Source organism: Parvimonas sp. C2 (assembly GCF_035282405.1).
GTDB lineage: Bacteria > Bacillota > Clostridia > Tissierellales > Peptoniphilaceae > Parvimonas.
Map to the genome: position 1 here is coordinate 1 of NZ_JAYKBP010000007.1, position 45,866 is coordinate 45,866.

Annotated in this window: 36 protein-coding genes, 12 tRNA genes and 1 pseudogene; 43 read left to right on the forward strand and 6 right to left on the reverse strand. The window is 29.3% G+C overall.

The features are described 5' to 3' along the window. Position 1: 1 nt before the first annotated feature. The 13 genes from VJI95_RS07500 to VJI95_RS07560 all read left to right on the forward strand — a co-directional run bounded on the left by VJI95_RS07500 (position 2) and on the right by VJI95_RS07560 (position 1,817). Positions 2-77, forward strand: a tRNA-Thr gene (locus VJI95_RS07500). A gap of 22 nt (positions 78-99) precedes the next feature. Next, positions 100-184: transfer RNA gene (locus VJI95_RS07505), tRNA-Tyr, on the forward strand. Positions 185-223: 39 nt separating this feature from the next. Continuing rightward, positions 224-297 (forward strand) — tRNA-Gly (locus tag VJI95_RS07510). Between the two features lie 4 nt (positions 298-301). Then, positions 302-378 (forward strand) — tRNA-Arg (locus VJI95_RS07515). A 5-nt stretch (positions 379-383) separates the two neighbouring features. Next, a tRNA-Gln gene (locus VJI95_RS07520) sits at positions 384-460 on the forward strand. A 7-nt stretch (positions 461-467) separates the two neighbouring features. Then, positions 468-543 (forward strand) — tRNA-Lys (locus tag VJI95_RS07525). Between the two features lie 5 nt (positions 544-548). Then, positions 549-637: transfer RNA gene (locus VJI95_RS07530), tRNA-Ser, on the forward strand. 4 nt (positions 638-641) lie between these two features. After that, positions 642-732: transfer RNA gene (locus VJI95_RS07535), tRNA-Ser, on the forward strand. A gap of 7 nt (positions 733-739) precedes the next feature. Further along, positions 740-816: transfer RNA gene (locus tag VJI95_RS07540), tRNA-Ile, on the forward strand. A 68-nt stretch (positions 817-884) separates the two neighbouring features. Beyond that, positions 885-958: transfer RNA gene (locus tag VJI95_RS07545), tRNA-Trp, on the forward strand. A gap of 165 nt (positions 959-1,123) precedes the next feature. Continuing rightward, positions 1,124-1,199: transfer RNA gene (locus VJI95_RS07550), tRNA-Phe, on the forward strand. A gap of 237 nt (positions 1,200-1,436) precedes the next feature. Further along, a tRNA-Phe gene (locus VJI95_RS07555) sits at positions 1,437-1,512 on the forward strand. 128 nt (positions 1,513-1,640) lie between these two features. Beyond that, positions 1,641-1,817: an HTH domain-containing protein gene (locus VJI95_RS07560; protein ID WP_324000270.1), complete on the forward strand. Its 177-nt coding sequence runs from the start codon at positions 1,641-1,643 to the stop codon at positions 1,815-1,817. A 24-nt stretch (positions 1,818-1,841) separates the two neighbouring features. Here VJI95_RS07560 and VJI95_RS07565 read toward each other — a convergent pair whose 3' ends face one another. Further along, entirely contained in the window at positions 1,842-3,098 is a 1,257-nt protein-coding gene (locus VJI95_RS07565; RefSeq protein WP_324000269.1) for a helix-turn-helix domain-containing protein, read from the reverse strand. Positions 3,099-3,465: 367 nt separating this feature from the next. Here VJI95_RS07565 and VJI95_RS07570 point away from each other — a divergent pair, with 367 nt between their 5' ends. From VJI95_RS07570 to brnQ, 11 genes are all read left to right on the forward strand, one after another. Beyond that, complete coding sequence (locus VJI95_RS07570) at positions 3,466-3,861, forward strand: hypothetical protein (protein ID WP_324000268.1); 396 nt, start codon at positions 3,466-3,468, stop codon at positions 3,859-3,861. Positions 3,862-3,976: 115 nt separating this feature from the next. Then, entirely contained in the window at positions 3,977-4,969 is a 993-nt protein-coding gene (gene argF, locus VJI95_RS07575; RefSeq protein ID WP_324010989.1) for an ornithine carbamoyltransferase, read from the forward strand. Positions 4,970-4,978: 9 nt separating this feature from the next. Then, positions 4,979-5,914, forward strand: a complete 936-nt coding sequence (arcC, locus tag VJI95_RS07580; RefSeq protein WP_324010991.1) for a carbamate kinase — start codon at positions 4,979-4,981, stop codon at positions 5,912-5,914. A gap of 9 nt (positions 5,915-5,923) precedes the next feature. Beyond that, positions 5,924-6,859 carry a DMT family transporter gene (locus VJI95_RS07585; RefSeq protein ID WP_324010993.1) on the forward strand — a complete coding sequence of 312 codons (936 nt, stop codon included), beginning with the start codon at positions 5,924-5,926 and terminating at the stop codon, positions 6,857-6,859. Positions 6,860-7,003: 144 nt separating this feature from the next. Further along, on the forward strand, positions 7,004-7,675 hold the full coding sequence (locus tag VJI95_RS07590) for a nitroreductase family protein (protein ID WP_324010994.1): 672 nt from the start codon (positions 7,004-7,006) through the stop codon (positions 7,673-7,675). A gap of 8 nt (positions 7,676-7,683) precedes the next feature. Then, entirely contained in the window at positions 7,684-8,814 is a 1,131-nt protein-coding gene (locus tag VJI95_RS07595; RefSeq protein WP_324010997.1) for an Mbeg1-like protein, read from the forward strand. Between the two features lie 212 nt (positions 8,815-9,026). Further along, positions 9,027-9,437: a 30S ribosomal protein S12 gene (gene rpsL / locus VJI95_RS07600; protein ID WP_324000262.1), complete on the forward strand. Its 411-nt coding sequence runs from the start codon at positions 9,027-9,029 to the stop codon at positions 9,435-9,437. A 129-nt stretch (positions 9,438-9,566) separates the two neighbouring features. Then, complete coding sequence (gene rpsG, locus VJI95_RS07605) at positions 9,567-10,037, forward strand: 30S ribosomal protein S7 (RefSeq protein ID WP_324000261.1); 471 nt, start codon at positions 9,567-9,569, stop codon at positions 10,035-10,037. A 39-nt stretch (positions 10,038-10,076) separates the two neighbouring features. Continuing rightward, positions 10,077-12,152, forward strand: a complete 2,076-nt coding sequence (fusA, locus tag VJI95_RS07610) for an elongation factor G (protein WP_324000260.1) — start codon at positions 10,077-10,079, stop codon at positions 12,150-12,152. A gap of 20 nt (positions 12,153-12,172) precedes the next feature. Further along, entirely contained in the window at positions 12,173-13,366 is a 1,194-nt protein-coding gene (tuf, locus tag VJI95_RS07615; RefSeq protein WP_324010998.1) for an elongation factor Tu, read from the forward strand. 263 nt (positions 13,367-13,629) lie between these two features. Then, positions 13,630-15,048 carry a branched-chain amino acid transport system II carrier protein gene (brnQ, locus tag VJI95_RS07620; RefSeq protein WP_324010999.1) on the forward strand — a complete coding sequence of 473 codons (1,419 nt, stop codon included), beginning with the start codon at positions 13,630-13,632 and terminating at the stop codon, positions 15,046-15,048. Between the two features lie 59 nt (positions 15,049-15,107). Here brnQ and gpmA read toward each other — a convergent pair whose 3' ends face one another. After that, the gene (gene gpmA, locus VJI95_RS07625; protein ID WP_324011000.1) at positions 15,108-15,851 is read right to left on the reverse strand and encodes a 2,3-diphosphoglycerate-dependent phosphoglycerate mutase; all 744 of its coding nucleotides are present in this window, start codon (positions 15,849-15,851) and stop codon (positions 15,108-15,110) included. 131 nt (positions 15,852-15,982) lie between these two features. Here gpmA and VJI95_RS07630 point away from each other — a divergent pair, with 131 nt between their 5' ends. The 6 genes from VJI95_RS07630 to VJI95_RS07655 all read left to right on the forward strand — a co-directional run bounded on the left by VJI95_RS07630 (position 15,983) and on the right by VJI95_RS07655 (position 22,160). Then, complete coding sequence (locus tag VJI95_RS07630; RefSeq protein ID WP_324011002.1) at positions 15,983-16,840, forward strand: ABC transporter permease; 858 nt, start codon at positions 15,983-15,985, stop codon at positions 16,838-16,840. Beyond that, entirely contained in the window at positions 16,834-17,622 is a 789-nt protein-coding gene (locus tag VJI95_RS07635) for an ABC transporter permease (RefSeq protein WP_324011004.1), read from the forward strand. The genes VJI95_RS07630 and VJI95_RS07635 overlap by 7 nt, the downstream gene beginning before the upstream one ends. Continuing rightward, positions 17,609-18,697 (forward strand): ABC transporter substrate-binding protein, encoded by a 1,089-nt coding sequence (locus VJI95_RS07640; RefSeq protein ID WP_324011005.1) that lies wholly within the window; start codon positions 17,609-17,611, stop codon positions 18,695-18,697. Before VJI95_RS07635 ends, VJI95_RS07640 begins: the two co-directional genes overlap by 14 nt. Positions 18,698-18,907: 210 nt before the next feature. Further along, positions 18,908-20,329, forward strand: a complete 1,422-nt coding sequence (locus tag VJI95_RS07645; RefSeq protein WP_324011007.1) for an amino acid permease — start codon at positions 18,908-18,910, stop codon at positions 20,327-20,329. Between the two features lie 125 nt (positions 20,330-20,454). After that, positions 20,455-21,774: a M18 family aminopeptidase gene (locus tag VJI95_RS07650; protein WP_324011008.1), complete on the forward strand. Its 1,320-nt coding sequence runs from the start codon at positions 20,455-20,457 to the stop codon at positions 21,772-21,774. Further along, on the forward strand, positions 21,774-22,160 hold the full coding sequence (locus VJI95_RS07655; protein ID WP_324011009.1) for a hypothetical protein: 387 nt from the start codon (positions 21,774-21,776) through the stop codon (positions 22,158-22,160). Before VJI95_RS07650 ends, VJI95_RS07655 begins: the two co-directional genes overlap by 1 nt. Before the next feature lie 33 nt (positions 22,161-22,193). Here the strand turns inward: VJI95_RS07655 and VJI95_RS07660 are convergent, their stop codons facing one another. The 3 genes and pseudogenes from VJI95_RS07660 to VJI95_RS07670 form a co-directional block, all read right to left on the reverse strand. After that, positions 22,194-22,712 (reverse strand): hypothetical protein, encoded by a 519-nt coding sequence (locus tag VJI95_RS07660; protein WP_324011011.1) that lies wholly within the window; start codon positions 22,710-22,712, stop codon positions 22,194-22,196. Positions 22,713-22,888: 176 nt separating this feature from the next. Further along, positions 22,889-23,826: pseudogene (locus VJI95_RS07665) on the reverse strand (IS30 family transposase). A gap of 274 nt (positions 23,827-24,100) precedes the next feature. Continuing rightward, on the reverse strand, positions 24,101-27,094 hold the full coding sequence (locus VJI95_RS07670; protein WP_324011013.1) for an N-acetylmuramoyl-L-alanine amidase family protein: 2,994 nt from the start codon (positions 27,092-27,094) through the stop codon (positions 24,101-24,103). Positions 27,095-27,703: 609 nt separating this feature from the next. Between VJI95_RS07670 and VJI95_RS07675 the strand changes: the two genes are divergently transcribed. The 13 genes from VJI95_RS07675 (at position 27,704) to murI (ending at position 44,562) form a co-directional block, all read left to right on the forward strand. Next, positions 27,704-28,777 carry a D-alanine--D-alanine ligase family protein gene (locus VJI95_RS07675; RefSeq protein ID WP_324011015.1) on the forward strand — a complete coding sequence of 358 codons (1,074 nt, stop codon included), beginning with the start codon at positions 27,704-27,706 and terminating at the stop codon, positions 28,775-28,777. Between the two features lie 2 nt (positions 28,778-28,779). Beyond that, the gene (locus VJI95_RS07680; protein WP_324011016.1) at positions 28,780-30,150 is read left to right on the forward strand and encodes a UDP-N-acetylmuramoyl-tripeptide--D-alanyl-D-alanine ligase; all 1,371 of its coding nucleotides are present in this window, start codon (positions 28,780-28,782) and stop codon (positions 30,148-30,150) included. Between the two features lies 1 nt (position 30,151). Continuing rightward, a complete protein-coding gene (locus tag VJI95_RS07685) occupies positions 30,152-31,279 on the forward strand; it encodes a M20/M25/M40 family metallo-hydrolase (RefSeq protein ID WP_323999360.1) in 1,128 nt (375 codons plus the stop codon). Positions 31,280-31,287: 8 nt separating this feature from the next. Then, positions 31,288-34,194 carry an insulinase family protein gene (locus VJI95_RS07690; protein ID WP_324011019.1) on the forward strand — a complete coding sequence of 969 codons (2,907 nt, stop codon included), beginning with the start codon at positions 31,288-31,290 and terminating at the stop codon, positions 34,192-34,194. Between the two features lie 210 nt (positions 34,195-34,404). Next, a complete protein-coding gene (locus VJI95_RS07695) occupies positions 34,405-35,475 on the forward strand; it encodes an ABC transporter substrate-binding protein (protein ID WP_324011022.1) in 1,071 nt (356 codons plus the stop codon). Between the two features lie 276 nt (positions 35,476-35,751). Next, a complete protein-coding gene (locus tag VJI95_RS07700) occupies positions 35,752-36,834 on the forward strand; it encodes an ABC transporter substrate-binding protein (RefSeq protein WP_324011023.1) in 1,083 nt (360 codons plus the stop codon). Positions 36,835-36,846: 12 nt separating this feature from the next. Next, on the forward strand, positions 36,847-37,866 hold the full coding sequence (locus tag VJI95_RS07705) for an ABC transporter permease (protein WP_323999366.1): 1,020 nt from the start codon (positions 36,847-36,849) through the stop codon (positions 37,864-37,866). Further along, positions 37,866-38,627 carry an ABC transporter ATP-binding protein gene (locus tag VJI95_RS07710; protein WP_324011025.1) on the forward strand — a complete coding sequence of 254 codons (762 nt, stop codon included), beginning with the start codon at positions 37,866-37,868 and terminating at the stop codon, positions 38,625-38,627. Before VJI95_RS07705 ends, VJI95_RS07710 begins: the two co-directional genes overlap by 1 nt. 212 nt (positions 38,628-38,839) lie before the next feature. After that, on the forward strand, positions 38,840-40,006 hold the full coding sequence (locus VJI95_RS07715; RefSeq protein WP_323999368.1) for a double-cubane-cluster-containing anaerobic reductase: 1,167 nt from the start codon (positions 38,840-38,842) through the stop codon (positions 40,004-40,006). Then, on the forward strand, positions 40,006-40,761 hold the full coding sequence (locus VJI95_RS07720; RefSeq protein ID WP_324011026.1) for an acyl-CoA dehydratase activase: 756 nt from the start codon (positions 40,006-40,008) through the stop codon (positions 40,759-40,761). Before VJI95_RS07715 ends, VJI95_RS07720 begins: the two co-directional genes overlap by 1 nt. A gap of 326 nt (positions 40,762-41,087) precedes the next feature. Continuing rightward, a complete protein-coding gene (locus tag VJI95_RS07725) occupies positions 41,088-42,515 on the forward strand; it encodes an IS1182 family transposase (protein ID WP_324011027.1) in 1,428 nt (475 codons plus the stop codon). 402 nt (positions 42,516-42,917) lie between these two features. After that, positions 42,918-43,757: a 4-(cytidine 5'-diphospho)-2-C-methyl-D-erythritol kinase gene (gene ispE, locus VJI95_RS07730; RefSeq protein ID WP_324011028.1), complete on the forward strand. Its 840-nt coding sequence runs from the start codon at positions 42,918-42,920 to the stop codon at positions 43,755-43,757. A 1-nt stretch (position 43,758) separates the two neighbouring features. Beyond that, the gene (murI, locus tag VJI95_RS07735) at positions 43,759-44,562 is read left to right on the forward strand and encodes a glutamate racemase (RefSeq protein WP_324011030.1); all 804 of its coding nucleotides are present in this window, start codon (positions 43,759-43,761) and stop codon (positions 44,560-44,562) included. A gap of 86 nt (positions 44,563-44,648) precedes the next feature. Here murI and VJI95_RS07740 read toward each other — a convergent pair whose 3' ends face one another. Further along, on the reverse strand, positions 44,649-45,497 hold the full coding sequence (locus VJI95_RS07740; RefSeq protein WP_323999374.1) for a hypothetical protein: 849 nt from the start codon (positions 45,495-45,497) through the stop codon (positions 44,649-44,651). Positions 45,498-45,866 lie beyond the last annotated feature (369 nt).

Genomic DNA, 45,866 nt, shown 5'->3' on the forward strand with positions numbered 1-45,866 from the left:
TGCTGGTGTAGCTCAATTGGTAGAGCAACTGACTTGTAATCAGTAGGTTAGGGGTTCAAGTCCTCCCACCAGCTCCAATCTACATTTTGTAGATTATATGGAGGAGTTCCCGAGTGGCCAAAGGGGACGGACTGTAAATCCGTTAGCTACGCTTTCAGTGGTTCGAATCCACTCTCCTCCACCAATTGAATTTTTGTTAAGACCATAAAGTTTGAGTTTATATGCGGGTGTAGCTCAGTGGTAGAGCCCCAGCCTTCCAAGCTGGTTGCGAGGGTTCGATTCCCTTCACCCGCTCCATTTTGCACCTATAGCTCAGCTGGATAGAGCAACGGACTTCTAATCCGTGTGCCAGAGGTTCGAATCCTCTTAGGTGCGCCAACCTTTGGGGTATAGCCAAGTCGGTAAGGCACTAGACTTTGACTCTAGCATTTCGCAGGTTCGAGTCCTGCTACCCCAGCCAATTTTATGATTCATTAGCTCAGTTGGTAGAGCACCTGACTTTTAATCAGGGTGTCCGGGGTTCGAATCCCCGATGGATCACCATTTATGGAGAGGTATCGAAGTGGTCATAACGAGGCGGTCTTGAAAACCGTTTGGGTTCACGCCCACGTGGGTTCGAATCCCACCCTCTCCGCCACAATGGAGAAATACTCAAGTGGCTGAAGAGGCTCCCCTGCTAAGGGAGTAGATCCTTCACGGGATGCGAGGGTTCAAATCCCTCTTTCTCCGCCAATAATTTGGGCCTTTAGCTCAGTTGGTTAGAGCGCCCGGCTCATAACCGGTAGGTCCCGGGTTCAAGTCCCTGAAGGCCCACCAAATTATCTGAAGATATTTCTATTTTAGAAATATCTCTTATTTTATAGAGTTGAAAAGATTGGTATTGTAGGGGTATAGTTCAACGGTAGAATGTCGGTCTCCAAAACCGCTGATGAGGGTTCGATTCCTTCTACCCCTGCCATTTACATAACATTAAAAAACATTATATTAAATACGCCCAGATAGTGAAAAGTCGGTATAAGGAAGTGGCAAAAACAACGAAGTTGTTTTTAGGGAATACCTTAGTCTAGTGCGAAGCACGAGAGAATGAGCTATCGCATAGCAAAAAAATCATAATATTAAATATGCCCAGATAGCTCAGTCGGTAGAGCAGAGGACTGAAAATCCTCGTGTCGGTGGTTCGATTCCGCCTCTGGGCACCAGATCTGTAATTCGAGAAGTCTGTTACGGATTGCTATTATTTCCTGCTAATGCAGGATTTTTTTTGCTCATTTTTAGATTTTTTTAAATTTTTAAGTTCCAGATAGCGATAGTCGGTATAAGAGAGTAACCAAAATATCGAGATGAAATCGAAGATGTTTTGAGTTAATATCTTAGTCTAGTGCGAAGCACGAGAGAATGAGCTATCGCATAGTAAAAAAAATCATAATATTAAATGTGCCCAGATAGCTCAGTCGGTAGAGCAGAGGACTGAAAATCCTCGTGTCGGTGGTTCGATTCCGCCTCTGGGCACCAGATCTGTAATTCGAGAAATCTGTTACGGGTTGCTATTATTTTCCTGCTGAGGCAGGATTTTTTTTGTAAATTTTTAGGTAAGTTATAGATTGAGGGTATAATAACTTTATAAAAAAGGAGGTATAAAAATGGGATTAAGCGAAAAGATTATTGAATTATTAAAAAATTCAGAAGCTCTTAAAGGTGGAGAAATCGCTGAAAAATTAGGAGTTGAAAAAGCTGAGGTAGATAAAGTTTTAAAGAAATTAAAGGCAGAAGAAAAAGTTATTTCACCAAAGAGATGTTATTATTCTGTTGAAAAGTAAGCTGTTGAACAATTCAACAGCTTTTTATATTTCTCTATCTTGTAGTTTTAGATTTTTTCTAAATTCAGTAGGTAACATTTTTTGATATTTTAAGAAATTACGATTAAATGTTTTAACAGTGTTATATCCAACTTCAAATGCAATATCAGTTATTTGCATATCTGTTTTTAATAATAATTTTGTGGATTTGTTAATTCGTACAAAATTTAAAAAATTTTTAAAATTTTTCTCTACATAATATATGAATAGTCTATTAAGTTCTATTAAAGATATTGAAAAGTCTTTACAAATTCGTCCTATATCTATGTCATCACTTGAATTTTTTACTACATAGTTTAATATTCTGTAAAATTTTCTTATATTTTCTATTTGGCAAATTTGTGAAACTTTTTGAAAGGTTTGTCTGTATTTATTAGGGTTTTGTCCCGTTCTTGCTGTAAATACTTTTGATAGATGAGAACGATCCGAAAAACCTGTTATTTCTGCAATTTCTTCTATATCTAAATCTGTATATAGGAGCATATCCATTGTCTTTCCAACTCTCATTTCATTTATTAAGGTATTAAAAGAAAGGCCGGTTGTTTCTTTCACATATCTATTTATTGTCGATTCACTTAAGAAAAATAATTTTGAAATTGAGGAAATTGTAAGTTTTTTGCTTAAATGTGCATGTATATATCTAAAAATATTGATTTTATCAAATTTATCATCAACCTTTTTTATTTTTTTGGTATCTTCATCTTGCATTCTCCTATATGTTATAATCAGATCAATTATTTTATTTAGAACATAAGCTGAAGAAATGGGATTTTCATTTTTGTTATACAAGGTTGAATCTTCGCCCAACTCATCTCTTAGCAGGTCAAAAACATTAGAAAAATATTTGAATTGTTCGTCGGTACATTGGATTACGGGATTATCATAAAATGAATTTATTAAACTTAAGTTTTCAGCATCTACATTGTAAAATGATTTTATTATTTTATTTGCACTGTCAAAATTGTATTTTAGAATAAAATATTGTATAGTCTTTGAAACTTCAACAACTTCAGTATATTCCCAAGGTAATATACAGACTAAAGTTCTGTCTTTTATTTCATATATACTATTTTGTATTCTTATTTTTGCATTACCTTTTTTTATCAGTAAAAATCTCGCAGACTGATGAAAAAGACCTTTTGTCGGAGATGTTATTATTTCTCTATCAATACTATACATACTTTCTTCATTTATAAATGAATTAGCTTTGTTTTGAATTTCAATTTCTTTTTGTTTACTCATAAATACCTCTAATATAAATTATTTTCTATATGTGCTATTAGTATAAATCATAATCAAATTTATGTAAAGATTAAAAAGCAAAAAATGTCTTTTTGGATGAAATTTTATAAAATAATTTCAACAATATATTTTTTGTATTTTATAATGTTGTTTTTATAATTGAAATAAATTTATAACGGACTATTTATATTTATATTAGAGTAAAAATAAATCATAAATTGTCATCTTGTTAGATTGTTTTTCTGTGTTTAAACGTAATAATATTACTTAAGAGTATTTTTTATAAAACTTGACTTTTTTTAAAAAAATATATTACAATAAAGATGTATTAATAATAAAGTAGAATAATATATTTTGGAGGTAAGTTATGAAAAAATTTTTTGTTGTGTTTTTAGCTTTGGTAGTTGTTTTATTAACAGCATGTAAATCAAGCAATAAAAATGTTGATAGATTTGTTGATAAGGTTTTTTCCGGAGATAAAGGAGGAAGTATTGTTATCTCAATTGATAAAGACAGCAAAGAAGCAAAAATGATTTTTAGTGGAGCAACTGTAATTAAACCAAATACAGATCCAAGCAAGGTAGATAAGGACAAAGTAAAGAAAGAAAATGCTCGAGAGTTCAAAAATCCTAGAATTGTAAAAAAACTTGGAGGAGAATATTTAGAAGCTGACGATTTTGAATATAAGTTAAAAATAATAGATGATAATACTATTGAGGATGTTGAAGATAAAAATGTATATAAAGGTGCACCGACAAAATAAATAGAAAGTAATACAAATTTTTTTATAGTAAATGTCCTTAGCTTTTTATAGAATATAGTATAATAATAGTATGTGATATATCACATACTATTATTTTTTAAAAAGGAGAAATGTTATGAGCAAGAATTTAAGAGGAAGAAATTTCCTAACATTATTAGATTTTACAAGTGATGAAATTCGTTATCTTTTAGATCTTTCAAGAAATTTTAAAGATTTAAAGAGAAGCGGAACTCCACATCGTTATTTAGAAGGAAAAAATATAGTATTATTATTTGAAAAAACTTCAACAAGAACTCGTTGTTCTTTCGAAGTTGCTGGAATGGACTTAGGTATGGGAGTTACTTACTTAGATCCAGGTTCTTCACAAATGGGTAAAAAGGAATCTATTGAAGATACTGCAAGAGTTTTAGGAAGAATGTATGATGGTATTGAATACAGAGGATTTAGCCAAGAATTAGTTGAAACTTTAGGAAAATATGCAGGTGTTCCAGTATGGAATGGTTTAACTGATAAATTCCATCCAACTCAAATGTTAGCTGACCTTTTAACTATTGAAGAAAAATTCGGATATTTAAAGGGATTAAACTTTGTATACATGGGAGATGCAAGAAATAATATGGGTAATTCACTTATGATAGCTTGTGCTAAAATGGGTGTAAACTTTACAGCTTGTGCTCCAAAAGAATTATGGCCTGAAGAAGAACTGAGAGAAAAAGCTTTAGAAATTGCTAAGGCTACTCATTGTACAGTAAGATTCGAAGAAGATGTTAAAAAAGGAACTACAAATGCTGATATAATCTACACAGACATTTGGGTATCAATGGGTGAACCAGACGAAGTTTGGGCTGAAAGAATTAAATTATTAAAACCATACCAAGTAAACAGAGAAGTTATGGCAAACGCTAAAGAAACTGCTATCTTTATGCACTGCTTACCTTCATTCCACGATCAAAAAACTGTTATCGGTAGACAAATTTTTGAAAAATTTGGTATTCCTGAAATGGAAGTTACTGATGAAGTTATTGAAGGACCACAATCAGTTGTATTTGATGAAGCTGAAAATAGAATGCATACTATAAAAGCAGTTATGTATTCTACTTTATGGTAAGAGGTACAAATGGGAAAGAGAATAGTTGTAGCTTTGGGGGGTAATGCTTTAGGCAATACCCCTTTAGAGCAATTAGAGAAAGTAAAAATAGCTGCCGATATAATTTCTGATTTAGTTAAAGATGGAAATGATGTTATAATCGGACATGGAAATGGTCCTCAAGTAGGAATGATTAATTTGGCCATGGATTATTCCGCAAATGGAAAGGAAAAAACACCTTTAATGCCACTTGTTGAATGTGGAGCTATGAGTCAAGGATATATAGGTTATCATTTACAACAGGCTTTAGGTCAAGCTTTTAAAGAAAAAGGAATTAATAAAACAGCTGTTTCAGTTGTAACTCAAGTTGAAGTTGCAGAAGATGATAAAGCTTTTGAACATCCAACTAAACCTGTTGGAATGTTCTATACTAAAGAAAAGGCAGATGAACTTGCAAAAGAAAAAGGATTCACTTTTGTTGAAGATTCAGGAAGAGGATACAGAAAAGTTGTTCCTTCACCAAAGCCATTAAATATTGTTGAAATTGATGCTGTTAAGAAAATGGTTGATGCTGGACTTGTAGTTATAACTGTAGGTGGTGGTGGAATACCTGTTGTTAAGAAAAATGGTAAATTAGTAGGAATTGATGCTGTAATAGATAAGGATAAGTCAAGTGCAAAACTTGCATCAGATTTAGACGCGGATTTCCTTTTAATTTTAACTGCTGTTGATAAAGTTTGTATTAATTTCAATAAACCTGATCAAAAAGAATTAGATGAAATTAATGTTGAACAAGCTAATAAATATATTGCTGATGGGCAATTTGGAAAAGGAAGTATGCTTCCTAAAGTTGAAGCTTGTTTGGAATTTGTAAATGGAGCAGATAATAGATGTGCTATCATTACTTTGCTTGAAAAAGCTTCAGATGCTGTAAAAGGTCTTACAGGAACTAAAATAGTTAAGTAGGAGGGCATTTTGGATAATATTTCAAATAAAACAAGTTTTTTAGCAAAAATTGCACTTTTTATTGTAGCTATTTTATGGGGAACTTCACTTACAGTAGTTAAAAGTGCTGCTGATGTATTTAAACCTAATTTTCTTTTAGGAATCAGATTTACTGTTGCTGGAATTATTCTTGCAATTATTTTTAATAAAAAATTATTTAAAGCAAGAAAAGATGAACTAATATCTGGGGCAATTATAGGAGTATTTTTATTTGTTGCTTATTCTAGTCAAACACTTGGTGTTACTTTTACAACTCCTGGTCGTAGTGGATTTTTATCAGCTTCTTATTGTGTAATTGTACCATTCTTATATTGGATTACTAACAAGGTTAGACCTGATAAATTTAATGTATCTGCTGCTATATTTTGTATCATAGGAATATTTTTTATTGCTATGGCTGGAGAGAGTGGTTCTATTTTTAATTCTAGTTTGACTGCAATTTATGGAGACGCTTTAGCTCTTTTGAGTGGATTTTTATTTGCTTCTCATATCGTTATGGTAACTAAGCTAGGAATCGGAAAAGATCCTTTTGTTCTTACAATAATGCAATTTTTAGTTGCGGGTGTACTATCTTGGATAACTACTTTTGCTTTTGAAAATAATGCAGGAATGCAAATTACATTAAGACCTGTTCTTGAAGTTTTATATCTTTCTGTAATGTGTACTGCAGTTGCGTTATTATTACAAAATTTAGGACAAAAATATACTGATCCAAGTAGTGCTGCTATAATTTTGGGATGTGAATCTATTTTTGGAGTGGCATTACCTGTTGCTCTTGGAATTGAAAGTTTAACAGTTAAATCTGTAATAGGCTTTATTTTAATTTTTATAGCTATAATAATTTCAGAAACAAAATTATCTTTCATTTTTAAAAAGAAGGATAAGAAAATTGAAAGTAAAATTTAGAAGTCTTAGGACTTCTTTTTTATTGAAATTTTAATATTTTGTGTTAGTATTTTTTGTTTAATATTGACTTTTATGCTTTTATATGCTAGTATAAATTTATATTTTGGAGGGGCGTTATGCCCTTTTGTTATATAGGAGGTCAATATGGATATTGATAAAATTATTAAAGAACGCCATTCTGTAAGAGCTTATATTGAAAAAAACATAGAGCAAAATATTATTGATGAAATTAACAAAGATATAGAAGAATATAATGCCATTGGAGATTTGAATATCCAATTTATCACAAATGAACCTAATGCCTTTGGAAAAAGTTTTTTGGCAGATTTTGGAAAGTTTAAAAATGCAAGTAACTATATTGCATTGATTGGAAGAAAATGTGATAAATTAGATGAAAAGATAGGATACTTCGGAGAAAAATTAGTTATAAAAGCACAAAGTTTAGGACTTAATACCTGTTGGGTAGGAGGAACATATAGCAAGAAAAATACCAAATATGATATAAAAAAAGATGAAAAACTTGTCTGTGTTATAGCTATAGGATATGGTGAAAATAACGGGAAGGAAAGAAAACTTAAAGATATTTCCTCTGTCGCAAGTAGTGATGTTGAAATGCCAGATTGGTTTCTAAAAGGTGTTGAATTTGCTTTATATGCTCCAACTGCATTAAATCAACAAAGATATAAAATTACTTTGAAAGATAATAAGGTTGAGATAGTTTCTAAGCTTGGATTTTATACAAAGGTTGACTTAGGAATAATTAAGTGTCATTTTGAGTTGGGTGCAGGTAAGGAACATTATAGCTTTAAGTATTAGGAGAAAATATGATAAATATTAATGTATTATTGATTCTAAATTGTATAATTTATGTTCATAATTTTGAAAAAGATGATGTGCAAGAAAAAATAGTAGGTAAAAACATCTATGAAATATTTGATTTTATTAGGAATAAAAAAGATTCTTCAGGATTTTATCCTGCAGAAATAAATGAGGAAGAATTTTCAGTTATTCTAAATACAATTGAACATAATAAACAAATTTACGAAAAAATAAAAATAGTTGATGTAGATAATTCAATCTATGGAAATGCTTCCGGAACAGATAGAGTTGTAAATGCAACTTTTCTGTTTGAAGACGACTTGATTATAATCTATAAAGGAACTGCAGGGGATTTTGAATGGAAGGACAATGTAGAAGGAACTTATAATATAACAGATACTAAACAACAAAGAATAGCTTTGAAATATTTTGATGAAATGGTTAAAAAATTTAAAAATGTAAAAAATATATATGTTTCAGGGCATTCTAAAGGTGGAAATAAAGCTCAATATATTGGAGTTTTAAGGGGAAATATGTCTAAGTTAAAAAAGGTGTATTCTTTTGATGGACAAGGCTTCAACGATAATTTCTTAAAAAAATATAATAAAGAAATTGAGTTAAATAAATACAAAATTTTTAATATTTGTAATGAATATGATTATGTGAATATTTTAATGCATTCTGTATCTAACAAGATTTTTATAAAGTCTATTACCAATGTGGGAAATGAGAATAATAGATATTCTAAAATAATTCATAGATTAGGTGGGGTACATTCTCCTTATTCAATGTTTAAAAACGAAAATGGAATTTTAACTTTAAATGATGTTGTTGAACAAAGTGAACTTATGAAAAATTTTGAAAATCTATTTGAATACTATAATGCTAATATGGAAGAAGAAGATAATAAATTTATGTATTATAGAATGTCCTTGTTGATGATGGACTCTGGGAAAGAGGTTTTTGGGGAGGAATGTCCTACTCCTCCTAAGGGATATTTTAAAAGATTTGCAAAACTTACAAGAGATTTTACAAAAAACGAAAGTGGTCTAAGCTATTCTCAGATAATAAGGCTTTTTAAACCAGTATTTTCAGATATAGGCTCAATAATTTTAAGAGGAAGAATTTCAAAGTAATAATTTAAAAATATATTATTTTAATTTGATTAAAAACTTCTCTTTTAGAGTAGTTTTTATTTTTTACTAATACTTTATTTTTGTAAAATTTTTTTGTGAAATTAATTATAAAAATGTTGACTTTTGTATATATAAATGTTAGAATATTTAGGTACATTTAATAATGTATAGTTATGTGCATTTTTAAAAAAGATATTTAAGGAGGTGAAGAAATGCCAACTATTAACCAGTTAATTAAACAAGGAAGACAAAAAGCTGTAACTAAATCTAAAGCACCAGCATTAAGTTTCAATTTTAATACTCTTAAAAAGAGAAGTACTGCTAGTGAATCACCACAAAAAAGAGGTGTATGTACAGCTGTAAGAACTGTAACTCCTAAGAAACCTAACTCAGCGTTACGTAAGGTTGCCAGAGTTAGATTAACAAATGGAATGGAAGTCGCAGCTTATATTCCAGGTATAGGTCATAACCTTCAAGAACACAGCGTTGTGCTTATTAGAGGGGGAAGAGTAAAGGACCTTCCAGGGGTTAGATATCATATAGTTAGAGGTACATTAGATACTGCAGGGGTAGCTAACAGAAAACAAGGAAGATCTAAATACGGAGCTAAAAGACCTAAATAATTAAACTGATGTGGCAGAAATGTTTTATTAATTAGAGTTTAACTTTATAATACATACATTTGTGTGCTTATCAGCAAGAAAATCGCTGAGTACCAGTGATACTACTAATATAGTAAGGAGGGAAGAAAGGTGCCAAGAAAAGGACATGTTCCAAAGAGAGAGGTAATGCCAGATCCAATTTACGGAGATGTGGTTGTTACTAAACTTATAAACAACATTATGCTTGACGGTAAAAAAGGAATTGCTCAAGCTATCGTTTACGGTGCATTTGAAATCGTAAGAGAAAAAACTGGCGAAGAACCAACTGAAGTTTTCAGAAAAGCTTTAGAAAACATAATGCCTGTTTTAGAAATAAAAGCAAGACGTATAGGTGGGGCAACATACCAAGTGCCTATTCAAGTTAGACCTGAAAGAAGACAAACTTTAGGTTTAAGATGGTTAGTAACTTACTCTAGAAATAGAGGAGAAAAAACTATGAAAGAAAGACTTGCAAAAGAAATTTTAGATGCCGTTAATAACACTGGAGCAAGTGTTAAGAAGAGAGAAGACACTCATAAGATGGCTGAAGCTAACAAGGCTTTTGCTCATTACGGATTCTAATATAGGAATTTTATTTAAAAGGAAAGGGGAAATGCTATTGTGGCAAGACAATATTCACTTGAAAATACAAGAAATATTGGTATAATGGCGCATATCGATGCTGGTAAAACAACAGTAACAGAAAGAATGCTTTATTATACAGGAAAGATCCACAAAATAGGTGATACTCATGAAGGTGCTGCACAAATGGACTGGATGGAGCAAGAAAAAGAAAGAGGTATCACTATTTGTTCGGCTGCTACAACTTGTGTATGGAATGATACAAGAATTAACATCATTGACACTCCAGGACACGTTGACTTTACTGTAGAAGTTGAAAGATCTTTAAGAGTTCTTGACGGCTCAGTTGCACTTTTTGATGCAAAGAGCGGTGTAGAACCACAATCAGAAACTGTTTGGAGACAAGCAGATAAATATGGCGTACCACGTATTTGCTTTATAAATAAAATGGATGCTACTGGAGCTAATTACTATGACTCTATCGAAACAATTAAGGATAAGTTAAAAGCTAATCCAGTTCCTGTTCAAATTCCTATCGGAGCTGAATCAGAATTCGTTGGAGTAATTGACTTAGTTTCAATGCATGCCATTATTTATAAAAACGACTTAGGTACAGATATAGAAGAAACTGATATTCCAGATGCTTATAAAGATAAAGCAGAAGAATATCGTCAAAACTTATTGGAAGCATTAGCTGAAACAGATGAGTTTATTATGGAAAAATATTTAGAAGGAGAAGCTATTTCACCATCTGAATTAAGAGAAGCAATAAGAAGAGCTACTATTAATCTATCAATAAACCCAGTACTTTGTGGTTCAGCTTATAAGAACAAAGGGGTTCAACCTTTATTAAATGCTATCGTGGCTTATATGCCATCTCCATTAGACATACCTGCTATTGAAGGTGTGGGTGATGATGAACAACCAGTAGAAAGACATGCTTCAGATGAAGAACCTTTCTCAGCATTAGCATTTAAAATCGTAGCTGACCCATTTGTTGGAAAGCTTGCATATTTCAGAGTATATTCAGGAACTTTAGAAGCAGGTTCTTATGTATATAACTCAACAAAGGGCAAAAAAGAAAGAATTGGTAGAATTCTTATGATGCATGCTAACAAAAGAGAAGAAGTTGAAAGTGTATCAGCAGGAGACATTGCAGCAGCAGTTGGTCTAAAAGATACTACAACTGGAGATACTCTTTGTGATATGAATAGTCATGTAATCCTTGAAAAGATGGAATTCCCAGAACCAGTTATTTCTGTTGCTATCGAACCAAAAACAAAAGCATCTCAAGAAAAAATGAGTATAGCTTTACACAAATTAGCAGAAGAAGATCCTACTTTTAGAACTTATACTGACGAAGAAACTGGCCAAACAATTATTTCAGGTATGGGTGAATTACACTTAGAAATCATTGTTGACAGACTTTTAAGAGAGTTCAAAGTAGAAGCTAATATAGGTAATCCACAAGTTTCTTACAGAGAATCAATTTCTCAAGGTGCAGAAGCTGAAGGAAAATACATCAGACAATCTGGTGGTAGTGGACAATATGGACACTGTAAAATTAAAATTGAACCTCAAGAAGCTGGTAAAGGCTTTGAGTTTGTAAATAATATCGTGGGGGGAGCTATTCCAAAAGAATATATCGGACCTGTTCAAAAAGGTATTGAAGAAGCAACTCAAGCGGGTGTACTTGCAGGATATCCTGTTTTAGATGTTAAAGTTACTTTGTATGATGGTTCATACCATGAAGTTGACTCATCTGAAATGGCATTCAAAATTGCTGGTTCAATGGCATTTAGACAAGCAGTTTCAAAAGCTGCACCAGTTCTATTAGAACCAATGATGAAAGTTGAGATAACAACTCCGGATGAATATTTAGGAGATGTTATGGGAGATGTTTCATCAAGAAGAGGTAGAATTCAAGGAATGAATCCTAAAAATGGAGTTCATGTACTTGATGCATATATACCTTTAGCTGAAATGTTTGGGTATGCAACAGACTTAAGAAGTAATACTCAAGGTCGTGCAACATATTCAATGCAATTCGATCATTATGAAAAAGTGCCTCAAGCAATTTCTGAAAAAGTAATTGGCGAGAGAGCAAAAAAATAGATTAGGAGGACATTAGTAAAATGGCTAAGCAAAAATTTGAAAGAACTAAACCACACGTTAATATCGGAACTATTGGTCACGTTGACCATGGTAAAACTACTTTAACTGCAGCTATCACTTTAGTATTAAATAAGAGATTTGGTACTGGTGAATTCGTTGATTATGCAAATATCGACAAGGCTCCAGAAGAAAGAGAAAGAGGAATCACAATTTCAACTTCTCACGTTGAATATGAAACAGCTAACAGACACTATGCACACGTTGACTGTCCAGGACACGCTGACTATGTAAAGAACATGATTACAGGTGCTGCACAAATGGATGGAGCTATCTTAGTAGTAAGTGCTGCTGATGGTCCAATGCCTCAAACAAGAGAACATATATTACTTGCAAGACAAGTAGGAGTTCCTAAAATAGCTGTATTCTTAAATAAAGAAGATCAAGTTGATGATCCAGAATTAATCGAACTTGTTGAAATGGAAGTTAGAGAATTATTAAATGAATATGAATATGATGGAGATAATACTCCAATCGTAGTTGGTTCAGCATTAAAAGCTCTTGAAGAACCAGATGGAGAATGGGGAGACAAAATCGTTAAATTAATGGAAGAAGTTGACGCATTCATCCCAGAACCAGTTAGAGACATTGATAACCCATTCTTAATGCCAGTTGAAGACGTATTCTCAATTACTGGTAGAGGAACTGTTGCTACAGGTAGAGTAGAAAAAGGTAAAGTAAAAGTTCAAGATAACGTTGAATTAGTAGGTTTAACAACTGAAAGAAGAACAGTTGTTGTAACTGGTGTTGAAATGTTCAAGAAAATGTTAGATGAAGCTGCTGCTGGAGATAACATTGGTCTTCTATTAAGAGGTGTTCAAAGAAACGAAATCCAAAGAGGACAAGTTCTTTCAAAACCAGGAACAATTAATCCACATACTAAATTCGAATCAGAAGTTTACGTATTAACTAAAGAAGAAGGTGGAAGACACACTCCATTCTTCTCAGGATATAGACCACAATTCTACTTCAGAACAACTGACGTAACTGGTAATATCCAATTAGAAGAAGGCGTTGAAATGGTTATGCCTGGAGATAATGCTAAATTTATAATCGAATTAATCACTCCAATCGCTATTGATGAAGGTTTAAGATTTGCCATCAGAGAAGGTGGAAGAACAGTAGGATCAGGCGTTGTTACTAAGATTTTAGCATAATTATACTGATAATTTTAAAAGGGGACTTTGTAGTTCCCTTTTTTTATGTTCAAAAGAATTCAAAATATTAAATAATTGAGGGATGTTTATTTTTAAAAAGAATAATTATACAATAAACTTTATTTATTTTCAGTTTTATATACTTCAAATTATAAAAAAAATTAGAAAATATAAAGATGATTTTTTCAGTCCATATGCCTTGCAAGTTTTTATGTTTTATGTTAATATATTTTAAGAAATCGTTTTTTATATTAGGAGGAATTATGAAAAAAGAAATAAGGATAATATTTGTAATAGGCTTTAGTTTGTTTGCAATGTTCTTCGGTGCTGGAAACCTAATATTCCCAACATTTTTGGGCTATAATTCAGGTTCTTATTGGCCTATTGCTTTTATTTTGTATATGGTTGCAGATGGGCTTTTAGCAATGATATCACTTTATTGTGTATTTTCTTCCGGTGGTATTACAGAATTTGTAAAACCTTTAGGAAAATATTTGGGGACAATAATTTTAGTTTGTATATCTTTATGTATAGGACCCTTAGTTGCAATACCAAGAACTGGTGCAATTACTTATAATTTGGGGGTTGCAAATTTTGGATTTAAAAATTTAGTGGTAACAACTGCAATATTTTTTATAGTTACATATTTAATTTGCATAAAATCTGAAAAAATAGTTGATTTTATCGGAAGATATTTAACTCCAACATTACTTGCATTTTTGATTATTATGATTATAACAGGAATTATATCTCCAGTTGGAGAAATTTTACCAGGTGAAAATTTACAAAAAGTTATGTATGATTCTTTTATAAATGGTTTTCAAACTTTGGATGGACTTGGTGCAGGACTTTTTAATGCAGTTATAGTGAATGCTTTAATTTTCTATAAAATTAAAAAGGAAAGAGAAAAAAAGGTAATCCTATCTTCTTCAATTATAGCTTTTATATGTTTAAGTATTGTTTATGGGGGACTTTGTTTCTTAGGAGCAAGTTCAAAACTTAATGTTGAAGGGGCAAAGAATGGAACAGCTATTTTACTTAACTTCACAAATTTATTATTTGGTCGTTCAGGAGTTTTAATGCTTTCTGTTATAGTAATACTAGCTTGCCTCACAACTTCAGTTGCTCTTACGGGTGGAGTTGCTGAATATTTTTCAGAATTAATTCCTAAGATTCCATATAAAATTTGGGTTATAATTGTTTGTTTTGCAAGTTTTATTTTCTCTTGTCTTGGAGTAGATGCAATAATAAAATTGGCAGTTCCACTTTTATTTACATTGTATCCACCAATAATTATATTAATTTTGACGAGTATAATTAGAAATAAAATTTCTTGTAATAGATCTATAAAATATTCTGCAATAGTTGCAATAATTATTGGATTTATGACTGTATTAAATGACACATATGGAATTTTAGAATTTATAAAATTATTACCACTTAGTTCTTTGAGTTTTGGTTATTTAATTCCATCTGCGATTGTCTTTGTAATTGTTGCATTATTTGAAAAGAATTCGGGAGATCATATTGATGTTCCTAAAGTATTAAATACTAGAATAACTTTACATGATGAAGATGTGGGAATGCTTTATTATATATCCGAAAAGATGGATGAACCAAAATCTGAAGTAATAAGAAAAGCAATTAAGAATTTATATGATGAAATAAAAGATAAAGAATAAGAAAAAGAAAAAGAAAAGGTTGAGGATTTTACTCCTCAACCTATTTTTGTTAAAATAATTTATTTTTTCTTTGCTTGGTTTGCAACTGAATTTATTTTTACATTTATTTCATCTTGATTTCCTAAGTAATATTTATTTGTAACTTTAAAATTGTCAGCAAATTCATAAACTAAAGGAATTCCAGTTGGAATATTTACAGAAATAATTTCTTCATCTGTTAAATTATCCAAATATTTAACTAACGCTCGTAATGAGTTCCCATGTGCAGTTATTAGAACTCTTTTTCCGTCTAACATATCTTTTTTTATAACTTCTTCATAATAAGGAATAACTCTTTCAATAGTATTTTTCAAACTTTCATTATAAGGTAATTCACTTTTATCAACATTTCTGTAAGGCTCTTGATTGTGAGGACATCTTTCATCATCCTTATCAAGTGCTGGAGGTGGAACATCAAAGGATCTTCTCCAAAGTTTTACTTGTTCTTCTCCATATTTTTCAGCAGTTTCAGCCTTATTTAAACCTTGTAATGCTCCATAATGTCTTTCATTTAATTTCCAAGTTTTTATAACAGGTAACCACTGTCTATCCATTCTCTCTAAAACAATATTTAAAGTGTTAATTGCTCTTTTTAAATATGAGCAGTAGCATACATCGAAGTCGTATTCGTTTTCCTTTAGAGAAAAACCTGCTTCATTTGCTTCGATAATTCCTTTTTCTGAAAGGCCTACATCAGTCCAACCAGTAAATAAATTCAACTTATTCCATTCGCTTTCTCCATGTCTTATTAAAACTAATTTCATTTTCAAAAACTCCTTTAATTTTTCTTATACTAATTATATTATAAATAACAAAACTTTACAAGAAAAAATTTGTCTAATATCTATTTTAATGATAAAATAATAGTTGCAATTATTTATTTTTTGGAGGAAATATGTTACGAAAATATTTATATAGAATTAGGGCTATGCCATATTTATTATGGACGATTATATTTACGATAGTGCCTTTGTTTTTTATAATTTATTATTCTTTTAAAGTAAAAGATGAAAGCTTTGTTTTTACTTTGGATAATTACAAAAAGTTTTTCACACCAACTTATGTGAAAATTATTTTAGTATCTTTAAAATTATCCTTGATTTCAACTTTTTTATGTCTAATTTTGGGATATCCTGCGGGACTTTTTCTAAGTAGGATAAAAAATGAAAAGCGAAGAAATGTTTTTGTCTTGCTATTCATTATGCCTTTATGGACTAACTTTTTACTTAGAACTTACTCTTGGATGAGTATTTTTAGAGAACAGGGAATTATAAATCAAATGCTTATAAATATCGGAATTATAGAGAGTCCTATAAAATTTTTAAACAATAACTTTGCAATTATTATAGGAATGATTTACAATTTTTTGCCTTTTATGGTACTTCCAATTTATACCGCACTTATAAATATTGACAAAGAATATATAGAATGTGCTAAAGATTTGGGGGCTAAAGGAAAAGATTTATTTTTAAGAATTATTTTTCCACTAAGTTTTAAGGGGGTAATTTCAGGTTGCATTATGGTTTTTATGCCTTCTGTAACAACCTTTATAATATCAGACTTACTTGGGGGAAGTCAGAATATGTTAGTTGGAAATTTAATTCAAAGGGAGTTTTTACAGGCTAGAAACTGGGAAACAGGTTCAAGCATTTCCCTAATTATGATTTTTATAATTTTTGCTAGTCTTATGATTTTTAGAATGTTTATAAAGAAATCAGATAATGAATTTGCAGAAGGACTTAAAATATGGTAAAAAAACATACTGGAAAAATATATCTTGCTTTGTGTTATATATTTTTATATATGCCAATTATATTTATGATGGTTTTTTCATTTAATGAATCAAGATATAATAAGGATTTTACAGGTTTTAGCTTAAAATGGTATGTTGAGCTTTTTAAGGATGAATCCGTTATGAATGTGTTTTTTCAAACACTTGTTATAACAGTAATTGCAACTATATTTGCACTTGTAATTGGAACAATAGGAGCTTGGTCTATATATAGAGCCTTTAATCCAAAGCTAAGAAGTTATTTTACAAATGTAACATATCTTCCACTTATACTTCCTGATATTGTAATTGCAATTGGAATGATAATATTATATGTATTTTTTAAACTTAAATTCGGATATTTTACGATAATTTTATCACATATAATATTTAATATTCCTTTTGTGGTCTTTGCGATTTTGCCTAAATTATTGACTTTTGATAAAAGTCTTTACGATGCGGGAATGGATTTGGGAGCAAGACAGTTTCAAGTGTTTAAAAGAATTGTTTTACCACAGTTAATACCTAATTTAATCATAGGAGCATTGATTTGTATAACAATGTCTTTAGATGATTTTACTGTAAGTTACTTTACTTCCGGAAATGGCGTTGCAACACTTTCAGTTAAAATTTATTCAATGACTAAAAGGGGAATTAGTCCTAAAATAAATGCATTATCAACATTGCTTTTTGCAATAATAATTATAATTTCAACAATAACTTATGGATTTAAGAATAGAGGAATAAAAAATGAAAAAAATTAAAAGTTTATTAGCATTATTATTAGTTTTTGCTACAGCCGTATCCTTTACAGCTTGTGGGAAAAGTAATAAAAAAGATGAGAAAAAAGAAGAAAAGACAGAACAAAGTACAGAAAAGAAAGTTTTAAATGTAACTAATACAGATCTTTTTATAGATCCAGAAACTATAAAAGAATTTGAAAAAGAGTATAATTGTAAAGTAAATTACACATTTTTTGAAGAAAATGAAGAATATTACACTAAATTAAAAAGTGGTGCAGAGAAATATGATGTAATTGTAGCAAGTGACTATATGGTTGATACTATGATTAAAGAAAATATGTTGGAAAAACTTGATAAAAATAAAATTCCAAATATGGATAAAGTTAAAAAAGAATATAGAAACTTAGTATTTGACCCTACGAGTGAATATTCAGTTCCATATACAATAGGAAATATCGGAATTGCTTATGATAAGTCAAAACAAGAAAAAGTTGACAGTTGGGCTGACCTTTGGAGCGAAAAAAACAAAGGTGAAGTTGTAATGTTAGACGGAAGTAGATTTACAATGGCAATTGCTATGATAAAAGAAGGACTTGACCCTAACTCAACAAATGAAGAAGATATTATAAAAGCAAAAAAATCTCTAATAGCTCAAAAGAAGCTAGTAAAAACATATCTTGGTGATGATCAAGCAAAAGATAACTTAATAAATGGAGATTCAAAACTTACTTGCATTTGGGGTGGGGAAGCCTTACTTGCAAAAGATGAAAACGAAAATGTAGAATTTGTTTTTCCAAAAGAAGGGGCAATCTTTATCTTTGATAACTGGGTAATTCCTAAAGTTTCAGAAAATAAAGATTTAGCTGCAAAATTTATTGACTTTATGTCAAGACCAGAAATCTCTGCAAGAAACTGTAATTTTGTAAAATATGGCTCACCAATTGAAGGAGCAAGAGAGCTTATGGACGAAAACTTAAAAAACAGTGATATAGTATTTCCTAAAAAAGAAGTATTTGAAAAAGGTTATGTATTAAAAGACTTAGGTGAATTAAACGAAAAATTACAAGACGCTTGGACTGAAATAAAAGCAAAATAAATTAAAATAAGCAAAAGACATCATCTGGTGTCTTTTGTTGAATTGTGATTTACAGAAACGATATAGTGAAGCGATAATATTGTTACAACAAAAACAAAACGTTATCCTATTGCAAATACCTTTGACAAGAAATAATAATTTTGATATACTGTCTGTGGCTAAAAATTTCAACTTAAGTTTTAGCAAAAAATTACATTTTAGGAGGACGAAATGGAAGTTTCTGAAAAGAAAATTAAATGGCAGTCCCTAGTATTTATGTGTTTCTCAACACTTTGGGGATTTGGAAATGTTTTAAACGGATATATTTATTTTCAAGGTACACAAGTAATATTTTCTTGGGTACTAATGTTTGCATTATATTTTATTCCGTACGCGCTTATGGTTGGAGAACTTGGTTCTACATTTAAAGATTTAGGTGGTGGAGTAACTTCTTGGATTCAAGAAACTACTAACTCTAAATTAGCTTACTATGCAGGTTGGACTTATTGGGCAGTACATATTACTTATATTGCCGGAAAAGGTTCAGGTGGTCTTAAGGCTTTAAGTTTTATGATTTTTGGAAATGCTAAAGCATATGACGATATTCCTACAATATATGTTCAATTAGCTACATTTGGAGTATTGCTATTATTCTGTTACTTAGCAACAAGAGGGTTAAGTCCTATCAAGAGATTGTCAGCACTTGCCGGTTCAAGTATGTTTGTTTTAGGTATTTTATTTATTCTTATGATGTATGCTGCGCCGGTTATTAATCCAAATGGTGGATATTTAAAATTAAATTTTGCTTGGAATAATATTTTTCCTAATATTAATTTGAAGTACTTAAGTAATTTATCTATTTTAGTATTTGCTGTGGGTGGTATTGAAAAGATTTCACCTTATGTAAATAAAGTTGAGGGAGACTCTGCAAAAGAATTCCCTAAAGCTATGATGCTTGCAACTCTAATGGTTGTAATTAGTGCTATATTTGGAACAATTGCCATGGGGCTTATGTTTGATGTAAACGAAATAAAAGCAAATTTTGACTCATATGCAGCAAACGGTGCTTACTGGGCATTCCAAAAATTAGGGCAATACTATGGTGTTGGTGATTTATTACTGATTATTTACTCAGCAGCTAATACTGTTGGACAATTTGCAACTTTATTAATAAGTATTGATGCTCCTTTAAGAATGTTATTGGAAGACCCTAATGCAAGTCAATATATCCCAAGAAAATTATTAAAGAAGAACGAAAAAGGTGCTTATGTTAATGGGATTATACTAGTTGCAATACTCGGTGGAGCAATTATATTAGCTCAATCATTTGTTCCTGGAGCAACTACCGTTCTTAGACAACTTACTCGTCTTAACGGGGTAGTAATGCCGATGAGATATATGTGGGTATTCGTTGCTTACTTTGCTCTTAGATATGGTAAAGAAGAACTTACTAGACATTACAGATTTGTTAAAAACAGAAGCGTTGGACTATTCTTTGGAGCTTGGTGTTTCTTAATAACATTAGCTTGTTGCTTATTTGGAATGTATTCAGATGATCCATATGAAATGTTATTAAAGATTATAACTCCATTAGTTTTAGTTGTTTTAGGTTTAGTCTTACCAGTCATTAGAAAAATAGAAGATAGTAAATAAATTTAGATTATAAAACGATTATAAAGAGATAAAGGAACTTTGGTTCCTTTATTTTCTTTAAAATATATTTAATGATTTTTAATTAATTAAATAGGGTAAATTAAATTTTAATAGGAGGAATTGATATGAATAATATTAAAATTTCAAAAGAATTATTAACTTTTATTGATTCAAGTAAAAGTATGTTCCATACTGTTGATACAATGAAAAAATATTTTGACAAAGCCGGATATACATTCTTACCGGAAAATGCTAAATGGAAAATCAAAAAAGGTGGAAATTATTATACTACAAGAAATAATTCAAGTATATTGGCTTTTCAAGTAGGAAAAGAACTTAGCGACTACCATTTCCAAATAACAGCTGCACACAGTGATTCTCCAACATATAAAGTTAAAGCTGTTCCTGAAATGGATGCACCAGGAGAACATTTAAAGCTAAATGTTGAAGGTTATGGTGGAATGATTGACTCAACTTGGTTTGATAGACCTTTAAGTCTTGCAGGTAGAGTTTTAGTTAGAGAAAAAGGGAAAATTGTAAATAAATTATTCTATATTGATAAAGATATTTTAATGATACCAAATGTTGCAATTCATTTAAACAGAGAAATAAACAGTGGTTATGCTTATAATAAACAAGTTGACTTATTACCTTTATTCTCTGCTGGAGAATTAAAAAAAGGTGATTTTGATAAAATGGTTGCAGATGAATTGGGTGTTAAAGTTCAAGATGTTGTTGCAAAAGATTTATTCTTAGTAAATCGTCAAAGACAATGTATTTGGGGATATAAAGATGAATTTGTTTCAACACCTAAACTTGATGACTTACAATGTGCATTTACATCAATGAAAGCATTTCTAGAAGCAAAAAATCCAAAGACTATAAATGTTTGTGCAGTTTTTGATAATGAAGAAGTAGGCTCAAACACAAAACAAGGTGCTATGTCAACATTTATGAAAGATGCTCTTAAGAGAATTAATGCTTCACTTGGATTTGGAACTGATGAATATCATCAAGCAGTGGCAAAATCTTTCTTAGTAAGTTGTGATAATGCTCATGCTGTTCATCCAAATCATCCTGAACTTTATGATCCAACAAATGTAACTTTTATGAACAAAGGTATTGTTATAAAAGAAGCTGCAAATCAAAAATATACAACTGATGCTTTTAGTAGAGCGGTATTTTTGGAAATTTGTAAAAAAGTAAAGGTTCCTACACAATTCTTTGCAAACAGATCTGATAAGGTTGGTGGTTCAACTCTTGGAAACTTATCAAATATTCAAGTTAGCCTACATGCTCTTGATATTGGAGTTGCACAACTAGGAATGCACTCAAGTTTTGAAACTTGTGGAATTAAAGACACAGGATATATGGTTACAGCATTAAAAGAATTCTTCTCAACAAATATTAAAATTGATGGTTCTGACGGAGTGATTTTCGAATAATGGCAAGAATAATTACACCAAAAGAAATGTCAGAAGATAAATCAAAAATTTCTCTGACAGGATTAACTATCATTATGATGGGAACTCTGTTTATATATTTTTTATGGGCTGTAATAAATAGTAAATTTTTAGTTAATTTCAGTATAGATGCTCTTGTTGGAGTAGTTGCTCTTGTAATTTTAATTAGAAATTTAAAAATAAAATACAGTATAATAAAAAAATATACAAGTGAAAAACAATTTATGATTTTAGATTTAGTCGCTTTTGCCCTATGCTTTTTAATAAAAGTTGTAGTACAAATTCCATTTGATTTTTCTTTAATCATTTTGTTAATTTCACATTATGCGACAAAGCGAATATTTAATAAAATTATAGAAAAAAAATGATGTTCAAATGAGCATCATTTTTTGTTTTGAAATTTAATTTTGTATTTTCTTTATGGAATTTTTGATATTATATATAACTTTATCCTTAGGAACATCATCGTGTTTTTTAAATATAGGTGTTGGACGACCGCCATTTTCGTTTTCTTCAAAACTCAATTCATAAATTCCGTCTTTTGAGATTATATTATTCAATTCTTCTTCCATATATCCTTGAGAAATTTGATGTTTTAATTTTCCATTATTTTCAGTAATTTTTAATGTTCCAACGCTTTTACTATTTTGCAAAATAAAAAATGAAAATATATTTTCCTTTATCGAATATGGTTCGGATAGTTCCAAATTGTTAATGTCTTTAATTGCTGTACCAGTTAGGTTTTCTTTTACAAAAATCTCTTTTGCATAGTCAACAACTTTTTTAGGAACTGGACTGCTAATCAAATAAAATCCATTTTCGCTTTTATTGGTAGTATAAAATTCTTTATTTTTATTAGAATTACAAGAACATAAAGCTAAAACAGAAAATAAGAAAAAAATTTTTAATAATTTTTTCATAATTAAAACCTCCATAAATAATAAGTATGATATTTTAAAATTAAAATTATACAATATCAATTTACCTTATTATATAATACAATTTTATTTTATGTCAATATATAGGAGAAAAAATGATAGTTATTATATCTAAAGTTGTTATATATGTTTGACAACTTACAGATTGCAAGAATAAGTTAGCCAATTGAAAAAACTTCAAAAGGTGTTTTATAATTAAATAGTTTTTTAGGATAATTATTTATCCAATTTTCAATAAATGCTACTCTTTACTGAGTAGTATTTTTTGTTCCTTTTGGTAAAAATCTTCTTATCAGTCTATTGTGGTTTTCATTACTTCCTCTTTCATAACTGCTATATGGATGTGCATAATATATTTTTTCATAGTCAAATACTTCATATAATCTTGCAAACTCTGAACCATTATCTGCTGTTATACTTTTTATTTCATAATCTTTTATTACTTCTTTTAAAGCCTTATTTACTGATTTAACTGTCTTATCTTCAATTAACCTTATTATTTCATATCTACTTTTCATATCTGTTAATGTTAATAGGCATTGTCCTTTTTCCTTTCTTAATATTACTGTATTTATTTCATAATGTCCTACTTCTTCTCTATTATTTATTTCTTTTGGTCTTTCTTCTATTGATTTCCCTAATGCTCTTACTCTTTTTTCTCCTGCTTTTTCTTTTTTCTTTTCCTTGCATAATTTAAAACACTTCTTTTTAATCCAAAAAACCACTTGTTTATCCAATAATATATTGTTGATGTTGATATTTTTCCGTCTAAATTTGTTTTTGAAATCATTTCAGGGCTGTGTTTATATTTTAAATAGTGTATTACTTTATCTCTGATTACATAATCAACTTTTATTTTTCTTCCACAATTTCTTTTGTTCTTATCATAAATTATTTGAGCAAACTCTGCTTTATACACTTTTTTAAATTTTCCATAAAATGTTCTTTGAATTACTAATCTTCTTTTTATTTCATTATTTATTGTTTGATGATTTTTACCTAGTAATCTTGCTATTTTTCTATTACTTTTTCTTTCCTTTTTCTATTAATTTTCTCAAATCTATTGTTAAATGTTTGTGTTACAATTATTGTGCATCTCATTGAGGTTCCTTTCTTTAGTTTTTGGTTTAACTATTATTTTACCTCTTTGAGATGTTTTTTTCTATATATGGCTAACTTAATTTTACAATATACGGTGGAATATTAAATAAAAGAGTCTATTATAAATTACAATAAAAAGTAGAGCATCCATTACTTGTTTTCGAGTTTTTGTAGCAGTACTTTTCATTTTATGTTAATTGTTTATTTGGTATCATATAAGGAAATTTTCCAAGCGAAAAGACTGAGCAAAACTCAGTCTTTATCATTAATTATTTAATTAATACACCATTTGAGTCAAATGTATAATTTACATTGTTGATGTTAAGTGTTTTTCCTTGAGCAATACGTCCATCGTCTTCTGCGTAATACCAATTTCCATCAACTAATACCCATTCATTAGTAGCGATGCGTCCACTTGCATTTGCAAAATACCAATTTCCGTCAACTAATACCCATTCATTTTGAGAAATTCTTCCATTAGTATTTGCAAAATACCAATTTCCATTTACTAATACCCATTCGTTGTTTGACATTGAGCCATTTGATTCGAGATAGTACCATTTTCCATTTTCTTCAAACCAGCTATCTTTAATCATATTTCCGTCTTTATCAAATCTAAACCATTCATTGTTTATCATTTTCCAGCTATTTTTTACTTTTTCTTTATCTTTATCTGGATAATCTAAACCAGCCTTTTCGAACTCTATAACTAAAGGATAAATTCCCAAACTATGAACATCTGTAATCTTTACAATATCTCCAACTTGTTCAAATTTTAATTCTTCTTTGTTATTTCCATTTAGATAATAAACAGAAGAAACTTTTTTACCTACAGGAATCTTTCTTAGAATTTCAAAATCTCCATATGCTAATTTAGATCTTTCACAATTTTGTCTTACATGATTAAGTAAAACTAAATCAAGAACCATTGCATCTTTTCCTTTTAGTCCTGGATAACTACCCTTATCCAAGTGATCTGTAACTAAGAATAAATCTTTAAAATCCATTCCTTTTATAGTTGTATTTCCTGGTTTACAAGTGATAGAACCGTCAGTTCTACCTAAAAGCTTATTTTTAACTTTAACAACTTCGGCACTTCCACAAGAAGAATGGTCAAAAATATATTTAACACCTGGAGTTCCCCATTCAGTTTTATCTTTTACAACCATAGGGAAGGTATCAATTACAAGATTTTCATTAGTTGGTTTAGCAACATAAGTTACATCTTCCATTAATCTAACTTTTAAATGACCTGTATCGTCAGTTGTAGCTTTTGTAGTATGAATTGAGCCTATAAATTGAATTTCTTCATTTACAAGAGGCTTATTATCCTTTACAAACTTAATGTCGATTTCATAAGTTCCATCATTTTTAACATTAGCGGTATTATTTTTAACGATAAGTTCTTTTAACTCTGATTTATCTTTAAAAGCATAAGGGAAATTACCTTCTTTTACAGCTTCAAAATGTTTATTATGCATAAAATATTTATTTGAAACTAATTGTAAAAAATATGAATTTTTTTCAAATAATTCAAGTGCTGGTAATTTTCCGTTTTCGTCAAGAGTAAATTCACCTTCATATTGTTGTTTACTTGAATTAAATAGTTTAAATTTTATATCTTTTTTATCTGCACCTTCAGGTAATTTAACTGAAATAGGTAATGTTTTTACTTTGCTTTTACTAATTTCACAAACAGCATTTGAATTATCAGGACAGTTTGGGCAAGGTGGTTTTATATCATTTCCATCAAGGCCTGGAATATGATTATCTACTCCATCATAACGTTTTAAAAAGATAGCCTTTACTTTTCTGTTTTCGCCTTGAGAAGTATCTCCTTTTGCAACCTTAGGCCAATACATACCATCTTCTTTATCTTTTTCCATTGTGAACTCTAAAGGCTTTTCTAAATAGTATTCAGAGTCCTTACCGTTCATAGTTATTTTGTATGATTTACCTATTTTTGCATCAAAATTTAGAAAATTATTTTCATTTTTTCTAATTTGAACTACATTAGATCCAATTTCTTCAATTTTAAAATCAATGGATTTTTTTAGATGTTTTCCACCGTGAATAACATAAAGTCTAATCAAATATGAACCTTGATATACATTAAGTTTTTCTACTTTTTCTTTTGATTCATTTTCAATACTGTTATCATCATTGATTTTAAATTTAAAACCACTCATCTTATAAGGATGTTCAACGGCTCTAACTATATTGATAGTATATTCAGTATTTTTGTAGAGTTCTAATTCAATTTTACCATTTTTGCTTACAAACTCTTTAACTTCTCCGCCACCTATAACTACAAATTTTATATTGTCTTCAGTAACGGCTTTATTTGAAGTGGTATCAAAAACTTCTAAAACTTTTTTAATTATCTTTTTATTTTCAGGCTTTTCACCAATTAAATCTGATTTTTTTACCACTACTAATTTTTCTAGACTTTTTTCTGATGTTTTTCCAGTTACTTCATCATATAATTTTGCTACACCATTTTTATCTACTTTGAACCAAATGTAGTTTTCATATCCATTATTTGTTTTTAAAGTATACTTATCTTTATCTGTTGAAATACCTAATTTAAGTCTTGCGCCTGCTGGAACCTTAATTCCTGATAATTTTCCATTTGAAGTTACATAATCAGACATATCCTTGTTTTCTTTATTAAATGTATGAAAATTAATTCCGTCAGGAACCTTTGTTCCATCTGAGAATACAACATCAATATCTTTAATAGTAACAAGTTTATTTTCTTTATCTGATTGGTCATTATCATTTGATTTCTTATCAAAAATCAAATTAGTTATTTCAGCTTCTTCACCTTTTAAATTGGAAGTTCTAAGTTTCTTTTTAGCCTTATCAAATTTTAGAATATTAAGATTGTTTTCATCTTTTTTAATGTTTGAAATCTGTAAGTCGCTTTCTCCTTCGATTTCAACAGTGTAGAGATTATCCTTATCTTCTACTACTGAGAAATCAAAAACACCATTAACACTCTTGATAGAATATTCTTCTTTTCCCCAATAAGCAAAATCAGGATGAGTTTTTACTTTTAGAGTTATTTCTTTAGTTATTCTTTTTTCTGTAACCTTATCAATACCCTCTAAATTAAAATCTGCTAGTTTTACATCATCAGCTTTCTCTGTATTTTCAGCATATACAGTATTACTAATAGCTACAGCCACTGGACTTATTGCTAAATTTAAAAGCAAAGACAGGACTATAAATTTTTTAAAAATGCCTTTTTTTCTTTTCATTTTTTCCTCCATAAAATAAATTTTGCAATATAATTGTATACTAGTAATTTTTTATCGTCAATATACATTTAAACTTTTGGTTTTTATGAACTTTAGTTTTTTACGACTAATTTCTTTTTTTGAAATATACAAAAATAAATGATAAAGTAATTGTCATTTTTTTGCTATATGTGGTTTTTTTGTTAAATAAAAAACTATACATACCTGTTTAGATAAATTTTTGTTTTATATAGATTTAAAGGTTTTTAATTATGTGGATTTACAACTTTTACGAAATAACTTTATCAGAATAAATTCAATAGAAAAACTTATAATTGAAAAGTTTTTTACGAGGAATAAAAAGTAGTTTAATAAGCACAAGAAATATATCATTTAACGGGGTTAAATACTGATTAAAATTTTTTATAGATGTGAAAAACTTTAAAAATTTTTAAAAAATAGATAATATTATGATATATAGTCATTGTATTTACACAATATAAAAATAATATAGATTTAGTGATGCTATTTACTGAATTTAGCAAAAAATATTTTTATCGAATTATGAAAAAATCTCATTTTATGGTATACTATAAGGTAAGATTTATATTATAAAGAAGGGGTTTTATTATGAAAAATTTATATTTGTTATATGGAGGGAAGAGTACTGAACATGAAATTTCAGTTTTAACTGCTAAGTCTGTTGTAAATAATTTAGATAGAAAAAAATATAAGATATTTCCTATTTATGTAGATAAATGTGGAAGATGGAATTACTTAGGGGAAAATACTAAGAATATTGAAGATGAAAAAGAACTTATGGTTGAAGGATATGGAAATGTTGCGGATTCTATTTCAAAATTCTTTGCAAATGACTTTGTAAATGAAAATGCGATTTTCTTTCCTGCAATGCATGGAACATTTTCTGAAGATGGAACTATTCAAGGTTTTTTTGATATAATGGATCTTACATATGTGGGAAATAATGTTTTATCCTCTGCTGTTTGTATGGATAAGGGAACTGCTAATGATGTTTTTGCTGGTAATGGAATTTTACAACCTGAATATTATTTAGTTACAAAGTATGAGTTTGACAAAAATAAAGATTTACAAATTAAAAATATTCTTGAAAAAATAGGAGAAGTTTCTTTTGTAAAGCCTTGTAATGCTGGATCAAGTGTTGGGGTTACAAAGGTAACTAAGAATGAAGATATTGAACCTGCTCTAATTGAAGCTTTTAAGTATGATAGTAGAGTTTTAGTTGAAGAGGCAGTTGTTGGAGATGAACTTCAAGTTTTAGTTATGGGGAATAATATTTTAAAAGCTAGTTTACCTGGTGGCGTAAAAGTTACTAGAGAGTTTTTTGACTATGAAGCAAAATATTTTGACGAAACTACAGATCATATTATCCCTTGGGATTTAACTGATGAAGAAATTAAAGAAATTCAATCTGTAGCAAAGAGAGCTTATGCTGTTACAAATTGTAAGGGCTTTGCAAGAGTTGATATTTTTGTAAGAGATAGTGATAGAAAAATGCTAGTTAATGAAATTAATACAATCCCTGGAATGACTGCCGTTTCTATGGCACCAGCAATGTATATGAAAACTTTCGGAAAGACTTATAGTGATTTTTTAGATGAGTTGATTGAACTTGCCATTGAAAATAAAAGAGAAAAAGATTCTTTGACAACAAATAGGGGGTAATTATGTTAAAAGCAACTTTGGGAACTATTGCTAAAATAGTTGAAGGACATTTAGTTACTGTAAGTATGAAAGATGCAGTGATTGAAGGGATTTCTACAGATACGCGAAATATACAAGTAAATAATTTATTTATTCCTCTTGTAGGAGAAAAATTTGATGGACATAATTTTGCTTTTGATGCTATTCAAAAAGGTGCAGTTGCTACTTTGTGGGATAGAAAACATCCTACACCTTATCTTGATGCTGGAATTATTGTTGTAGATGATACTTTACAAGCATATCAAAAACTTGCAAGTAGTTATTTAAAGGCGACAAAAGCTAAAGTTATTGGAATAACCGGTTCAAATGGTAAGACAGGAACTAAAGATATTTTAGCTGCAATTTTAGAAGAAAAATATAGAGTTCATAAGACTGCAAAAAATCTTAATAATGAAATAGGTGTTTCAAAAACTATTATGGAAATGGATTTAGATGATCAGGCAATAGTTTTAGAAATGGGAATGGATCATTTTGGAGATATTAGAACTCTTACAAATATTGCAAAACCTGATATTGCAGTTATTACAAATATTGGAGATAGTCATTTACAAGAACTTGGGACTAAAGAAAATATTGCCAGGGCTAAGTTTGAAATTTTAGAAGGATTAAAGCCTGATGGAGTCTTTATTTATAACAATGATGATGAAGTTTTAAGAGAAGTTGTTAAGGAATATACAATTCCTCAAAGAATTATCAAAATAGGAACAAGAGAAGATTCTGATGTAATTATAAGACCTATTCGTTCCGATGAAGAGGGAAGTAGCTTTTCAATCGGAGAGTATGCTTATAGTATTCCTTTTATAGGAAAACATCAAATCTACAATGTTTCTGTTGCAATAACAATAGCAGGACTTATGGGAATGGATTATCAAGAAATTGTTAGAGGTCTTTCAAAGGTAAAACTTACAGGAATGAGAATGGAACTTATGCACTTACCAAGTTTTGATATTTTAAATGACTGTTATAAGTCAAATCCTCAAAGTTTAACTTCTTGTATAGAAACTGTTTATACTATGAAAGGCTATAAAAATAAAATTTTAATTCTTTCTGATATGTTGGAGCTTGGAGAAGATGAAAGAAGATTACATTTTTTTGTTGGAGAAAAAATAGATAGAGATAAGATTGACTATGTAATATGTATTGGAGATTTAGCTAAAGAAATTTACAATGGAGCAAATAGAAATTTCAATGTCAACCATCTTTTCCATTTTGAAACTAATGAAGGAGTTGTAAAGAAAGTTAAGGAACTCATTTCAGAAGATACTTTGATTATGGTAAAAGGAAGCAGAGGAATGAAACTAGAAAAAATTATTGAAATGTTAAAGGAGATTTAGTATGAATAAAGAAAGACTTTTAAATACGTTTTTAGATTTAGTAAAGATTTACTCACCTTCAAAAAATGAAATAAATGTTATGAAATATATAACAGAAAAATTAGAAAAGCTAGGAGTCGAATATATTTTACATGACCATTCAGCTGAATATGGCGGGAATACTCCTGTAATTATTGCAAAACTTGAAAAGAATTGTGATGACGAAAAACTTAAACCAATTTCTCTTTCAGCTCATATGGATGTTGTTGAGCCTTCAAAAGATTTGGATGTTTATGTTGAGGATGGGCTTGTTAAAACAAGAACAGAAACAACTTTAGGTGGAGATGATAAGGGTGGAGTTGCAATTATTTTGGAAACTTTTGAAAATTTAGTTGAAAATAATTTGCCACATAATGATGTGTTTGCAATTATAACTCCGTCTGAAGAAATTGGACTTTTGGGAGCGAAATCAATTAAATGGGAAGAAATTCCATCTGAATTTATGCCCGCAAAAGATATGCTAGTGCTTGATAATGGTGGCGGTTCAGATCTTGTAGCTGTTGAAGGACCTTGTATGTATAAGATAAATGTTCATTATGAAGGAGCTTCTGCTCATGCAGGAATTGAACCTGAAAAAGGAAGAAGTGCAATTATAGCTATGAGTCATGCTATTTCAAAAATGAAAATCGGAAGATTAAACGACCATACTACTTCAAATATAGGTAGCATTATATCTGAATTTCCAACAAATGTTGTCCCTAAAGATTGTAAAATCAAAATGGAAGTTAGATGTTTGAATGAAGATGAAGCAAAAGAAAATGTTGATAATTATATAGATATTTTTGAAAAAACTGCAAAAGATTTTGAAGTTAAATGTAATATTGAAGTTAAATACGATTATCCACCACTAAAACAAATTGATGGAAATAATTTATTAAATAGAGTTTTAGATGCTTATAAAAAAGTTGGAATTACAGCCAAACCAATTAAAATTGGTGGAGGTTGTGATGGAAATATTTATTTGAAAAATGGATTTCATTCTGTAATTTTAGGAGTTGGAATGTATAAAATTCATACGATTGAAGAATATTTAGTTATTTCCGATATGGAAAAAACAGCTGAGGCGGTTTTGGAATTCATTACAAAATAGGAGGGAATATGTATAAAGGATATAAATTAATTCAAGAAAAACATATAAAGGATGTAAATTCTGATTGTGTTTTGCTTGAACATGAAAAAACCGGTGCTAGAGTTTTTTTGATGAAAAATAATGATGACAATAAAACTTTTAGTATTGGATTTAAAACTATTCCTACAGATAACACAGGAATTTGCCATATAATTGAGCATTGTGTATTATCGGGTTCAAGAAAATTCCAAACTAAAGAACCTTTTATGGATATGGTAAAAATAAGTACAGCTACATTTTTAAATGCTATGACTTTTCCTGATAAAACAGTTTATCCTGTTTCAAGTAGAAATGAAAAAGACTTTAAAAATTTGATGGATGTATATATGGATGCTGTTTTCTATCCAGCGATGAAATCTGATAGAAGAATTTTTATGCAAGAAGGTTGGCATTATGAACTTGAAAATGAAGAAGATGAGTTTAATATCAAAGGTGTAGTTTATAATGAGATGAAGGGGGCTTATTCTGTTCCCGAAACAACTCTTTACTATAGGGTGAATAGTGCTCTTTGTCCTGATACTGTTTACGCTAAAGAATCAGGCGGAGAACCTTATGAAATTCCAAATTTAACTTATGAAGATTTCTGTGAGTTTCATTCAAAATGTTATCATCCTTCTAACTCATATATTTATTTATATGGGGATTGTGATATGGAAGAAAGACTTGAATTTCTGGATAGAGAATATCTTTCAAATTTTGAAAAAGAAGAACTTGATAATTTTGAAGGAAATCAAAAACCTTTTGAAAAACCTAAAAATGTCTTTGATGAATATTCAGTTTCTAAAGATGAAGATACTAAGAATAAGACATTCTTAGCTTATGTTTCTTGCTTTGGAGAAAGTGATGGATTAAAAGACGGAATAATATCAAGATTATTAAATGAAGTTTTGGTTGAAATGCAAGGAGCATATTTAAAAGAAGCTCTTCTTAAAGCAAATATATGTGAAGATGTATCTTCTATTTCTATGGAGGCCACAAAATATTCAAGTTTTGGAGTTTTTGTTACAAATTCAGAAAGAGAAAATTTAGATAAATTTAAGGAAATTATAGAAAAAACTTTAACAGATATTGTTAAGAATGGAATTGAAAAAGAAAAGCTGATTGCAGTGTTGAATAGAACAGAATTTTCTGTAAGAGAACTTTTAAATTCTACAACTGCCGGAATTGAATGTATGTTGCATATCTGCGAGAATTGGTTGTATGGCAAAAATCCTATGGAATCACTTGCTTTTGACGAAGCATTATCAGAAATTAGAGAAGAAATTTTAAATAATAGATTGTTGGAAAGAATTATTGAAGAAAAGATTTTAAATAATAATCATAAAGCATTCATAATTCTTTCACCAAGTGCTGGACTTAATGACAAAAAAGATTTGGCACAAAAAGAGTGGTTAAAGAGATATAAAGACTCTTTAAATCAAATTCAAGTTGAAAAAATAATTGAAAATACTAAGAATTTAATTGAATATCAACAAACTGAAAGTTCTGATGAACAAAAAGCTACAATTCCGAAGTTGAGAATTGAGGATATTGATAAAGAAACTTTAAAAATTCCAAATGAAATAGATAAAATAGAAGATATAACGGTTTTAAAACATAATATTTTCACTTCAGGTATTAACTATGTAGATATTTGTTTTGACTTAAAGCATATCTCAAAAGATGAAATAGTATATATGTCGTTAATTGAAAATCTGTTAAAATCTTTAGACAAAAAATCAATGTCATACAAAGATTTTACTGTTGAAACATTTTTACGTTGTGGAGGAATTTCAACTTCAATAGTAACAATGACAAATGCAAAGAATAAAGAAAAATTTGTCCCGAAATTTGTTGTAAGTGTAAAATTCTTCTCTGAAAAACTTAAAGAAACAGCTGAACTTGTTAAAATTTTGTTAAAAGAAACTATTTTCACCGATAAGAATAGAATAAAAGAAGAGCTTTTGGCTATAAAAGGTGAATTAGAACAAGATGTTATCGGAGCAGGTCATCTTTATGGAATAAATAGAGCAAAATCATATTATTCTAATAAGGCATACTATGACGAAAAAGTTAAAGGTATTGATTATTTGAAATTTATTCAAGATTTAACTGAGAATTTTGATGAAAAAATTGATAATGTAATTGAAAAAATGGAATTTGTTTACAATAGAATGTTCAATTTGAATGATGTAATTGTAAATATAACAACAACAGAGGACAATTTTGATAATGTAGAAAAAGAATTTGTTGGACTTGTTAAAGAATTTCCAAAGTTAGAAGATTCTCCTTATGATTTTACATTTGAAAAAGAAAATTTGAAAGAAGGAATATCAACATCTTCAGATGTAAATTATGTTACTTTTGCAGGAGATATGAAAAAATATGGAGTTGATTTTTCAGGAAGTTTTGCATTGCTTTCAAAAATCTTGAGTACAACTCATATGCATAATAATATCAGAGCGATTGGTGGGGCTTATGGAGCTGGATTTAGTATAACTAGAGATAGTGAAATTATTATGTTCAGTTATAGAGACCCAAATTTAAAATCTACAAAAGAAATTTTTTCAACTGTAGGAAAATATGTTTCTGAAATGGATATTTCTAAAGATGATTTAGAAAGTTTTAAAATTTCAATGGTAAAAGATTTTAATCCTCTATTGACACCAAAGCATAAAGGATATACTTCTATGATTATGTATATTACAGGATCAGATGAAAAAGAATTAGAAATATACCTAGAACAACTTTTAAATGCAAAATTAGAAGATTTAAAAGAACTTTCAGAAGTAATAGGAAAAACATTAAGTCAAGATACTTTTGTGGTTGTAGGAAATACAAATAAAATAAAGGAAAATTCTGAAGAATTTAATAATATTTTAGTTTTGAAAAAATAATGAAAAATTATTTTAGTTAAAATGATATATGATTTAATATGGAAAGACATAGCGTTAGTTGTGTCTTTTTTTATAGAAAATCTTTATAAATAGAACTTTTTGCATAAGAAATTACTATAATAAAATTATTGACTTAAAGAAATATTACTAATATAATAGAACAAAGGGATAAACAAATTTTAAAATTAGTGCATGGATTGGAGAAGACTTATGAAAAAAAGAAATCTAGTTTTGTTATTGGTTTCTGCATTGGTTTTATCTTCTTGTGGAAATACTGCAAAAAGAGCTGATGATAAAACTGCTACAAAAACTGATGATACAGGAGATAAACTGACTATTGGGAAAGTTGATTTAAAAGATCCTGATTTAGAAGAAAAGTGGAAAAAAGAACCAGCTTATGGAAGAAAGATAATTATAAACTTTGATGGAGGCCTTTGTGCTTCTACTTTAGGTGTAACTCACGCAAAGGGATATTTTGCAAAACAAGGATTAGAAACTCAAATTGTAAATAATCCAGAGCCTAAAGACGCTATTGCAACAGGAAAAATTGATGTTATGGTTGAACATATTTCAACATCTCTTATTCCAGCTGTGAATGGTTTAAATATAACTTTTACAAGAGCTGTAAATACAGGATGTAGAACTATGTTTGTTTTAAAAGATTCAGATATAAAGTCAACTAAAGATTTGGAAGGAAAAACAGTTGGTGTACATGGCGGAATTGGATCTGGAGATCATAATATAAGCCTTAGATTTTTTGCAAAGGATAATGTAGATCAAACTAAAGTTAAATTTAAACCGGTTGAAAGTACGGCTTTAATTCAAGCAATGAAAAATGGAGAAATACAGGCTTGTGTATTATCTGACCAATATGCAAAGGAATTTATTGATAAAGGAATAATTAGACCAATTCGTTCAATAACTTGGGATGACGATTTTAAAATTGAACCTTGTTGTGTTCTTATTTTAAATAAAAAGTTTGTTGAAAAAAATCCTATTACAGCCGCAAAGATTACGGAGGCACATAGACAAGCTAGTGAATGGGTGGAAGATCACAAAGAGGAAACAGCTGATATTGTAAAGGCAAATAATTGGGGTTCTGGAGATAGAGATACTGATATTTATTTTTTAAACGCTTATAGCTTCAGAGTTTCGGATGAACAAACTGAAAAGTCTCTTAATGATATAGTAAGAGACTACAAAAAATTTGGACTGATAGATAAAAATAAAGAAGCGAAAGATATTTTACAAAATGTTTGGAAGCCAATTAATCAAAAATAAATTTTAATCATTATTGAGAGAAGAGTTATTTAGTTATAACTCTTTTTTATTATATAAAATGATATGTTAATAAGGTTCTTACTTATTAAGTAAAACTATTTCATAAAAATTACTAATAAATAGTCCTTTTACTATAAAAAATTAATATAGATAAATTGTTGACTTAATTATTTAAGATGTTATAATTTATTTAGTCAAAAATATTTTAAATTATAAACAAGATTATTACATAAATTAACAATATATTTTTGATGACTATTTATTTGGAGGATTTTTATGAATAAAAAGGGAATTAGTTTACTGTTATTATCTGCAATGTTATTTAGTGTTTCCGGTTGTGGAAATACTGCTAAAAGAGCTGACAATAAACAAAGTACTGAAAAGAAAAAGGAAAATAGTGAAAATAAAACTACTATTGCAGATGTAGATTTAAATGATCCTGATTTAGAGGAAAAATGGAAAAAAGAGCCTCGTTATGGAACAAAAATTACTTTGGGCTATAATGGTGGACTTTGTACTTCCGGATTAGGCATTGCACAAGTTAAAGGTTATTTAGCTAAACAGGGTTTAGAGGGCGAAATTAAAAATTTAAAATTATCTGTTGCAGATGCAATTGGTACAGGTAAGCTGGATGCGACTACAGATCATATTTCAACTTCAGTTGTACCTGCTGTAAATGGAACTAATATGGTATTTACAAGAGGGGCACATACAGGATGTAAATCCCTTTTTGTTTTAAAAGATTCTAACATTCAAAAAACAAGTGATTTAATTGGAAAAGAAGTTGCAATTCACGATGGAATAGGAGCTTCTGATCACAATATAGCTTTGAGATTTTTGTCTAGAGATAAGGTTGATTATTCAAAAGTTAAATTTAAAAACGTTGAAATTGCAGCAACTATTCAAGCTATGCAAAATGGAGAAATTCAAGCTTCAATGTTTCCGGATCAATTTGCACAAAAATTTGTCGATGAGGGCATTCTAAGACCTATTCGTTCAATTACTACAGATGATGATTTTAAAGTTGAACCATGTTGTGTTCTTATTTTAAATAAAAAATTTGTTGAAGAAAACCCGATAACAGCAGCAAAACTTACTAAGGCTCATAAAGAAGCAAGTGATTGGATTGAAGAAAATAAAAAAGAAGCTGCTCAGGTTATCAATCAAAATAATTGGGGTTCAGGAAATGTTAAATCTGATCAAAGATTTTTAGAAACTTATAATTTTAAAGTTACTGATGAAAGAACAGAAGAATCTTTGAAAGATGTTTTAAAAGATTATGCAGAGTTTAAGTTGATAAAAGCAGAGTCTAATTCAAAAGAAACTTTGGCTGATATTTGGAGACCGATGAAGAAATAATTTGGAGTAACTATGAGTATAGATATAAAAAATTTAACAAAGGAACAGTTGAAGGAAATAGAGCAGAAACCAAAAAGTAATTTGTATAAAGTTTTTGATAGAATTATTATATTTCTGCCTGTAATAGCGATAATTTTAGCTTTATTAGAATTTTATTATGTTCCTAATTATGGAGAAAATGGAATAACTGATGTTTATGGTATATTTTTGGGAGTGCAACTTGCTTTATTTTTAATTCTTGGGATATTATCATTTTTTATTAAAAGAGTTTATTATAAAATTAGACATATTGCTCCTCTTGCCACATTTGTTTACCTTTTGCTTATCTTATACGATTATGCAACCTTAAAGACAAATTCGCTTTTGCTACCTTATTTTCCTTGGGTGGATAATATTTTAAATGCGATGTTGACTGATAGAGCTTATTTACTAGACTGTATTAAAAATTCTTTGAAATTACTATTTACAGGATATTTCTGGGGAGTTTTAATTGGTCTTATAACTGGTATTGCATGTGGTTATAGTAAAATTGTGAGCTATTGGATTTCTCCTTTTATGAAATTGTTAGGAGCAATTCCATCTATTACTTGGATACCAGTTATAATGGTATTTGCAAGTTCTCTTTTTAAAGGTGCTGTAATAGTAATTGCTCTTGGAGTTTGGTTTTCAGTTACAATGTCTAGTTATACAGGAATTAAAAATATTGATGTGGCTTATTATGAAGCTGCAAGGACATTGGGTGCTAGTGAAAGACAGTTAATCTTAAATATAGCAATTCCATCAGCATTACCACATATTTTTCAAGGTTTAGTTATGGGGATGAGCACAGCCTGTGTATCACTCTTAGCTGCTGAAATGATAGGAGTTGAATCAGGACTTGGTTGGTATATAACTTGGCAAAGAGGCTGGGCGAAATTCTCTAATATGTATGGGGCAATAATTATAATTTGTATTATTTTTGTTATAGTAAATTTTGCTTTGGGATATATTAGAAAGAAAGTTCTTAAATGGCAAGAAGGGGTGATACAATAATGGAAAAGAGAAAATTGGAATTAAAGAATGTTACAAAGATTTTTCCTAATTTTGATAATAATGGTATCACTGAAGTTCTTCACGATATAAATTTAACTGTTGAAGAAGGAGAGTTTGTTTGTATAGTAGGTCCATCTGGTTGTGGGAAATCTACTTTGCTGAGATTGGTTTCTGGATTAATTCCTGTAACTACAGGAGAACTTACTCTAAATGATAAAATAATTGAAGGAACTAATGTTAATAGGGGGATGGTGTTTCAAAAACATACTTTGTTTCCTTGGTTGACACTTAGACAAAATGTAGAATTTAGTTTTAGAATGTCAGGTAAATTAAAGGAAAACAAAGAAAAAGTTGATAGATTTATTAATATTATAGGAATGGAAGATTTTCAAAATTTTTATCCACATCAACTTTCGGGAGGTATGGCGCAAAGAGTTGCACTCATAAGGACTATGATAACTGAACCAGAAGTTTTCTTGCTTGATGAACCTTTGGGGGCTTTAGATGCCTTTACAAGAATGAATATTCAACATGAACTTATAGAAATGTGGAAAAGTAATAAAAATATGATGTTTATGCTTGTAACTCATGATGTGGATGAAGCAATTTATCTTGGAACCAGAGTTATTGTTATGGCTCCAAGACCCGGAGTTATAAAGGAAGATATAAAGATAGATATGGAATATCCTAGAAATAGAAATAGTGATGAATTTATTAAGCATAGAAAACATATTTTAGATGTTTTGAATTTTACAACTTAAGATAAGCTGTTTTTAATATTGACGATAGTTTAATTATGTAATGTTCCCTATAAGTAAAAGAGATGAGTTCATCGGTAACTTGTCTTTTTTACTTATAATAGATTTTACTTATGAATAATGATTATTTAATAAGAAAAAATGATTTAACATTTTAAAGATAATAATATATAATCTAATTATAGGTGTTTTTTTGATAGTTGAAAGGAGAAAAAATGAAAGACCATAATAATTTTAAACTTCCTAGTAATTTTGATGATTTTAATGAAACCAGAAAAAATGGTTTTTTAAAGATGAAAGAATTGAAAGAATCTGGGCAAAAGGTCGCTGGTATTTTTTGTACATATACTCCTCAAGAAGTTATTTATGCAGGAGGACTTATTCCAGTAAGCTTATGTGCCACAACTGAAGATTCCATAAAATATGCCGAAAGAGATTTGCCTAAAAATCTTTGTCCCCTTATAAAATCGAGTTATGGTTTTGCTGTAAGTGATACCTGTCCGTATTTTTATTTTTCTGACATTGTAATAGGAGAAACAACTTGTGATGGAAAGAAAAAAATGTATGAGCTTATGGGAGACTTCAAAGATGTTCATGTTATGCAATTACCTCAAAATAATAATGATGAGCTATCTTTGAAACTTTGGACTAATGAAATTTACAAATTAAAAAGAAAAATAGAAGAAACTTTTGATGTTGAAATAACAGAAGAAAAATTATGGGATGCCATAAAAATAGGAAATCAAGAAAGAAGAAATTTAAGAAAATTTTTTGAACTTGGAAAGCTAAATCCATCACCTTTAAGTGGAGTAACAATGAGCGGAACCCAAGATGCCTTTGGTTTTAATTTTAATAGAGAAGAAAAAAATAAAAGTCTTGTTGAAAAGACACAAGAACTTTATGAAATGTGGGAAAAAGAACTTAAAGGTAAAAAAAGTGATAGACCAAGAATTTTAATTACAGGTTGTCCGGTAGGTGGTATTCGTGAAAAAATATTGACTAAAATAGAAGAAGCTGGAGCTGATATTGTAGTCTATGAAAATTGTTCAGGAGTTCGTGAAAAGCTCGAACTAATTGATGAAACTATTGACAATCCAATTGATGCAATTGCTAAAAAATATCTTAATTTAAGTTGTTCGGTTATGTCGCCTAACGAAAAAAGGTTTAAGGATTTGGATATGCTGATAGATGAATATCAAGTTGATGCAGTTATTGAAATTGTACTTCAAGCTTGTCATACCTTTGCTGTAGAATCTACAAAGGTTAAAAAATTTGTAACAGAGAAAAAGGGGAAACCTTATATGTATATAGAATCTGACTATTCTATGACTGATGTCGGACAGGTTTCAACTAGAATTGAAGCATTTTTGGAGATGATATAATGAATATAGGAATAGATATAGGATCAACAGCTTCTAAAGTGGTTGTTTATGATAAAGACAAAGATAAAATACTTTATAAAATATTGATGCCATCAGGTTGGAATAGCAAAGAAACTTCTGGAGAAATTTATAAAAAATTAGTTGAAAATGGGTTTGATGTAGATAATTCATATGTAGTAGCAACTGGTTATGGTAGAGTATCGGTTCCGTATGCGGATAGGGTTGTTACAGAAATTACAACTCATTCAAAAGGGGCAATGTATTTGTTGAAAAGAGATTGTGATGTTATTGATATTGGTGGACAGGATACGAAGATTATAAATATATCTAATGGTTTGGTCAGTGATTTTATAATGAATGATAAATGCTCTGCTGGGACTGGAAAGTTTTTGGAAGTTATGAGTAATAGACTTGGAGTTAGCTTGGACGAGATGTTTGAGTTATCCAAAATAGGGACGCCAATACCTATAAGCTCAACTTGTACAGTTTTTGCTGAATCAGAGATTATTTCACTTATGGGTCAAGGACGTGCTAAAGAGGATATTGCTAGCGGAGTTGTTCATTCAATAGCAAATAAAGTTGTAGGACAAACAAGAAAATTTAGAAATGAAGCTGATTTATACTTTTTAACAGGAGGATTTTCAAACAATCCTTATATGGTAGAACTTTTGGAAAAACTATTGGGGAAAAAAGTAGAAACTCATGAATTAGGCAGATTTGCAGGAGCGTTAGGTGCTTCACTTATGGGAAAATAAGAACCCTACCCTTCCACGATGCTTCACATCGGGCGGGTACCCGGGAACCTTGTTGCTTCGCAATAAGAACCCCACCCTTCCACGATGCTTCACATCGGGCGGGTACCCGGGACCCTTGTTGCTTCGCAATAAGAACTCCACCCTTCCACGATGCTTCGCATCGGGTGGGTACCCGGGACCCTTGTTACTTTGTAATAAAAAACAAAAAGTAGCCAATGTGCTACTTTCAGACTGAAGACAAAGGTGTCAATGATAAAACATTGGCACTTTTTTAGTGGAGAAAAGAGAGAAAAAGTAGTATAATAATACAAAAGGAGATGTTAAAAATGCTACATAAGAATGATGAAAATAGAGTAAATCAAGTACAAATGGTAAGTATAGATTCTTTAGTTCCAGAGAGTCATCTTTTAAGGAAAATAGATGAAACAATAGATTTTTCCTTTATTTATGATTTAATAGAAGATAAATATTGTTTAGATAATGGTAAACCAAGTATAGATCCAATAGTACTTTTTAAAATAATATTTTTAAAATACATTTTTGGGATAAAAAGTATGCGTGAAACAATAAGAGAAATAGAGGTAAATGTAGCATACAGATGGTTTTTAGGATATGATTTTTATGATAAGATACCACATTTTACAACATATGGACAAAATTACAAGAGAAGATTTAAGGAAACAGATATATTTGAAAAGATATTTGTAAATATATTAAGTCAAGCAGAGAAACAAGGCTTTGTAGATGAAAAGATACAATTTGTAGATTCAACACATGTAAAAGCACATGCAAATAGACATAAGAATATAGAAGTAAAGATAGAAAAGAAAGCAAAGAAGTATCATAGTCAATTAAATGAAGAGATAAAGAAAGATAGAGAATTAAAAGGGAAGAAGGAATTAAGTCCCACCAATAGAACGGAAGTAGTAAAGAAGGTAGAAAGCACAACAGATAAAGAAAGTGGATTATTCCATAAGGGAGAACATAAAGAGGTTTTTGCATATAGTGTACAAACAAGTTGTGATAAAAACGGCTGGGTGTTAGCTTGTAGAAGTTATGCAGGAAATTTACATGATAGTGAAACATTTATGGATTTTTACGAAAAGGACTTAAAGAAATTCGAGGTAAGAAAAATAGTAATGGATGGAGGATATAAAACACCGGCAATAGCAAAGATGTTGATAGATGATAAGATACAACCTGTATTACCATACACAAGGTCAAAAGGAAAGAGAAAAGAAGGATTTTATCCAAGAGATTATGTATATGATGAATATTATGATTGTTACATCTGCCCAGAAAATGAGATAATAAAATATAGTACGACGACAAGAGAAGGATATAGAGAGTATAAAAGTGATAGGAAAAAATGTAGTAAGTGTAAGAATTTAGATAAGTGTACAGAAAGCAAAAACAAACAAAAAGTAATAACAAGACATATATGGAAGAATTACTTAGAAGAATGTGAAGAATACAGATATACAAAAAGAGGAAAAGAAGAATATAAGAGAAGAAAAGAGACAATAGAAAGAACATTCGGAACGGTAAAAGAATATCATGGATTTAGATATACAAATGAGAAAGGGAAAGCAAAAATGCAAATAAAAGCTCTCCTAACTTTTGCGTGTCTAAATATGAAGAAATTAGCAAATATGATGAGTAGATTAGGTAGAAAGAGACCTAATTTTTTAATTTTTAAGGAAATTTATAAAAAATTTAAGATTTTAACAAAATTTCAGATGATTTTTAATTAAAAACAAAAATACATAAAAAAAGCACAGACAAAATTTATGCTTTGTCTGCGCTCTGAAGAAAGCCATAAGCTTTCTTTTCAGTGTTACGGTGATTTGGGGGTACACCGTAATTTGGAGAGAGTAACTCATCAAAATTATAATGAGTAATATAGGTTATGTTATTCTTTAAAGTAAAACACCTTTAGTGCTAAGCGCTAAAATTTTACTCAACAAAAGTATACCACTTTTTTAAAAATAAGTCAATAGTTTTTTATTAATTTTTATGAATAAATTTTCAAAAAAAGGTTTTTATTGAGTTGCCAACTAGAATATAATAGAATGGTGTTTTTTAATTTTGTCTTTTATTTAAAATTGTGGTAAAATAGTTTAAAATATATAAAGCGTTTAGATAGAGAGGATTTTATGAAAAAGAAATCTTATGCAAAAATAAATTTAACTTTAGATGTAATAGAAAAAAGGGAAGATGGATATCATAATATAGATGGAATTATGCAAATGATAGATTTATATGATGAGGTTGAGGTTAAAATATCAGATAAATTTGAAATTACCTCTAATTCTAAAGATATTCCTCTAAATGAAAAAAACTTAGTTTATAAAGTTTATAATGTTATGAAAGAAAAATATAAATTTAACGAAAATTTCTCAATACATATTGAAAAAAATATACCGGTTTCTGCGGGTATTGGAGGAGGAAGTAGCAATTCAGCTGTTGTTATCGAAATGATTGATGAACTTTTGGGGCTCAATATGAGCTTAGAAGAAAAAAAACAAATTGGTAGAAGTGTTGGAGCAGATATTCCCTATTTACTAGTTGGAAAAACAGCAAGAACAAGAGGAATAGGGGACGAACTTGAAATTTTAGAAAGTTTACCAACTACAAGTATTTTAATTGTTAATAATAGTGTTGAAATTGCTACACCTTATATTTATTCAAATATAGCTCCAAGTGGTAATAGCGATAGAGTGGATAAACTTATAAGAACATATAAAGATAAGAATTATGACGAATTTTTTAATAATTTATATAATGTAATGGAAGAGGTGTCAATTTCATATTGTCCTGAGATCAAAAACGTAAAAGATAAAATGTATGAATTTAATTGTACAAAATCTCTTATGAGTGGTTCAGGGCCAACTGTATTTGGTATTTTTAAGAACGATAATGACATAAAAGAAGCTTATGATTATTTCAAGAAAATTCATAAGAATACTTTTATAGTTAAAACAATGGAGAGATAGTATGGATAATAGACCAATAGGAATTTTTGATTCAGGAATAGGTGGACTTACTGTTGTCAAAGAATTGTTGGAAATTCTACCAAATGAAAAAATAGTTTATTTTGGAGATACTGCCAGAGTGCCCTATGGAAACAGAAGTGAGGAGACAATTAAAAGATTTTCTAAAGAATGTATAGAATTCTTGAATAAAAAAGACATAAAGGCTTTAATTATAGCTTGCAATACTGTTTCTGCAGTTGCTCTTGAAATGCTAAAAAAAGAATTTGATATGTATATATTGGGAGTGATTGTGCCGGGAAGCCGAATGGCAAGCAGTGTAACAAAAAATAAAAAAATCGGTGTAATAGGAACTAACGCGACGGTTTTAAGTCGAGCTTATGAAAAATGTATAAATGATGAAAATTTTGAAAATATAGTTTACTCAAAAGCCTGTCCATTATTTGTGCCTATTGTTGAAGATGGTTTGTCAGATTCTCAAATAGCATTAGATACAACTAGATTCTATTTGAACGAATTGATAAGTCAAAATGTTGATACTATTGTTATGGGTTGCACTCATTATCCAATATTGGAAAACACAATAAAATCAGTAGCTGGTAAAGATATAAAATTGATAAATCCTGCAAAAGAAACAGTTACAGAAATGAAAAGATATTTGGAGCATAATAATCTATTAAATGAAGACTCTAAAAAAATAACAGAAAATATATTTTATATAACGGATGATGAAAACAAATTTAGAAAAAATTTACTTGATTTTATAAAGATTGAAAATCCAAATATAAAAAAAATAGATTTAAAATAAGTGAATAAAAATTATAAAAAATAAGCCATTTAAAAATACTAATTATGTTTTTAAATGGCTTATTTAAATTATAATTCCAAAATTTACTATTTGCTTTTAAAAAATAAAATCTTAGGCCATACCACTGAATTTGTAACTTCACTGGCCTTATAATACCTGTTTTTTCCAATGAGTTGACCGTTTTTATCTCTAAGATTTGCAGAATCTGGATCATAAACTTCAAAATAAAGTTCATTATTTATATATTTATATCCCTTAACAATAAAAGTATGGCGTACAACTTTTGAATCATTATGACTTTTGCCAAGTTTTGGAGTGTTACGATTAAATCCGGCAATCTTGGTCATATCTGAAAAAAACATTCCAATATAACCATCTTTTATATATTTTCTAATTGGCATATCACTCATATAACCACGTTTAAAATTATATGCTACATATTTTATGTTTCTCTTTTTTAATGCATCTAACATTATATCAGGAATCCATCCTTTTCCATCGACTACATATTCATTTCTAAGGGATTCTCCTGTATCTTTACTATTTGAATCTAAAAATTTTAAAATCATAGCTGTACAAGTAGGAACACAATTATCACTGTGGTATTTTCCAGTTGAGCTTTGATCCATATACCATTCATAATCTTTATTATTAGAAACAGTAACTCCTTGTGCGGCCTCTTCTTCTCGAGTCTTTTTTTCGCTTTCTATTTCTTGTTCGTATTGTTTTATTTTGTTTTTCTTTTGTTCTGCAATTTCATTTTGTTTTTTGACTTTTTCTTCTAGTTCTTTTTCTTGCTTTTCTAAATCTTTTGCAATTCTTTCAGCTTCTTCATTAGTTTTTTTGACATTTTTATTTGTGGTTTTATTTGAACAAGCTGAGGTTGAAATAGTAATAAGTAAAGCTAAAGAAAGTAATCTAATAAATTTTTTCATGTTTTCCCCCTAATTTAATATAATTGTAAAATAAATTACAGAACAATTATAACACAATTTATCAATATATAAAAATAGTTACATTAATTTGCAAAAATATAAGATTTTATACAAAAAACAATAATAAAAAGTATTGACAATTATTAAAATAATTGATATAATAAAGACCCAGTGATAACTGGGTCGCTTTTTTTGTGGAATTTAATAAAAAATTTTTACAAAAAAGTGTTGACAACCAAAAAATGATGTTGTATAATATAATGGTTGTTGTGAAACATTAAAAATTTCATATAGTGATAAAAACTTTGAGAGTACAAAGAAAAACAATAATTTAGGTGTAACAAAAAGTCAGCGAGAGCAGACGAACTT

Coding starts and splice junctions, on each gene's coding strand:
- VJI95_RS07670 (WP_324011013.1), bottom strand. CDS start 27,094: ATGAAAAGAAAAAAAGGCATTTTTAAAAAATTTATAGTCCTGTCTTTG.
- murI (WP_324011030.1), top strand. CDS start 43,759: ATGGATAATAGACCAATAGGAATTTTTGATTCAGGAATAGGTGGACTT.
- VJI95_RS07720 (WP_324011026.1), top strand. CDS start 40,006: ATGAATATAGGAATAGATATAGGATCAACAGCTTCTAAAGTGGTTGTT.
- ispE (WP_324011028.1), top strand. CDS start 42,918: ATGAAAAAGAAATCTTATGCAAAAATAAATTTAACTTTAGATGTAATA.
- VJI95_RS07715 (WP_323999368.1), top strand. CDS start 38,840: ATGAAAGACCATAATAATTTTAAACTTCCTAGTAATTTTGATGATTTT.
- VJI95_RS07660 (WP_324011011.1), bottom strand. CDS start 22,712: ATGAAAAAATTATTAAAAATTTTTTTCTTATTTTCTGTTTTAGCTTTA.
- VJI95_RS07710 (WP_324011025.1), top strand. CDS start 37,866: ATGGAAAAGAGAAAATTGGAATTAAAGAATGTTACAAAGATTTTTCCT.
- VJI95_RS07595 (WP_324010997.1), top strand. CDS start 7,684: ATGATAAATATTAATGTATTATTGATTCTAAATTGTATAATTTATGTT.
- VJI95_RS07590 (WP_324010994.1), top strand. CDS start 7,004: ATGGATATTGATAAAATTATTAAAGAACGCCATTCTGTAAGAGCTTAT.
- tuf (WP_324010998.1), top strand. CDS start 12,173: ATGGCTAAGCAAAAATTTGAAAGAACTAAACCACACGTTAATATCGGA.
- VJI95_RS07560 (WP_324000270.1), top strand. CDS start 1,641: ATGGGATTAAGCGAAAAGATTATTGAATTATTAAAAAATTCAGAAGCT.
- VJI95_RS07725 (WP_324011027.1), top strand. CDS start 41,088: ATGCTACATAAGAATGATGAAAATAGAGTAAATCAAGTACAAATGGTA.
- brnQ (WP_324010999.1), top strand. CDS start 13,630: ATGAAAAAAGAAATAAGGATAATATTTGTAATAGGCTTTAGTTTGTTT.
- VJI95_RS07740 (WP_323999374.1), bottom strand. CDS start 45,497: ATGAAAAAATTTATTAGATTACTTTCTTTAGCTTTACTTATTACTATT.
- VJI95_RS07655 (WP_324011009.1), top strand. CDS start 21,774: ATGGCAAGAATAATTACACCAAAAGAAATGTCAGAAGATAAATCAAAA.
- VJI95_RS07645 (WP_324011007.1), top strand. CDS start 18,908: ATGGAAGTTTCTGAAAAGAAAATTAAATGGCAGTCCCTAGTATTTATG.
- rpsL (WP_324000262.1), top strand. CDS start 9,027: ATGCCAACTATTAACCAGTTAATTAAACAAGGAAGACAAAAAGCTGTA.
- VJI95_RS07640 (WP_324011005.1), top strand. CDS start 17,609: ATGAAAAAAATTAAAAGTTTATTAGCATTATTATTAGTTTTTGCTACA.
- argF (WP_324010989.1), top strand. CDS start 3,977: ATGAGCAAGAATTTAAGAGGAAGAAATTTCCTAACATTATTAGATTTT.
- VJI95_RS07650 (WP_324011008.1), top strand. CDS start 20,455: ATGAATAATATTAAAATTTCAAAAGAATTATTAACTTTTATTGATTCA.
- VJI95_RS07705 (WP_323999366.1), top strand. CDS start 36,847: ATGAGTATAGATATAAAAAATTTAACAAAGGAACAGTTGAAGGAAATA.
- VJI95_RS07675 (WP_324011015.1), top strand. CDS start 27,704: ATGAAAAATTTATATTTGTTATATGGAGGGAAGAGTACTGAACATGAA.
- VJI95_RS07700 (WP_324011023.1), top strand. CDS start 35,752: ATGAATAAAAAGGGAATTAGTTTACTGTTATTATCTGCAATGTTATTT.
- gpmA (WP_324011000.1), bottom strand. CDS start 15,851: ATGAAATTAGTTTTAATAAGACATGGAGAAAGCGAATGGAATAAGTTG.
- VJI95_RS07570 (WP_324000268.1), top strand. CDS start 3,466: ATGAAAAAATTTTTTGTTGTGTTTTTAGCTTTGGTAGTTGTTTTATTA.
- arcC (WP_324010991.1), top strand. CDS start 4,979: ATGGGAAAGAGAATAGTTGTAGCTTTGGGGGGTAATGCTTTAGGCAAT.
- VJI95_RS07695 (WP_324011022.1), top strand. CDS start 34,405: ATGAAAAAAAGAAATCTAGTTTTGTTATTGGTTTCTGCATTGGTTTTA.
- VJI95_RS07635 (WP_324011004.1), top strand. CDS start 16,834: ATGGTAAAAAAACATACTGGAAAAATATATCTTGCTTTGTGTTATATA.
- VJI95_RS07685 (WP_323999360.1), top strand. CDS start 30,152: ATGAATAAAGAAAGACTTTTAAATACGTTTTTAGATTTAGTAAAGATT.
- VJI95_RS07630 (WP_324011002.1), top strand. CDS start 15,983: ATGTTACGAAAATATTTATATAGAATTAGGGCTATGCCATATTTATTA.
- VJI95_RS07680 (WP_324011016.1), top strand. CDS start 28,780: ATGTTAAAAGCAACTTTGGGAACTATTGCTAAAATAGTTGAAGGACAT.
- VJI95_RS07690 (WP_324011019.1), top strand. CDS start 31,288: ATGTATAAAGGATATAAATTAATTCAAGAAAAACATATAAAGGATGTA.
- VJI95_RS07565 (WP_324000269.1), bottom strand. CDS start 3,098: ATGAGTAAACAAAAAGAAATTGAAATTCAAAACAAAGCTAATTCATTT.